The sequence below is a fragment of the Prauserella flavalba genome (genome assembly GCF_003202235.1).
GTDB lineage: Bacteria > Actinomycetota > Actinomycetes > Mycobacteriales > Pseudonocardiaceae > Prauserella_A > Prauserella_A flavalba.
Genome location: NZ_MASU01000001.1, coordinates 332396 through 390066, shown reverse-complemented (window position 1 = coordinate 390066; position 57671 = coordinate 332396). Strand labels below are relative to the sequence as shown.

Here is a 57671-nt window from a genome sequence, read left to right as displayed (position 1 = left end):
ATCGGCGAGCACGTCGACAGACCACGGGGGGCCGACGGCCCCGCCCATCCCCCTGCTTTCGTCTGTCATCGTCCCTCCCCGTGTTTGCTTTCGTGAGTTGGGACGTCACCCTCCGGCTCGGGGTTCCGCAGATGACCGAGAAGTTTCGCCAGTTTGCCGCGACCTCGCGCACATCTGCTCTTGACCGTTCCCTCCGCGATACCCAGCATCTTCGCGGTCTCGGCCACCGAGTAGCCCTCCACGTCGACCAGCACGATCGGCACCCGCTGCTCCTCGGGGAGTTGCTCGAGCGCGTCCTTGATCACCAGCCGCGTCTCGCGCTCGGCCATCGAGTCGCGCGGCACCGCGGGCTCGTTGTGCCCCTGCTCGGGCAACGGCACGGTGGGCCTCGCCTGGCGTCTGCGGACCCGGTCGAGGCACGCGTTGACGACGATCCGGTGTAGCCAGGTGGTGACCTGCGACTCGGCGCGGAAGTTCGCCGCGGCGCGGAACGCCGAGATGAAGGCCTCCTGAAGGGCGTCCGCGGCCTCCTCGGGATCACGGACCGTGCGCAGCGCGACCGCCCACATTCGATCCCGGTGCCGCCGCACTATCTCGTTGAACGCGTGCGGGTCTCCTGCTGCGTGTGCCGCGATGAGATCGGCATCAGTGGGCGCTGCTGCGGTCACCCGGAAGAGACTACTAAGGCGGGTGGATCAGTCACCCGGCAGGCAGGAACGTCAGTTCGCCCAGCTCCGAGGCGAACTGGGGCTCCTCGCCGGAGAGCGACGTGATCCACACGATGACGTACCGGGCCGACGTCGGATCCTGAAGCTGGATCTCGGTGTCGGTGCCCTCGAGCGTGCCGGAGCCGACCACCCTGGTGTCCTCCAGCGCGGGGTCCGCCTCGTCTGCGATCCGGATCTCGACGTTGGTGCCGGGGCTGTCGGCGGTGATCTTCACCTTCGACAGCTGCAGCGGCGAGTCGAACGTGGCGACGAGGCCGACGCCGGGTTTGAACGTGGGGAACTGCTGGCGGTACTCGTCGGTGCGCCAGATCGTCGCGGGGTCGCCGTCGATCGCCAGCCCCGCGTCCTCGACGCTGTCGCCCTCGCCCTCCGGGTTGTAGACCGCGATGTCGTTGGGCGCGACGGGCTCACCGTTCGCGCCCGGCTGCGGAGCGGGCGGGTTCTGCGGCTGGTTCTGCGGCGGGTTCTGCTGCTGGGTGGGGGTCGGATCGGCGAGGTTGACCGGTGGTCCGCTGGACTCGGGATCGTCCTGGAAGAAGCTGATCGCCATCATGCCCAGCCAGGCGAGGATGCCGACCGCGGCGACCACGAGCACCGTCACGCCCAGCGCGAGCTTGCGCCGCCTCGCCGCGTCCTTGACCGGCTTCTTCGTGGTCCAGACGCCGCCGTCGGGATCGACGTTCGGGTCCTTGGCGATGTACTGCGTGCGTTCGGCGGCCTCCGCGGCCTCGTCGAGCACCCGCAGGATGGCCGCACTGGTGCGGATGCCGCCATGGCCGCCGTCCTCGATCGTGCGCACGGCGAGAGCCGAGAGCTCCTGGGGCACGCGTGGCTCCAGGGAACGGGCCGGTACGACGCGGCCCGTCGGCGAGCGCGGCGCCGCCGGCACGGCGGGCGGACCGCCTGGCAGCGCCCAGCGGCCGGTGAGCAGCAGGTACAGCACGGCGCCGAGCGCCTTCACGTCGTCGCGCAGGGTCGCGTCCGGCAGCGGGCCGGGGAACGAGAGCCGCAGCCTGCCGTCCGGGGTCAGCCGGAGTCGTTGCGGGTGGTCGAGGCCCAGCACGAGGCCCGACTGGTGGGCCAGCTCCACGGACTCGGCGAGCGCCTGCACCATGCGGGCAGCGGTGCCCGGTTCGACGGGCCGCTCCGCCACGAGGTCGATGAGGTCGGTGCCCTTGGTCCACTCGGCGACGACGATGCCGAGCAGGCCCTCACTGGAGGAGATGCCGTTGCCGAGGCTGAGCACGTCGAGCACCCTGGCGACGCCCGGGTGGTTGAACTTGGCGGCGTGGGCCGCCCGTTCGAGTGTGCGCCTGCCCAGCCGGGCGGCCTCCGCGTCGGCGGGATCGCCCACGAGCATGGTCAGCGCGACGTCCCGGCGCAGCTGGCCGTCCCTGGCGCGCCACAGGTGGGCGCCCGCGCGTTCGTCGATGCCGAACTGAGCGAGCAGCCGGTAGCGGCCGTCGCCGACGACGCCGCCGGGCGCCAGCGATCCACCCCGCGTACTCGTGCCCACCGGGCCGGACCCCCTGCTTCCTCGACGACACGTTTCTCACGAGGGTACGTGAACACACGTAGCGAGATGCAGTTTACGCGCGCCGGACCATTCGGGTGATTCTGCGGGTCACCGGGGTGAGCTCGTCAACCTTGAGTGCGATCAGCACCCCGAACGAGACACCGATTCCCACCACGCCCTGGAGGATCAGCTTCACCCACGCGCCGAGCACGGGGCCGAGCGCGTCCGGCACGAGCCAGCCGACGACCACCGCGGCGAGCGCGCCGAGCCCGCTCGCCACCACGGTGAAGAGGATGACGCCGAGCACGCGCTTGCTGCGCAGGTTGCCGAGCTTGACCCACAGCCACACCTGGCCGAGCACGGCACCGACCACGAACACCAGCGAGTTCACCATCATGACGCCGAGCACCACGTTGACCGGGTGCAGCACCGCGGAGGCCAGGTACAGCAGCGGGATCTTCACCGCGGTCATCACGACCATGATCAGCGTGGGCGTGCGCGAGTCCTTCATCGCGTAGAACACGCGCATCTGCAGCATCACCAGCGCGTACGGCAGCAACCCGAACGCCGAGACGGCCAGCGCCTGGCCGAGGCGCTCGGCGTCCTCCACCGAGCCCTTGCCGAGCGCGAACAGCGCGACACCGATCGAGGTGCCCGCCACGGCCATCACGGCCGACACCGGCAGCAGCATCAGGGTGGTGAGCCGCGAGCCGTAGGAGAGGTCGCCGATCAGCCTGCGGAAGTCGTTGTCGGCGGCGGCCCGGCTCATCTTCGGCATCAGCGCCGTGAGCAGGGAAACGCCGATCACGCCGTAGGGCAGCTGGAACAGCAGCCACGCGTTGGAGTAGATCGAGGGACCACCGGCGGCGCCCGCCGTGAGCACGCGGGTGTTGACGACCATGCCGATCTGGCTCACCGCGACGTAGCCGAGGATCCACATCGCGAGCCCGCCGAACTCCTTGAGCCGCTCGTCGAGGCCCCAGCGCCACCTGAAGCGGAAGCCCGAGCGGCGCAACGCGGGCAGCAGGAACAGTGCCTGCGCCACCATCGCGGTCAGCACGCCGACGCCGAGCACGAGCACCTTGGGGTCGCTCATCTCGGTCGGGATGATCGTCGGGTCACCCGGGACCAGCGCGAACGCGGCGATCGTCGCGAAGATGACGAGGTTGTTGATCACCGGGGCCCACTGGGCGGGGCCGAAGATCTGCTTGGCGTTGAGGATCGCCGAGAGCACCGCGAAGAGCCCGTAGAAGAGAAGGCCGGGCAGCAGCAGGTACGCGAACCACGTCGCGAGCTGCGGGTTCGCGTCGCCGGTGTCGTCCATGAGCAGGGACGTCAGCCACGGTGCGATCGCGACCGAGACCACCGTGCCGATGCCGAGGATCGTCAACGCCATCGTCAGCAGCCGCTGCGTGTAGGCCTCGCCGCCGTCCTTGTCGTCCTGCGAGCGCACGAGCAACGGCACGACGACACTGGTCAGCACGCCACCCAGCAGGAGCTCGTTGATGATCAGCGGCAGCGTGTTGGCGACGGTGAAGGAGTCGTAGAGCACGCCGAGGGTGGCGACCCACGCGAGCATGACCTTCCACGCGAAGCCGGTGATCCGGCTGGTGAGCGTGGCGATCGCCATCCGGCCGCTGGCCCTCGCCAGCGACGGGGCCTTGGCCTGCTCCTGCTCCTTCGGCCGCTCCAGCTGGACGGCGGGCAGCCGCTCGCCGATCTCCGTGTGCCGGAGCCCGTCCACGATGCGCGGCATCATCCGAGTCGCGAGCTCGTCGTACGGCCTCAGCACGTCGGGGTCGGCGGCGGGCCAGCGCACCCCGGGAGGCACCCCGCGGTCGCGCGGGATGTACATCGTCGACTCGCCCTCCTGCGGCGGAGGGGCGACGGACCGGGTCCGGTCGGCCTCCTGCCGCCACGGCCGCACCGGCTGGCGGCGCTGCGGCTCCGGCGGGCGGCCCCGGCGCGGCGGACCCTGCGGCGGGGATGGCGGCTGCCGGACCTGCCGCGTCCTCGGGGGAGGTGGCGGCGGCTGGGCGGGCAGTCTGCCCTGCTGCTGACCCTGGCCGGGCGGCCTGGGCACGCGCCCGTTCTCGCGCGGGTCCGGAGGGGGTTGCCTGCGCCGGTCGGGTGGTGGCTGCCGCTGACGCTGGGGATCGGCAGGAGGCGGCCTGCGCCCCGCTCGCGGCGGGGGCGCATCGGGACGTGGAGGCCTCCCGGCGCGCTCAGGCGGCAGGCCCGGCTCTCTGTCCAACACGTCCCAATCCGTCGGCGGTCAAGCTTGGTCGATTCAGGGTAATCCGGAGCCGGGCCGAATCTCAGGTCCTATCGGCCCTACGTACCCTTCCTCGCCTTCACCCGACGGTAGATGCGCCTGCCGGAGAGCAGCACGAGTGCTCCGGCAGCTGTGGCCGTGAGCACGACGGTGACCACGCCGAGCTCGCTCGAGGAGAACTCCAGCCGCGCGGGTGTGCCCAGTTCCGTGCCCCCCGGCGTGGTGAGCGAGACGTCCAGGTTGAAGCGGCCCGAGCGCAGTGCCTCGGCCGGGATGTACTGGGGGATCTTGCTGTTCGCCGAGAGCAGCGAGTCCGGCATGTGGGCGGGCCGCAGACCCGCGTTGTTCTCCAGCTGGATCCGCACGGTGATGGCGACCGGCAGTGAGTTGCTGAGCGTCACCGGCAGCGGGCTCGACCCGGACGCCAGCGACACCGACTGCGACAGCGTCGTCACCGTGACCTGCCTGCGCAACGCCGTGAGCTGGGCGGTCGCCGCCCTGGCCGCGGCGGCGCCGAGGCTCGAACTGCTCTGCCACGCCGTCGACGTGGCCCTGAGCACGGCGTTGTGCAGCGGCTGGATGATCGCGGCCGGCTGCACCTGCCGCGTCGGGTCCACCGACATCGCGCGCTGCAGGTCCGCGGCGACGCCTTCGAGGTCGGACAGCTCGGCGATCACGTCGCCGGGCACGGAGAACGCGCCGTCGAGCGTGCCCGTGTCGCCGGCCGCCGCGCTCTCGGGCGGACCCGCGAGCAGTTCGTCCAGCGAAGCGGGCTCGACCATCCCGAGTGACTGCAGGCTGGCGAAGGAGTCGAGGAACGCGACGAGCTCGCTGACCGGTGCGTCCCAGCGCCGGGGCGGCGCCACCAGCACCGGCCCCTCCGGCTCCTCGCCAAGGCCGGCGTGGAAGGCGAGCGCCGCGATGCCGTTCTGGGTCGCGATGTTCGGCTGGTCGGCGGGCGTCTGCGCGCTCGTGGCCGTGCTGCGGGCGCCGCCGAGGGCACCCGAGGTGAGCGCGTCGAACGGCAGGGAGCGCATGCCGGGGTGCGCGCTCGTCTGCTGCAGCGGGTCGGTGATCAGCGTCGTCACGCCCGCCTCGGCGACCCGGCGCAGCGCGGTCTCGTCGAGCGCGCTGCCGGGCCACACCACGCCCGGCTTGGGCTGTACGCCGAGCTTCTGCAGGATCGACGTGCCGTTCAGCGCGGTGCCCACCAGATCGGCAGGCGTGTTGACCTGGGAGACCGCGGTGAGGTCGGCGTCGGCGTAGGGCAACTGGATGACGCAGTGCGACGCGACGAGGTCCCGCAGCTTCGCCAGCCATTCGGCGGCGGCTTCCCGCCCGGAGCCCGGCAGCTCGCCCGACGGCGTGCGCACCTGGTAGCCCCTCGTCATCAGCTCGACCGTGTCGAGCAGCTCGGGGTCGATCGCGAAGCACAGGGAGCCGAACACGGGGGTGTCGCGCTGCGACGCGGCGGCCGCGACGAGGGCGTCGAGCCTGCCGCCGGGTTTGAGCTCGGCGGCGAGGATGTCGTCGGCCAGCACCAGTGGTCCGCCGTGCGGCGACGCGACCACCTGCGGCTTGCTGGAGGTGATGGGCCAGAGCATCGACACCGAGGCCGGCGGGGCCTCGCTCGGCGGGTCGATCACCGGAAGCAGCGTGCTCACCGCGGCGAGCCGGGCGGCACCCCCGTAGGCCGGCGTGCCGTTGACGTTGACCAGCAGCGGATACACGCCGGGCGACGAGAGCGGCAGCTCGTCGATGGGCACGGTGAGCGTGACGCGGGCGGTGTCCCCCGGCTGGAGTATGTCGGCGATGCCCACCCATTCGGAGGCGCCCGAGTCGGTCGGCGGGGCCTCCGTGAGCGTCTGTTCCAGCTCGTCGTCGCTGGTCTGCGGCGCGCCGAGCTGCAGGCGGGCGACGATCTCGGTGATGGGGCGATCGCCGACGTTGGTGACGCTGCCCGTGACGACGAGCGTGTCGTCCTGCGGGGTGACGATGCGAGGGGACAGCTGTTCGAGGTCGAGCCGGAGCCGGTTCGGCGTGTCGAGCGGCTGCGCGGCCGGGCCCGTCACGCCGAACAGTCCCTGCGCGATGCACAACGCCAGTGCCAGCGCGAATGCGCTGAGCTTGTTCACCTCTTGCTCACGCCCTACTCACTCCGGTGCTTGCTGGAACATCTCGCGTGCCTTGCGCACGAGCTTGCGCTCGTCGGCGTAGGCGAGCCTGCTCTCCAGCTCGGGCAGCGGCACCCACGCCACCTCGGTGACCTCCACGTCCTCGTCGGACAATTCGCCACCGCCTGCTTCGAGGAGGAAATGATGCACCGTCTTGTGGACCCGCCTGCGTTCGGCTACGAACCAGTAGTCGATCGTGCCGAGGGGCCGCAGCACGTGCGCGGTGATGCCGGTCTCCTCCTTCACCTCGCGCACGGCGGTCTCCTCGGTGGTCTCGCCGTCCTCGATGTGCCCTTTCGGTAGCGACCACAGCAGCCTGCCCTGCCGGTCGAGCCTGCCGATGAGCACGGCGTTCTCCCGTTCGGGATCGACCACCAGTCCCCCGGCGGAGGTCTCGTTCACCGTGGTCAGCCGCCTACCACGACGACGCCGGGACCGTCGTCCCGGTTTTGCGCCACCGGAGCGACCGGCCGATCCAGGCATGCTGCGATGCTAGAGCAAACGGTGCCGCCGGTACGCTGGCTTCTCGTGTCCGTGTTGATCCGCTTGTGTTGTAAGGGAACCGTGTCGGGGGTGGGATCGGCGTGAACCACACCACCGCGAAGGGGGATGCGGTGACCGAGCTGATGCGCATCTCCCCGGTCGCCGAGGAGCTCGCCGCCCGCTTCGACAAGGCGGGTCACCGCCTCTATCTCGTCGGCGGCAGCGTGCGCGACGCGCTGCTCGGCAGGCTGTCCCCCGATCTCGACTTCACCACCGACGCCCGGCCCGACCGGATACAGGCGATTCTGTCCGGCTGGGCGGAGGCCGTGTGGGACACGGGCATCGAGTTCGGCACGGTCGGCGCCTCGCGCAGGGGTTCGACGCTGGAGATCACCACGTTCAGGGCCGACGTCTACGACCGGGTGGGGCGCAAGCCGGAGGTCTCGTTCGGCGACACCATCGAGGGCGACCTCGTGCGCCGCGACTTCACGGTCAACGCGATGGCGATCGAGTTGTCGACAAAGACGTTCATCGACCCGCACGGCGGGCTCGAGGCGCTGGCCCGCAAGACGCTCGACACGCCCGCGACGCCGGAGGAGTCCTTCGCCGACGACCCGCTGCGGATGCTGCGGGCCGCCCGGTTCGTGGCCCAGCTCGGGTTCGAGCCCGCGCCGCGGGTGGTCACGGCGATGACCGAGATGTCCGGCGAGATCGCCAGGATCACGCCCGAGCGCGTGCAGGCGGAGCTGGCGAAGCTGATCACCGGTGTCGCGCCGAGGCAGGGCATCGAGCTGATGGTCGACACCGGGCTGGCCGACCACGTGTTGCCCGAGGTGCCCGGCATGCGGCTCGCCATCGACGAACACCACCAGCACAAGGATGTCTACCAGCACTCGCTGACCGTGCTGGAGCAGGCGGTGGACCTTGAGACCCGGCACGAGCCGACGTCGGGGCCGGACCTGGTGCTGCGGCTCGCCGCGCTGCTGCACGACATCGGCAAGCCGGACACCCGCCGCTTCGAGCCGGGCGGCGGCGTGAGCTTCCACCACCACGAGGTGGTCGGCGCGAAGATGGCCCGCAAGCGTTTGCGTGCACTGCGCTTCTCCAAGGAGATCGTCAACGACGTCTCCCAGCTCGTGTTCCTCCACCTGCGGTTTCACGGCTACGGCAGGGGCGAGTGGACCGATTCGGCCGTGCGCCGCTACGTCACCGACGCCGGTGAGCTGCTGCCCCGCCTGCACAAGCTCGTTCGGGCCGACTGCACCACCCGCAACCGCCGCAAGGCAGCCGCGCTCCAGCGGACCTACGACGAGCTGGAGGCGCGGATCGCGCGCATCGCCGAGGAGGAGGACCTCAAGGCGGTGCGGCCGGATCTCGACGGCAACGAGATCATGAAACTGCTCGGGATCCCGCCCGGTCCGCTCGTCGGCAAGGCGTGGCGGCACCTCAAGGAGCTGCGCCTCGACCGGGGCCCGCTCGACCACGACGAGGCGGTCGCCGAGCTGCGCCGGTGGGCCGCCGAGCAGGGGATCGAGCCGACGGGGTGACCGCGGGACGGCGCGGCAGCTTCCTCGGGGCGTTGCTGCGCGGCGGCGCACCCGTGCTGGCCAGCTCCACCACCGGGCTCTCCGACGAACTCGCCGACCCCGCTCCCGTGCGCGGCACGCGCCGCCTGCGGCAGCTCGCCGGGCCGGTCGACACCGGCTACCGCGACGGGCTCCTCCTGCGCGCCGCCCGCTACGTCGCGCTGGTGCCGCTCGCCTACCGGCTGCTGGCGGTGCCGGGCGCGTTCGTGGCCTTCGCGGGCCACGGCGGCGCGGGACTCGCGCCCGTGGCTGTGGTGGCGGCCTGCTCGGTGGCGCTCAACCTCTTCGGCGCCTACTGGCTGCTGCGGGGCGCGCCATTCCGGGAGCGCCCCGCCGGCCTGTTGCTCGCGGTCGACGTGGGCTTCGCGCTGGTGGCGAACCTCGTCGTCGGTGCGACCGTGCCGCCGGAGTCGCTGGAGAGTGCCGCAGGCGTGCCCGGGAAGCACCTCCTCGGCGCCGTCGCGCTGCTGACCCTCGCGCTAGGGGTCGGCTTCGGTGCCGCGCTCGCCGTGGCGGGCATCCCGCTGCGGGCGGCGATGTCGTGGCTCGCGGGTGACGGCTTCGACCTCGGCGCCGGCCTCTCGCAGTTCGGCACCACCCTCGGCGTGCTGCTCACGGCGACGGGCGCGCTCGTGCTGCTCGGGCTCGGCACCCGGCTCGCGCTCGCCTACGGCATCCGCACCGGCAGGCTCGCCGAGCGCGCGGCACAGCAGCGGCGGCTGCACGACACGGTGTTGCAGGCGCTGGAGGCAATGGCGCTGCCGGGCAGCGGCGACGCCGATGACCTGCGGCGAATGGCCCGCGCGGAGGCGATCGAGCTGCGCAGGCACCTGGAGTCGGAGAGTGGCGGCGAGGGCGGCAGGCTCGCCGAGAAGCTGGCCTCGCTCGCGGCGGACATGGCCCGCGACGGCCTGCGTGCCCAGCTCGTGGCCGCCGAGCCGGACGGCGAGACGCTGTCGGAGGTTCGCCAGATCGCCGTGCGCGACGCCGTGCGCGAGGCACTGCGCAACACGCTCAAGCACTCGGGCGCCGACACGGCGTTGGTGCGCGTCGAGGAGCGCGACGGCGGCATCGCGACGATCATCCGCGACCACGGCGCGGGCTTCAGCCCCGAGTCCCGCCCGCCCGGCTTCGGCATCGGCGAGTCGATCGTGGCCCGTCTCGCCGAGGTCGGCGGTACCGCCACGATCGAGTCGTACCCCGGCAACGGCACGCGAGTCACCCTCTGGGTCCCCCGCTGACGTGCCCCCAAGGCCACCTTTGTTGCGTTGAGCGCACCAAAGGTGGCCTTGGGGTGCGTCATGCCCGCCGTTCGAGGGCGCCCGTTTCGACGTGGTGCCCGATCGCACGGGGCAGCAGGTAGGCGATCGCTCCGCCGGGCAGCGGACCCCACGGCAGGGTCACGCCCGTGAGCACGCGAATCGGCCTGCGCACCTCGTAGTCGTGCACGTCGTGCTCCCGCTCGAACGCCAGCGACGTCGTCGCAAACGGCGTGTCCCGCGGGTGGGCGAGGTTGCCGCCCTCGTTGCCGTAGCGCCGCAGCACGGTACCGACGGGCAGCGTGACCAGGCGCTTGTTCCGGTAGTACGTCAGCGGCGGCTCGCCGCGCAGCGGCAGGATCGCCCAATCCGTGGCGTGCGCGGGCGGCTCGTTCGCCTCGGCGTCCTCCGGCACCCCCTGCCTGGCCCGGCCCGGCAGCAGCAGCACCGCGCCGAGCAGCGCCTCGGCCGCGGCCTGCACGCGCGGGAAGTACCTCGGCGCGACGGGCTCGCCGTCGGCGTAGGGCGCGACCTCCCAGCCGTGTGGTGTGCGGCGCAGGCACCACGCGCCCTCGGCGGTCTCGCCGATCCGGTACGCGCTCTCGGCGACGCCGTACTCGGCGAGGCGCGTGCGCAGCACGCGCAGCACCTGGGAGGCGCGCAGCGGCGGCCTCGGCTCTTCGCCGCGCTCGGCCCTGGTGACGGCGTCGGGCTCGGCGAGGTCCTCGGCGATCTGCGGCGGGTGGGGCCGTCCGGTGACTTCGGCCTCCGCGGTCGCCCGCACTCGCTGCGGAACGTAGGGCGTGCGGTAGTCCTGCGCGCGGATGTGGTCGAGCAGCTCGCCCTCGGGCGGGACTCCGTACTTGCGGAGGTAGTGGGGCACGGCGGCGGGCCAGATCCACACGCCGTCGGTGTGGAACGCGTCCGGCACGTTGGGGGCGCCGCCCGGCACGAAGATGTCAGGGAGCGCACCGGGCCGTCCGGTCGCGACCGGGGCGCGGTAGAGGTAGCCGAGGATGCGCGGCACCTCGTCCTGTGGCACGGGCGGGCGGTTGACCACGGGCTTGTCGCCCTCGGCGTGGCTGTCGACCACCCTCGCGAGCCGGAAGCTCACATCCAGCGGCAGGCCGGCCTTCGCGGCGAGCCACGCCGGCACGTGCTTGCGCGGGTAGTAGCCGAGCTCGACCTCGTAGCTGCGGGCCGTGGTGCGGCCCTCCGGCGCGAGCCGCCATTCCGGCTCGGCCTCGGCGTCGTAGTCGAAGTCGAAGTTCGACTCGGAGTCGAGCGTGAACGTGCCCTGGAACCAGGTGCCCGTGTCGGGTTCGTACATCGCGGAGCGCAGCTGGCCGAACAGCTGACCCAGCTCGGGGGGAGCCGACAGCGACACGGCCACGTCGCCCGCGACGGCCCGCACCTCCAGCTCGGAGTAGTCGCCGACCTGGCGGAACCGCGCGCCGACCCGCTGCCAGCCCGAAGGCAGGAAGCTCAAGATCGTGCGACCGATCGCCCGCAGCAGGGCCTGCGTGTCGCCGCTGCCCGGCTCGCTGCGCGGCGCGCCGTCCTCGGTGAAGTCGTGTCGCTCCTGCCAGAGGACGGTCAGGCTCTCTGGGTCGTCTGTCGTGGTGGTGAAGTCGGTGAGCCCCAGCTCGGCGGCGACGCGCTCGTCGCGACCGGCCCAGCGCAGCGTCAGCTCACCGTCACCGGAGCGAGGCTCGACGCGGTAGGGCTCGTCGTCGTACATGCAGTAGGTGTGGATGCCGAACGTCGCGTTCGCCTCGGCGGCCGGAACGACCTTCGCGGGCGAGCCGTTCCACTCGGTGTCGAAGCCCTCGGGCGCCTCGCCCGGCCGGGCGATCAGCAGGACGCTTTCGTCCGCCGTCGATCGCTGTGCTCGGAAAATGTGGCCGTTCCACAACGCGTAGAGCGCGTCAGGCCGGTCGGCCACCTCGACTCGGTAGCGCACGCCGTTCCCCCCTCGGTCACCTCACCTTCATTAAACCTGGCGGACGTGCCGATTGCGCCTGGGTGTCGGCCTCGGTGGCACCGGTGGCGGAGCGGGCGCCGAGGGCTCGTGCTGCTGGGCCCTGCTCGTGCCCTGGCGGACGACGTCGAGCACGGTCCTGGCGAGCGACGCCGGATCGTTGCCGTCGAACGCGGTGGGCGCGAACTCGAGCCCGGTCAGTGTTCCGGTGGAGTCGACGGTGGCGCGGACGAGCCCGTCTCGCGATGTGACGGTCGCCGACGCTGCGTTACCAGCAATGGTCACAGCCTCACCCTAACGGGTGGCGACGAGATATCCGGCGATACCGACGAGGTAGAGCACTGTCGCGACCACGAGCAGGCCCGGTGAGTACCCGTCGAGCGGCGCGAACGCGGCCGCGAACGACACCGCGGCCACCTGCATGGTGTTGAACAGGGTGTCGTAGAGCGCGAAGACCCGGCCTCGGGCCTCGTCGCCGACGTCGCGCTGCACGGCGGCGTCCACGCACAGCTTGATCACCTGACCGCCCGCCGTGATCACGAACGCGGCCAGCAGCACCGTGGGCAGCACGAGCGGCAGCCCGAGCCCCGCCTGCGCGGCCGCGGCCACCCCGAGCCCGCACACCACCACCCTGCGCCTGCCGAACCGGGACACGGCCTTCGGCGTCAGCAGCCCGGCGAGCAGGATCCCGGCGCCGCCCATCAGCGCGACCTGCCCGAGTCCCGGCAACCCTGCCTTCAGTGGGCCGACGTCGGTGAACGAGTAGCGCATCAGCAGCACGGTGAGCAGCAGGGAGATCCCGAACGCCGCGCGGTGGGCCAGCAGCGCGATGAGCCCGGCTCGCACGCTCGGCGTGCGGGCCGCCGCCTTCGCTCCGGAGACCAGACCCGCGGCGACGGCGACGAACGCGTTCGCGGGCTCGTCCACGGTGTCCGGGCCGAGGCTGCCCCTGGCGAACCGGGTCGCGAGCACGGCGCCCAGCACGGAACCGAGCACGGCGAACGAGGTCGTCCACGCCGAGCCGGTGTCGCCGGTGCCGAAGACCGCCCGCAGGCCGATCGCGCACGCGCCGCCGAGTACGGCGATCGTGGCGCCGACGGTGGCCGAGAAGGCGTTGGCGGTGACGATCCGTTCGGCGGGCACCACATGGGGCAGTGACGCCGAGAGCCCTGCGCCCGCGAAGCGCGAGATGCCCATCACGAGCAGTGCCAGTGAGAACAGCGGCAGGCCCTCCACTCCCGCGCCGACGGCCGCGGCCGCCGCGACGACGGCGAGTCCGCGCAGGATGTTCGCCACGACCAGCACACGCCGGCGGTCCCAGCGGTCGAGCAGCGCGCCCGCGAACGGGCCGACCACCGAGTACGGCAGGAGCAGCGCGGCGAACCCGCCCGCGATGGTGGCCGCGTCGGCCGCGCGCTCGGGGTTGAACAGCACCGCACCGGCGAGGCCCGCCTGGAAGGCGCCGTCACCCCAGTGCATGGAGAACCGCAGGTAGAGCAGCTTCCGGAACTCGGGGATGCCCAGCAGCGCGCGGGGCACGGCAAGCCTTGCCCTCGTCTGCGCTCCCGCTGTCACAAGTTCTCAGCTTAGGCCCGTTCGATGGCCCCGGCGTGGCGTCGCGAGTTGACACAGCACCGTGACTCCGGCCCGCGGCGCGAGTGGGATCATGTACGGGTGCGAGCGGACGCCGAGGTTGAGCCAGGCACACTCCTGGTCGCTGCCCCCACGATGTTCGACCCGAACTTTCGCAGGACCGTGGTCTTCGTGATCGATCACCGCGACGAGGGCACCCTCGGGGTCGTGCTCAACCGGCCCAGTGATGTCCCCGTCGACGAGGTGCTGCCGAGCTGGGGTGAGCACGTGGTGGAACCGCAGGCGGTGTTCGTCGGCGGACCGGTCGAGAAGAAGACGGCGCTGTGCCTCGCCGCTCTGCGCACGGGCGAGACCGCCGCGAGTGTGCCAGGGGTGATCGCGGTGCGCGGTCCCGTCGCGCTCGTCGACCTCGACGCCGATCCGGACACGCTCGTGCCGAAGGTGCGCGGGCTGCGGGTGTTCGCCGGTTACGCGGGCTGGGATTCGGGGCAGCTGGCCGGGGAGATCGACCGGGGCGACTGGCTGATCGTGCCCGCGTTGCCCAGCGACGTGCTCGCGACTCCGAAGCGGGACCTGTGGGGTCAGGTACTGCGCCGGCAGGGGCTGCCGACAGCGCTACTGGCTACGCACCCTGGGGACTTGCAGAGGAACTGAGTCTTTCCGGGGGCGACCCTCGGACCCCACGGTGCGAGCTCGTCACCTTGGCGAGCGCCGACAGCTGGGTCGGCACCAGCGCCCGCGCTCAGGACGCAGGGGTTGCCGAGTCGGCTCCGGTACCGCTCAGCGCGGAGCAGCCACCGGCACCGCACGCGCAGCCCGCACAGCCTGCCGGGGCCTCCTTCGGCGCGGGAACCGCGGCGGCCGCCCGGTGGCCGAGCACTCCGCCTCCCGCCACGAGCAGGAACATGCCGAGCAGGCCCACCACCGCGGCGATGATCACGCCGACCGCGTTGGGCATCACCAGCCCGGCCGCGCCGGCGAGCACGCCCACCGCACCGGCGGCGACGGTCGGCAGGCCGGCGACCTTGTTGGCGACGCGGAACGCCTCGTCGCTGCGCAGCGTGGCCGCGGTGCGCACCCCGGCGCCGCGATCGCGGGGGAGTTTCTCCCGCAGGCCGAGGAAGCCACCCCAGCCGACCAGAACGCCGAGTACCACGGGAATCAACGCGACCACGAACACGCAGCCGAGAATACGTTCCATTCCAGGTCACCTTGTCGACACCCTGATGCGGTGTGCTGAAGGCCATGTCCCGCACCTTCCTCGCGACCGGCCTGCTCGGCGCGCTGTCGCTCACGCTCGTGACCGTTCCCGCCGCCTCGGCGCACTCCCCCGATGTCCGGCTGCTCGGCGTCACCACGGTGCCGAACGCGATGCCGTTCGAGGGCACCACCGTGGGCGGGCTCTCCGGCATCGACCGCGACCCGCGCACCGGCGGGTACGTCCTCGTCAGCGACGACCGCTCGCAGCTGCAGCCCGCCCGCTTCTACACGGCCGACATCGACGTGAGCGCCGACGGCCTCGGCGAGGTGACCTTCACCGGCACGCACCCGTTCACCCGCCCCGACGGGACGCCGTACCCGGCGAATTCGGTCGATCCCGAGGAGCTGCGCGTGGACCCGTGGCGTGGCGGCTACTACTGGAGCCAGGAGGGCGAGCGCAGCGCGACGGTCTTGTCCGACCCCTCCGTGCGGGAGGCCACGCCCACCGGTGCGTACGTGCGCGACCTGCCGATCCCGGACAACGAGCGGATGACCGAGACGGCGGGTCCCCGGCGGAACCAGGTGCTGGAGGGCATGACGTTCGCGGGCCTCGGCTCGCTCGTGGTCACCGCGCTGGAGGGGCCGCTGCTGCAGGACGGGCCGGAGGCGACCCCCGAGCACGGCGCCCTCTCGCGCATCACCGTGCAGGCCAGGCGCGGCCCGGTGCTCGCCCAGTACGCCTACGAGCAGGAGCCGATCTTCGCCGCGCCCGCACCCGGTGGTTCGGCCAACAACGGCGTCGTGTCGATCCTCGCCGCCGGCCACGCGGATCCGACGCGGTTCCTCGTGCTGGAGCGCGCCTATGTGAGCGGGGTGGGCAACCGTGTCCGGATCTTCGAGATCGACACCAGCGGCGCCACGAACGTGCTCAGGGTGGACTCGCTCGCCGGGGCGAAGAAGGTGAAGCCCGTGCGCAAGCGGCTCGTGGCCGATCTGGCGGACCTGCCGCTGGAGCACGTCGACAACGTCGAGGGCATGACGTGGGGTCCGAGGCTTGCCACCGGCGAGCGCAGCCTGCTGCTCGTGAGCGACGACAACTTCTCCGGCGGCCAGGTGACGCAGGTCATCGCGCTGGCCCTGAGGTAGGGCCTTCGGAAAACCCGCTGGCGGGGGTGGCTACCATAAAGCCGTGCATTCGGCCAGCCTGCTCCTTAGCCGGCCGCACTGACCGGAGGCTCCGGCCGGTGCGGCGAACCCCTCACGCCCTGGTGGCTGAGGGGTCGCGTTGTTTCTGGAGCAGGTAACAAGCACGGGAAGGTTCGGCGATGACAGACGGCACCGAGACGACTCCGGCCCACCGCTACACCGCGGCGCTGGCCGGGCAGATCGAGCGGCGCTGGCAGGACTACTGGGCCGACCACGGGACCTACCACGCGCCCAACCCGGTCGGTCCGCTCGCCGAGCAGGACAAGCAGCTGCCCTCGGACAAGCTGTTCGTCCAGGACATGTTCCCGTACCCCTCAGGCGGCGGCCTGCACGTCGGGCACCCGCTCGGCTACATCGGCGTCGACACGTTCGCGCGGTACAACCGCATGATCGGGCGCAACGTGCTGCACACGCTGGGCTACGACGCCTTCGGGCTGCCCGCCGAGCAGTACGCGGTGCAGACGGGCACGCACCCGCGCACCACCACCGAGGCGAACATCGCCAACATGCGCCGCCAGCTGCGCGCGCTGGGCCTCGGCCACGACGAGCGGCGCTCCATCGCCACCACCGACGTCGAGTACTACCGCTGGACGCAGTGGATCTTCCTGCAGATCTTCAACTCGTACTACGACGAGAAGCAGGACAGGGCGCGCCCGATTGCCGACCTGGAGAAGGAGTACGAGGACGGCACGCGCGCGACGCCGGACGGCCGCCCGTGGGGCGAGCTGAGCCGCGTCGAGCAGCGCGAGATCATCGACTCCCACCGCCTGGTCTACATCTCCGACGCCCCCGTGAACTGGGCTCCCGGCCTGGGCACGGTCGTGGCCAACGAGGAGGTCACGCCGGACGGCCGCAGCGAGCGCGGCAACTTCCCGGTGTTCCGCAAGAACCTGCGCCAGTGGATGATGCGCATCACCTCCTACGCCGACCGCCTGGTCGACGACCTGGAGCTGCTGGACTGGCCAGAGCAGATCAAGACGATGCAGCGCAACTGGATCGGCCGCTCGCGCGGCGCGAACGTGCGCTTCGCCGCGGGTGACGCGCGCATCGAGGTCTTCACGACCCGGCCCGACACGCTGTTCGGCGCCACGTACATGGTGCTGGCGCCCGAGCACCCGCTGGTCGAGAGGCTGACGGCGGGCGAGTGGCCGGAGGGCACCGACGAGCGCTGGACCGGCGGCGCCGCGACGCCGGCGGAGGCCGTTTCCGCCTACCGCCGCGAGGCGTCGCGCAAGTCCGAACTGGACCGGCAGGAGAACAAGGACAAGACCGGCGTCTTCACCGGCTCGTTCGCGGTCAACCCGGTGAACGGCGAGCAGATCCCGGTGTTCATCGCCGACTACGTGCTGATGGGCTACGGCACCGGCGCGATCATGGCCGTGCCCGGCCAGGACCAGCGTGACTGGGACTTCGCGAAGAAGTTCGGCCTCGGCATCATCCGCACGGTGCAGCCGAGCGAGGGCTTCGACGGCGAGGCGTTCACCGGCGAAGGCCCGGCGATCAACTCCTCGAACGAGGACCTGAGCCTGAACGGCATGGGCGTCGAGGACGCCAAGAAGGCGATCACCGCGTGGCTGGAGGAGCACGGCCACGGCGAGGGCACCGTGCAGTACAAGCTGCGCGACTGGCTGTTCGCGCGGCAGCGCTACTGGGGTGAGCCGTTCCCGATCGTCTACGACGAGGACGGCCTGCCGATCGCGCTGCCGGAGGACCAGCTGCCGCTCGAGCTGCCCGACGTCGAGGACTACTCGCCCAAGACGTTCGACCCCGAGGACGCCGACTCCGAGCCGCAGCCCCCGCTGGCCAAGGCCACCGACTGGGTCGAGGTGACGCTGGACCTCGGCGACGGGCCGAAGAAGTACCGCCGCGACACCAACGTCATGCCGCAGTGGGCCGGTTCGTGCTGGTACCAGCTGCGCTACATCGATCCCACCAACGACGACCGGTTCGTCGACCCCGAGAACGAGAAGTACTGGATGGGGCCGAGGCCTGCCGAGCACGGCGTCAACGACCCCGGCGGGCTGGACCTGTACGTCGGCGGCGTCGAGCACGCCGTGCTGCACCTGCTGTACGCGCGCTTCTGGCACAAGGTGCTGTTCGACCTCGGCCACGTGTCGTCGAAGGAGCCCTACCGCAAGCTGTTCAACCAGGGCTACATCCAGGCCTACGCCTACGTGGATGCCCGCGGCTTCTACGTGCCCGCCGACGAGGTCGAGGAGAAGGACGGCAGGTTCTTCTACAACGGCGAAGAGGTCAGCCAGGAATACGGCAAGATGGGCAAGAGCCTCAAGAACATCGTCACGCCGGACGCGATGGCCGAGAACTACGGCGCCGACACGTTCCGGTTCTACGAGATGTCGATGGGGCCGCTGGAGATCTCGCGGCCGTGGGCGACCAAGGACGTCGTGGGCGCGCAGCGTTTCCTGCAGCGGCTGTGGCGGCTGGTGGTCGACGAGGACACCGGTGCGCTGCGCGTCAGCGACGCCGAGCTCACCGACGAGGACCTGCGGCGCCTGCACAAGACCATCGCCGGGGTTCGCGAGGACTACGCCGAGCTGCGGTTCAACACCGCGGGCGCGAAGCTCATCGAGCTGAACAACTACGTCACCAAGGTCTACGGGGCCACCCAGGCCACCCCGCGCGGGCTGGCCGAGCCGCTGGTGCTGATGCTCGCGCCGCTGTGCCCGCACATCGCCGAGGAGCTGTGGCATCGCCTCGGCCACCCGGACACGCTGGTGTACGGGCCCTTCCCGCATCCCGACGCGAAGTACCTCGTGGAAGACACGGTGGAGTACCCGATCCAGGTGAACGGCAAGGTCCGTTCCCGGGTGACGGTGGCCGCCGACGCGGGCAAGGACGACGTCCAGGCCGCGGCACTCGCCGACGAGAAGATCGTCGCGCTGCTCGCCGGTGGTGAGCCGCGCAAGGTGATCGTGGTGCCGGGCCGCCTGGTCAACGTGGTTCTGTGACGGGCCCGGTGTCCAGGCCGATCTCGCGGGCGAGGTCCGCGAGCAGCGCGTCGAAGAGCGCGTCCGGCTTGGACACCGGGATCGGGTAGTTCCCGAACACCTCGAGCGTGACGTGCCCGTAGAGCCGGGCCCAGAACTGCATCATGAGGTACGTGGTGCCGAGCGTGAGCCGTTCGGCGGGCACGCTCACCCCGGAGTCGGCCATCACCGCGAGCAGTGAGTCCCGGTACGCGGCCAGGTCCTCGCGCAGTTCGGTGGGCACCACGTCGTCGGCGGGCAGCGCGACGTCGGCCTCGGCCAGCACCTGACCTGCCGCGAGCAGGAACACCCGCCCGAACGGCTCGGTCACCTGCTTCAGCGTGGCGACGCTGCTCGGCGCGGAGCCGACGCCCCCCGTCGGTGACGCGAAGACGAGCGTGAACTCCTTGGTGTGGGTGAGCGCCCAGCGCCGGAAGCCCTTGCAGATCGCGAACAGCTGCTGGGTGCCGCCGTTACGCAGGTCGGCGATCTCGGTGGCCAGCTCGTCGCCGAGATCGGAGATCACGTCGATGCGCAGGTGCTCGATGAGGTCGTCGCGGGAGCCGTAGTAGCGGTACAGCGCGGGCGCGGTGATGCCCAGCTCCCTGGCGATGGCCCGCAGGGTGACGGCCTCCGGGCCGTGCTCGACGAGCAGGGCCCTCGCCGTCTGCCGGATTTCCCGGTCGGTGGCCGCGCGTTCGCGACCCCGGCGTACAGGCCTGTTCATGACGCACCCCGCTGAGCTGGCGTTTGTCCTTGTGGTCCGGACTCTGCGCAGTTTAGGGGCTACGCGAGGATGTGACCTCGTGATCGCCGACGAAACGCCACTCGAAGATCCCCGGCTGCTCGCGGGGCTGCGCAACCGGCGCGAGCGGCTGGCGATGTTCGGGGAGAGCGTCGCGACGTGGCTGGTGCTCGTGGTCGCCGTGCTGGGTCTGCTGACGGCCTTCCGCATCGCCGACGCTCCGGAGAACAACACGAGGACGGGCTCGGGCGCCGCGCTCGCCCAGGTCGAGTCGTGTGAGCGGCGTGGCCCGGTGAGCACCGGGGGCCTCGGCTACTTCTGGGAGTGCACGGCGCGGGTGCCCGGTGTGGACGGTCCGGTCGCCTTCCGCGCCGACGAGCTGACCGCTGCCGACATCGGCAGGACGGTGCCGGTGCGGCAGGACGACGGCAAGTGGGTGCGCGACGTCGGTCATCCGTACGGGTTCCTCACCGTGCTGGTGTGGGTGGCCGTCGCGGGTGGAGTCGTCTTCGTGTGGGCGACCGGGTTCCGGTCCCTGTTCGCGGCGCTGGCCTTCTCGGCGACCCTGCGCTACCGCGCCGACCCGGACCTGCGGAGGGTGACCGCCAACCGGTACCACCGGGACGGCCGGTTGCCGTCGGTGCCGTCGGCGCCGACGGCGCCGTCTTCGGAGGAGCCGTCGCGGCCCTCGGACCCGGCGCGGGTGGAGATCCCGCTGCACGGGGCGAACGACCTCGCCGTCCGGATCGTGCTCGTGGCCTATCTCGCGGTGAACGCGCTCGCGGTGCTGGGCCTCGGCGGCGTGCTCGGCTACGTCACCCACGACCTGGGCACGGGGTTCGATCCCGCGTACCTGCTCAGCGGCGCGCTGGTGGTGCTTGGCCTCGCGCTCGGGTGGGTCACGGTGTACGGCCACCGCGAGGCGGCCAAGCCGTCGGTCAGCTACGTGACGGTGACGCTCGACGAGCAGGGCATCCACGTGCCGATGAACGACGACACGACGCGAACGGTGCCGTGGCGGCAGGTGGAGGGCCTCGTGTTCGACGAGTACCCCGGCCCGCACGGCGCCGAGCTGGTGACGGCCTACTGCTCCCGCGAGTCGGCGGAGGGCACGCCGCCGTGGCCGCCGGAGTTCGTCCGCACCACGGGCCGCTACGGCCACGTGCTCTCGCCCGCGCTGCCGCTCGCCGACGCCGAGACGTTCGCGGCGGCCGCCGAGCGGTACCGCCCCGGTGTGGTGCGCTGGCCCGCCCGCGAGGTCCGGCGTGGTGGCTTCGGCTTCGCCCGCACGCTGCGGGCGGCGGCCCGCATCGTCCGCTGGGGTGCGGCGAAGGCGGAGCCGGGTGCCGCCGTCACCGTCGACGCGGCCACGCCGTCGGTCGCGCGCACGAGCGGGGTCTTCACGACGTGGCTGCTCGGTCTCGCCACACTCGCCGCGCTCGCCGGTGGCCTTGAGAAGCCGGCGCTGGCGCTGGGCGTGCTGACCTGCGCGGGCATCGTCGTGCTGTACCGCGCGCGGTTCCGGGGCGGGCCGGGCGAGTTCGTGGTGGACGGCGAGCGCCTCCGCTTCGCGCAGCCGGGCGGGCACGTGCTCTCGGTGGACTGGGGCGACGTGCGGGAACTGGTGGTCGAGGACGGTCTCGTGCGCCTGGTTCCGAGTGACGAGCCGATCGAGGGGCTGCACGCCGGTGTGCTGGCCGAGCTGTCGAGGGAGGCCGGGAGGCGGCTCGCGGCCGCCGTGCGCGAACGCGGGCCGGAACGGGTGGCCGTGCGGGCCTGACGATCAGGGCGCCGCCGGCACCGATCACTCGGGGGGCTACGTGACCGGTGCCGGCGACCCGATGCCCGACTGGGTCCGGGGACCGGGGTCGGACAACACCCCGCGCGAACGCGGTGGTGTCTGTGGAGAGTTCACCCGGCCCCGACGATGACGCCTGGACCCCGAACTCACCTGAACGAGTGAAGCTCGGTGCGAACACTCGCCTGATTGTCGCATCAGCAGCCACGAAAGTTACAAAGGAATTCACGTCTGTTCAAGCGTCGAGGTCATGGGTCGATCAGCGCGATCTCATGGCAGGCTTGGCGTCGTGAAAGCACAGGTGCTTGTCGTCGGCTCGGCCAATGCCGACCTCGTCGTCGCCACAGAACGCAGGCCGGGGGCCGGGGAGACCGTGCTCGGCGGCGACACCGTGACGCTGCCCGGCGGCAAGGGTGCCAACACGGCGGTCGCCGCGGCCCGGCTCGGCGCCGACGTCGCCCTGCTGGGCGCGCTCGGCGACGACGGCCACGGCAGGCTGCTGCTGGACTCGTTGAGCGGCGCCGGGGTCCGCACCGAACTGGTGCGGATCGTCGACCGGCCGACCGGCGTCGCCTACATCACCGTGACCCCCGACGGCGAGAACTCGATCCTCGTCTCCCCCGGCGCCAACCTCGCACTGGAGCCCGCCGACGTCGACAGTGCGCTCGACGGCGCCCGCGTGGTGGTGGCCTCGCTGGAGACCCCGCTGCCGACCGTCGAGCACGCCATCGCCGCGGGCGCCGCCAAGGGTGTGCTGACGGTCCTCAACCTGTCGCCCGTCGCGAAGGTCGCCGACAGCGCCCTCGCCGCGCTGGACGTGCTGGTGGTCAACGAGCACGAGGCCGCGTGGCTGCTGGGCGCCGAGTCGGCCGAGTTCTCGCGGCTGCTCGAGCTCGGCCCGCGTTCCGCCGTGGTCACCGTTGGCGCCCGCGGCGCCGTGGTGGTGACCTCGGACGGGCTCACCGAGGTCGCCTCGCCGAAGGTCGACGCCGTGGACACGACCGGTGCCGGAGACGCCTTCGCCGGCGCGCTCGCCACCGCGCTCGCGCAGGGAGACTCCGTCGCCGATGCCGCGCGCAGGGCCGTGCGGGTCGCGGCGATGTCGGTCACGCGTCGCGGTGCGCAGCCCTCGTACCCGAGTGCGAGCGAACTACAGTGAGCCTCGCACCGGTCCATTGGAGGAACATGTACCGCTATGGTCTAGACCATGTCTGACGCACAGCTCTCCGGGGTGGGCGTGAGCCCTGGCCGCGCGAGCGGCCCCGTCGTCAAGATCACCGAGTCGATCGAGGAGCCGGCCAGCAGCCCCGGTCCCGACGACCCGTACGCCGAGGCCGCGCTCGTCGCGCCCGCGGCGCAGGCCGTCACGACCAGGCTCGAGACGATGGCGGAAACGGCGAGTGGTGACGCGGCGGCGATCCTGCTCACCACCGCGGCGATGGCGTCAGACCCGGCACTGCTGAGCCAGGCCGAGCAGCTCGTCACCGCGCAGCGCATCCCCGCCGCGCGAGCCGTCTACGAGGCCGCGAACAACTTCGCGCAGGCACTCGCCAGCGCAGGCGGCCGCATGGCCGAGCGGGTGCGGGACATCCAGGACGTGCGTGACCGGATCATCGCCGAGATCCTCGGCATCGCCCCGCCGGGAGTGCCCGAGCCCGCGACGCCGAGCGTGCTCGTCGCGCGTGACCTCGCGCCCGCCGACACCGCCGGCCTCGACCCGGCGAAGGTACTCGCGCTCGTGACCGAGGAGGGCGGCCCCACCAGCCACACCGCGATCCTCGCGCGCTCGCTCGGCATCCCCGCCGTCGTGGCCGCGCGCGGGGTGCTCGCGTTCGAGGCAGAGGCGATCTCCGTCGACGGCGACACCGGCACGATCGAGGCCGTCGACCCCAGCGCGCCCGCCGTGGCCGCCACGGCCGCCGGAGCGGCCGAGTGGAACGGCGTCGGTGAGACCGGCGACGGGCACCGGGTCAAGGTGCTGGCCAACGTCGGAGGCCCTGTCGACGCGCGGGCCGCCGCCGAGGCCGGTGCGGAGGGCGTCGGCCTGTTCCGCACCGAGTTCAGCTACCTCGACGCCGACGACGAACCGTCGGTGGACCAGCAGCGCGGCGCCTACACCGCGGTGCTGGAACCGTTCCGGGGCAAGCCGGTGATCGTGCGCACGCTCGACGCGGGAGCTGACAAGCCGCTGGCCTTCCTCGACCCCGAGGTGGAACCCAACCCGGCGCTGGGAGTGCGAGGCGTGCGCGTCGCGTTCGACCGCACCGGCGTGCTCGACCGGCAGCTGGAGGCCATCGCGGGCGCGGCGGCCGACTCCGGCGCCGAGGTCTCCGTGATGGCGCCGATGGTGGCCACGGCCGAGGAGGCCGCGTGGTTCGCCGAGCGCGTGCGTGCGGCGGGCATCGCGAGGGCGGGCGTGATGATCGAGGTGCCCGCGGCGGCGCTCACCGCGAGGGAGGTGCTCGACGCGGTGGACTTCGTGTCGCTGGGCACCAATGATCTAGCCCAGTACACGTTCGCCGCCGACCGGCAGCTCGGAGCCGTGGCGAAGCTCAACGACCCGTGGCAGCCCGGCCTGTTGCGGCTCATGGCGCTCGTCGGCGAGGCCGCGAAGGCCACCGGCAAGCCCGCGGGCGTGTGCGGTGAGGCCGCCGCCGATCCGTTGCTGGCGAGGGTGCTCGCCGGGCTCGGCGTCACGAGCCTGTCGATGAACGCGGGCTCCGTGCGGGCCGTCGGCGCGAGCCTCGTGGCGGTGACCCTCGCCGACTGCGAGCGCGCCGCTCAGGCCGCCGTGGCCGCTCCCACGGCCCAGGCCGCCCGCGCCGCCGCCAAGGACGCCTGACCAACGCTCCCCAAGGCACTGTGGTCGCGTTCAACGCGACCACAGTGCCTTGGGGCAAGTCGGGGCGTCGCGAACGGGTCAGCCGAAGAGGCCGCGGCGGGGGTAGCGGGTGGTGAGCGAGCCGCCGTAGACGCGGCCGGTGAGCACGAACCTCGGCACGCCGGCCTTGCCGGTGGAGTTGGTCTTGTCGTCAATCGACGACCACTTCACCTCGGTGATGCCGTTGAGGTCCACGGCACCCTGCTCGGGGATGATCACGGTGACCGAGCTCCACTTGGTGTCCAGCTCGACGTGGACAACGGGGCCGGTGATGTCGGCCTCGGTGAAGTCGAGCTTGGTCTCGCCGTACTTGTTGCGTACCAGGATCTCGGTCGGCACCCGCCAGCGGCCGCGCCGAACGAGCGACGAGCCGTGCGCCTTCAGCTCCAGCCGCTCGCCGTCCGCCGCGGGGACGAATGCGGGGGCCGCAATCGACGTCGCCGGGACCACCGCGTCGCTGTGCACGAGCCCTGGCAGATCGATGAGCACGGCGTTCAGTTCGCCGCGGGTACGGGCCGCGAGCGCGATGTCCGTGCGTTCGGTGAACTCGTCGAGATCGAGCATGCCCCGCCCGATCGCGCGCTGAAGCAACTCGACGACGTGCTCGCGCTCCGCGTCCGAGACCCGCAGGTTGCGCTGCCGGGCCTGCTCGTCGAGGACCGGCGCCTGTTCCGTCTGGTTGTTCTCGCCCTCAGCCACGGCTTCGATGCTATGGGTCCGGATCGTCCGGAGGATCGGGGAAAACCCCGGAGCCGACCCTGAACGCCGGTCAGCGTTCGGCGTCGTAGGCCGCGACGACTCGGTTGGGCGCCTTGTTGCGCCACGCGGCCTCGACGAGTTCTCTCAGCCGCTCGGCCGGCACGCTCGCGAGCCGTACGCGCACGCCCACCCAGATCGGACGGCCGGCGTTGCGCCACACCTCCTCATAGGTCGCCGGATCCTCCGCGACGGCCGCCCCGGCGGTCTCCCGGTCAACGGCGACGATGGCGGTGGTCTCGCCCCGCTCGAGCCCGGCGAAGGGTTCGCCCCTGACGGCGAAGCTCGGCAGCCGGAAATGCGTCTTCTCCTCCACCTCCGGCAGCGCGTTCGCGTAGGCACGCAGGTCGTCGAGTCCGAGCACGGCGCCGCTACTCCTCCTCGCGGTCCAGGCCGTGCTCGATCGCGTAGCGCGCGAGCTCGACCCGGTTGTGCAGCTGGAGCTTGCGCAGCGTCGACTGCACGTGGTTCTCCACGGTCCGGTGGGAGATCACGAGCCGGTCGGCGATCTGCTTCGCGGTGAGTCCCTTGGCCACGAGGCGCAGCACGTCGGTCTCCCGCTCGGTGAGCCGGGGCGGCGGCTCCCCGGCGGCGGGCGCGTCGGCCATGCGCCGGTACTCGCCCAGCACCATGCCCGCGAGCCCGGCCGTGAACACCGGGTCTCCGTCCGCGGTGCGGTGGACGGCGTCCACCAGCTCGCGCACCGACGCCGACTTCACCAGGTAGCCCGACGCGCCCGCCTTCACCGCCTCCAGCACGTCGCTGTGCTCCCCGCTCGCGGAGAGCACGAGCACCCGCGTCTCCGGCAGGTCCCGCGTGATCGAACGCGTGGCGACCACGCCGGACGTGTCGCCGAGGTTCAGGTCCATCAGGACCACGTCGGGCCGCACCGTCCCGGCGATCCGCACGGCCGCGTCGGCGTCCGCGGCCGTGGCCCGCACGTCGAAACCGTGCTCTGCCAGGTCGCGGGCCACGCCATCCCGCCAGATCGGATGGTCGTCGACGATCATCACCGAGACCGTCATCGGCTCCCCCTCCTCCGCTGTCTCGGTCGCGGCACGCGCAGCTCCCACTCGGTTCCCGCTCCCGGCGCGGTCTCCAGCGTGCTCGTGCCGCCCAGGTCGTTCACCCTGCCTCTGATGGACATCGCGACGCCGAGGTGTCCCTCGGCCTCGGCCGCCTCGAGCCTGCCCGGCGGGATGCCGGGGCCGTCGTCCCTGATCGTCAGCACGACGTCCTCCAGCAGCACCCACGCCTTCGCCGCAGGTCCCGCGTGCCGTTCCACATTGGACAATGCCTCCTTGGCGACGGCCACGAGCTCGGTGACGACCGTGGCCGGCAGGCGCACGTCGCCCGCGGGTCCTGAGACCTGCACGCTCGGCGTGGCCAGTAGTTGCAGCGCCGCGCGCAGGTCGGCGTCGCCGCCCGCGGGGCCGGAGGGTTCGGTGCTGACCAGCGCGCGCAGCGCGATCTCCTGCTCTCCGGCCAGCCTTGCCAGCTCGGCCGCCTCGCCACCGAGCTCGGCTCCCCTGCGCCGCACGCGCGCGAGGACCTGCAGCACGCTGTCGTGAATGGAGCGGGCGAGCCGTTCCCGTTCGGCCGTCGCCGCCTCGGTGCGCATGGCCTGTGCGAGCGTGGCCTGCGATCGGCGCGCGGTGGTGGCGGTGATGCCGATCAGCAGGCCGCTCGCCGTCAGCAGTACCCCGTCGCGCGCGACGTCCAGGTCGAACTCCAGCCGCGCGAGCCCCGTGCACACGGCCATCACGAGCCCGGCGAGCACTCCGCCGACGGCGCCGAACCGGGCGCCCGCCGTCAGCGGAGCCACGGAGGCCCACACTGTGGTGACGAGCGGAGCCGTCTCGGCGAACTGCTGATCGGAGAGCACCTGCTGCGAGGTCAGCATCACCCCGCACGTCACCACGACGTCGGCGACCACGAGCGAGCGCAGCCGAAGTGACTCGCGCGCGAAGGTCAGCGTGGTCACCAGCGACCACGCCGCCATCACGCCGAACGCCGCCCACGCGAGGCCGGGCCGGTCGTAGCCGGAGCGGTACACGAGCAGTGCGCCGAGTGCGAAGGCGAGCGTCACCCAGCGCAGCACGATGGTTCCCCACCACAACGGCGTGGCGGGGTCGCGCAGCGCGGGCGACGTGCTCACCGCTTCTCCTGCTCCTGTTCCGCTGTCTCGGTCTCGTCGTCGGCGTTGACCTTTGCCTCCTTGTCGGCGAGCACGTCCACGCTCTCCGGATCGGGCGAGCGTTCGTGCAGTAGCGACTTGATGCCGGAGTTGAGCACGGCCAGCAGCGGCACCGACAGCAGCGCACCCGGGATCCCTGCGGCGACGAGGCCGACGGTGATCGCCAGGATCACGGCGAGCGGGTGCAGCTTCACGGCGCGGCCGAGCAGCAACGGCTGCAGGACGTGGCTTTCCAGCTGCATCACGCCGACCACGATGGCCAGCACCACGAGCGCGGTGACGAAGCCGTTGGTCACGAGTGCCACCAGCACGGCGACCGCACCGGTCACGACAGCACCGATGATCGGGATGAACGCGCCGAGGAACACCAGCGTCGACAACGGGATCACCAGCGGCACGCCGACGATCCACAGCCCGATGCCGATACCCACCGCGTCGACCACGGCGACCGCCGCCGTCGCGCGCACGTAGCTCACGAGCGAGGCGAACCCGCGCCGGCCTGCGGTGTCGACCCGGTCGCGCACGTGTGCGGGCACGCCCCGCATGAGGAAGCCCCAGATCTGTTCGCCGCCGACCAGGAAGAAGATCAGCACGAACAGCGTGAGCAGGAAGCCGGTGAGGAACTCGCCGACCGTGCTCGCCGTCGTGAGCGCGCTGGACGTCAGCGCGGCCTGGTTCTCCTGGATCATGCCGATGGCGCTGTTGATCGCGTCCTCGATCTGCGTTTCGCGCAGGTGCAGCGGCCCGTTGATGAGCCAGTCCTCGATCTGGTTCAGGCTCTCGGTGAGCTGCCGCTGCAACGCGGGCAGACCGTCGGTGAACTGGATGATCACGAACGTCAGCAGCCCGCCGACGACCCCCAGCCCGCCGACGAGCACCAGCGCCGTGGCGAGCCCTCGCGGCACCCGTACGGTCACGAGCCTGCGCACGGCGGGCGCGAGGAGCGCGGCGAGCAACAGCGCGACCGACACCGGGATCACGACCACCGACAGGTAGCCGATGATCTCCACGACGACGTACAGCGCGGCGATGACGACCAGGAAGCGCCAGGCGAGCGCCGCGCAGACCCGGAGTCCCTTCGGTACCGACCCGGTGACGTCCGGATCCTCCGAAATCACCGGAAGCTTCGGCGTTTTCTCATTCACGACGCCACCGTATCGGTCCCGGCTCGCGATGTTCGCCGATCGGCGCAGGAGAGCCGCCAACTGTCCACACTGGAGCCTCATTCGGCGCGAACGGAGAGTTAACGACGTTGGTCAGCGTTGATCACCAACGGTGAAGTGTGGACACACACTGTGTTCTTCACACGATTGGGCCATCAAGTCGTGTTGGACGTGCATCCGGCCCACGCAATTTGCCAATCTCGGTGGCACGCAGCCAACAAGTGCTCGCTCGAGCACGCTGTGTCACCCACTTCGAGAACACCTTCCGACAGGAGAGTTGTGGCCATGACGGCAGCCGCCACGGGACGCGAGGGTCGCGTCCGCAGGTGGCTGTCGCGTGCCCTGCTCGTCGCGGGAGGCGTCGCCGCCGCGTGGGCCGTCTCCACCGCGTCCGCCTCGGCCGCCGAGGACGGGCCCCAGCTCGATGCTCCCGCAGTCGCCGATGCGGCCAAGGGCGTCGGCGCCGCGCTCGCCGGGCCCAAGCCCGCCGCAGAGCCGCAGGACGACACGCCGCAGCCGGCCAGGCTCGGCGACGGCCGGATCGCCGCCGAGGTCAAGCACTCCGTGCAGCACCTCTGGCAGCGCGCCGTCGCCGAGCCGGTCGGCGAGACGCTCGAGGGCGTCGGCCGGCTGCTCACGGTGCCGGAGGAGCGCCAGGACCTCGGCAAGAACGTGTGGGAGGCGCTGCAGCCACGCGACGGCGAGCTCGTCGAACTGCCCGGACTCACCGAGCTGCCGGGCATCGACGGTCACGGTGACACCGGCACCTCCGCCGAGCCCGACCGCGCGGTCGACGGCCACTCGGTGCACACCGAGGGCGACGCGACCAAGGGCACGAAGCACGTCACGGGCAAGCACCGCACCGAGAGCAAGGCGCCCGTCCGGTCGGCGCCCTCGGACAACCCAGCGGACACCGGCGAGCAGGATCGTGAGTCCGCTCCGGCCGCGCCGCTGCCCATCCCGGTGAGCCCGGCGGCGCCCGCGCCCTCGGGCAACACCCACGCTCTCCACCTCGATGGCCCGCTGCTCGGCATTCCCGCCGGCGCCGTGGCCGCGTTCGACCACAACGTGCCCGGTTCCGTCCGGGCCGGCGTCGTGCACCTGCCGACGCAGCCGGGCTCGCAGCCCGGTGTGACGCCAGACTGATTCTCGCCGCGGGGTAGCTGACGCCACCCTCCGCGGCCGTTTCCCGCGCCCGCTCGCGCGTCAGCTTCGTGTTCCCCGCTTTTCCACCGCGGCACGCGGTCTCTTCCGCGTACCCGCATCCGTCGGTCCATTCCATCGCGCACGACGGAGCGCACCACTAAGGCCCCGCAAGGGAACCAAGGAAAAGGAGAACACCTCACTATGCAGACCTGGGCGAAGCGCGGAATCCAGACCGCGCTGGTCACCGGTGGTTTGCTGATGCTGGGCACCGGCATCGCTTCTGCCAACGAGAGGGTCGACCCCGACGCCCCCGCAGGGCCGCTCGACCTGACCCTCAGCGTTCCGTATCAGATCAAGGACAACGCCGTCGGCACGCCGCTCGGGCAGGTCAACCTGCCGGGCCACGAGGGTGAGGTCAGCACCAAGCCGGTCACCAACCTGGTGAACAAGGCCGCCGCTCCGGTGAGCAAGGCCGCGGCCCCCGTCGCGAAGGTCGCCGCGCCCGCCACCGCTCCGGTGAACAAGGCCGTGAGCAAGGTGTCCGAGGCAGGCTCGACCCTCGGCAAGGCCGCCGCGAAGACGCCGATGGCCCCGCAGCGTGCCGAGGCGTCCACCCTCCCGGCCGTCGAGCAGACCGACGACCCCTTCATGGGCAACAAGATCGTCGGCAACCTGGCGCTCCCGATCCAGATCACCGGCAACGCGGTCGGCGTCCTCGGCGACGCGGAGGTCCACTCCGACGCCGAGCAGTCCTACGCCCACAACACCGACATCAGCACGAACGGCGCGGGCGGCGGCCTCGCCGGCAACGTCGTGAACCTCGACTGGGCGCTGCCCATCCAGATCTCCGGCAACGCCGGTGGCCTCGGTGGCAGCGGCAAGACGTCGGGCAGCGCCTCGCAGAGCGCGGAGACCACCGGCGACATCGAGACCGACGGCACCAACGGCGGCCTCGCGGGCAACGTCGTCGCGCCGGCATTCGCGACCCCGGTGCAGCTGTCGGGCAACGCGCTCGGCTGGTTCCTCGCGCACGCCGAGAGCGACTTCGACGCCGAGAGCGAAGCCGAGTCCGGTGGCTACATCGAGACCCACGGCGACAAGGGTGCGGGCACCGGCAACGTGGTCGGCGCGCCGATCGCGCTGCCCGTCCGCATCGCCAACGACGCCGTGTCGTGGGGCGGCGACGCCGACGCGACCGGTTCCTCCGAGGTCGAGGCCACCGCGGGCGACACCCCCGGTGACCGCGGCGGCAAGCCCGCGTACATCTCGACCGACGGCGACGACTCGTTCCTCGCCGGCAACGTCGTGCAGCCGCAGGGCGCGCTGCTGGCGTCGGTCACCGGCACCGCGGCCGCGTGGATCGGCAACTCCACCACCGAGGACACCAGTTCCGAGGCGGAGATGCAGGCCGGTGGGCCGTCGTACACGAGCGGCCGCAACGCCGCCGGTTCCGGCAACGTCGCCGACCTGCCGGTCGCGCTGCCCGTCGAGGCCTTCGGCATCGGTGGCACCTGGATCGGCAACGCGCACGCCAAGAGCCACGAGAACACCACGAGCGCCCTCGCCGGTGACGAGAACCTGACCAACGGCGACGGCTCGTTCCTCTCGGGCAACACCGCCGCGGGCCAGATCGCCTCCACCGTCGAGGCGTTCGGCATCGGCGGCAGCTGGATCGGCAACGCCTCGGGCCACGCGACCGAGGACAAGACGGTCGACGCCGGTGGCTACAACGGCACCCGCGGCAACGACTCGGCCGGCTCCGGCAACATCGTGCAGGTTCCGCTCGCCGTGCCCGCCGAGGTCTTCGGCGTCGGCGGCAGCTGGATCGGCCAGGGCGTCGGCACCGCCGAGGAGACCAAGGTCGTCAAGGCCGGTGGCGGCGGGAACACGGAGGACGACAACGGATTCGCCGCGGCGAACCTCGTCTCCGCCCCGGTGTCGCTCCCGGCGCAGGTGTTCGGCATCGGCGGCACCTGGATCGGCAACGGCTTCGGCGAGGCTTCGGCCGACACGATCTCCGAGGCCGGCGGCAACGTGAAGGCCAACGGCAAGAAGGGCACCGGCGCGGGCAACATCGGCTTCGTCCCGGTGTCGCTGCCCGTCCAGGTGCACGGCATCGGCGGCAGCTGGGTCGGCAACGCCGGTGGCGAGAGCGACAACCTCCTCGACTCGAAGGCCGGCGGCGACGCCACCACCACGGGTGAGGGCGGCTCCATCGCGGGCAACGTGGTGCAGGTTCCGGCCGGCGCCGCGGCGACCGTGTTCGGCCTCGGCGCGAGCTGGGTCGGTGTGGTCTCGGGCGAGTCGACCAACGACGTCGTGTCGGAGGCCGGTGGCGACACCACCACCAACGGCGACGGCGGCTCCATCGCCGGTGACGTGGTGAGCGCACAGGCGCTGCCGATCGCGCAGGTCTTCGGTTCGGCCGCGAGCCTGACCGCCGTCGCGACGGGCGAGGGTGAGAACACGACCGAGGTGACCTCGGGCGGCGACATCACGACCTCCGGTGTCGGTGGCGCGCTGTCGGGCGACATCTTCGACGTCCCGGTGGCCGCGGTCGCGCAGGTGTTCGGCGTGGCGGGCTCGGTCGGCGGCGTGGCGCACGCCGTCGCCGACAACGACACCACCGGCACGGTGGGTGGCGAGACCACGACGGCCGGCGCGATGGACGCCCTCTCGGGCTTCGACGGCCAGCTGCCGGTCGGTGTGCTCGCGCAGGTCTACGACATCCCGCTGGCCCTGGTCGCGGTGGCCACGTCCACCACCGAGAACGCCACGGACATCTCGGTGGCCGGCGAAGAGCCGCAGATCAACCTGCCGATCACCGGCGACGAGCTGCCCGCGACGGGGCTGCCCGCGCTGCCGAGGTCGCTGCCGAGCCTGTCGGAGCTGCCGACCGACCTCCCGACGGACCTGCCGACCGACCTGCCGCAGCTGAACCAGCTGCCGATGGAGACGCCGCTGTCGGGCGCCGAGCGTGCCGACGTCGGGCTGCTGCCCGAGGTCCAGGGCATGCCGGACGTGACCGCGCTGCCGGGTGCGCCCGCGCTGCCGAAGGTCAACGAGCTGGCCGGTCTGCCGGGGCTGCCCTCGCTGGACGCGGGCTCGCTGACGCCGCAGGCCGACCTGGCGTCGCTGGACTCGGTCCAGGGCACCATCTCGGGCGTGCTGGACGGCGCTGCGCTCCGCTGAACAGCGGTTAGCTGAAACCGGGCCGGGCCGGGGAGACGACGAGGTCTCCCCGGCCCGGCCTTTCGTCGTGTGCTCAGCCGAGCTGGACGGACCGCTTGGCGAGCCCGTACCAGTAGCCGTCGATCACCGTGCGTGCCGCGCTCCCCTCGTCGCCCGCTCCGAGGGAGACGAACAGCGGTGCGAAGTGCTCGGTGCGCGGGTGGGCGAGCTCCGCGGCGGGTGCCTTGTGCTGGAAGTCGAGCACGGCGTCGATGTCGCCGGAGGCCAGCGTCTGCGCGCCCCAGTGGTCGAACTCGGCCGACCACGCCGGGGGCGCCCCGTCGACACCGTCGACCGCCTGCATGGCCCGCAGGTTGTGGGTGAAGAACCCGCTGCCGATGATCAGCACGCCCTCGTCGCGCAGCGGAGCGAGCTTGCGGCCGAGGTCGTAGAGCTGCACTGGGTCGAGTGAGGGCATCGACACCTGGAGCACCGGCACGTCGGCGCCGGGGAACATCTCCACGAGCGGCACGTAGGCGCCGTGGTCGAGACCGCGGTCCGGCGCGTCGTGCACGGGTGTGTCGGTGCTGTGCAGGAGCCTGCGTACCCGCGCGGCGAGGTCAGGAGCGCCCGGCGCTCGGTACCGCACGCGGTAGTAGTGCTCGGGGAAGCCCCAGAAGTCGTAGACGAGCGGCACGGTGGTGGTCGCGCCGATCGTGAGCGGGGCCTCCTCCCAGTGCGCGGAGACGATGAGGATCGACCTGGGCTTCGGCAGGTCCGCCGACCAGTCGGCGAGTTGCCTGGTCCACGTCGCGTCGTCGGCGAGCGGGGGTGCGCCGTGGCTGAGGTAGAGCACCGGCATCCGGTCGGGGTGAACTGGCATCGCGAACTCCAAGGTTGAATGTTCAACTACCAGTGTACGCCACTCCGGCGCGATGCCTACCATGAGACATGGTCGGGAACATCCTGATCTACCTCGGCGTCGTGGTCTTTCCGACTGCGACGTGCTGGGCCGTGCTGCGGATCCCGCGCCTCATCGAGAGGTGGAACCGTAGGCGCCCGCCCGCGACCAGCGCCGTACCCGTCGAGCGGCTGGCCGCGGACCTGCGGCGCGTGCACCGTGCGCTCGTCGGGCTCGCGCCCGACGCCCCCGTGCTGCGCAGGCGCGCCACCTGCCAGGCCTACGACGCGCTGTTGATGCAGGCGTGCCGTGCGGTCGACGTGCCGCAGAGCCTGGACGCCGTGCCCGAGGGCATCGAGCGGGACGTCGAACGGCTGCGGGTGGAGGAGGCGCTGCGCGGCGCGGGCCTCGCGATCCCGTGAGCGCTACTCCTGGGCCAGGTCGGCGAAGCGGCTGTAGTGCAGCTGATGGGCGACGCTGATCGTGCTGGTCGGGCCGGCACGGTGCTTGGCGAGGATCAGGTCGGCCTCGCCGGCCCTCGGGTCGTCGCGCTCCCACGCGTCCGGGCGGTGGATGAGCACCACCATGTCGGCGTCCTGCTCCAGCGAACCGGACTCACGCAGGTCGGCGAGCATCGGGCGCTTGTCGGTGCGCTGCTCGGGACCACGGTTCAGCTGGCTGATCGCGATCACGGGCACCTCGAGCTCCTTGGCCAGCAGCTTGAGGGCACGGGAGAACTCCGACACCTCCTGCTGGCGGGACTCGACGCGCTTGCCCGAGGTCATCAGCTGCAGGTAGTCGACGACGATCAGCTTGAGGTCGTTGCGCTGCTTGAGCCGCCTGGCCTTCGCGCGGATCTCCATCATCGTCAGGTTCGGCGAGTCGTCGACGAAGAGCGGCGCCTCGCTGATCTCGCTCATCCGCCTGGCCAGCCGGGTCCAGTCGTCGTCGGACATGCGGCCACCACGCATGTCGGCGAGCCGGATCCGCGCCTCCGCGGAGAGCATGCGCATCACGATCTCGGTGCGGCTCATCTCCAGCGAGAAGATGGCGCTGGTCATGCCGTGCCGGATCGAGCACGACCGCGCGAAGTCCAGTCCCAGGGTCGACTTACCGACACCGGGCCGCGCCGCCACGATGATCATCTGGCCGGGGTGCAGGCCGTTGGTCACCTCGTCGAAGTCGGCGAAGCCGGTGGGGATGCCCTGCGCGGTGCCGCCCCTGGACGCGATCGCGTCGATCTCGTCCATCGTCGGCTGGAGCAGCTCCTCCAGCGCGACGTAGTCCTCGCTGGTCCGTCGCTCGGTGACCTCGTAGATCGCGGCCTGCGCGCGGTCGACCACCTCGTTGACGTCGCCGCCGTCGGTGCCGTCCGCGCCGTAGCCGTACTGCACGATCCGCGTGCCCGCCTCCACCAGGCGGCGCAGGATCGCCTTCTCGGCCACGATCTGCGCGTAGTACCCGGCGTTGGCCGCTGTGGGCACCGTCGCGATCAACGTGTGCAGGTACGGGGCGCCGCCGACGCGGCTCAGCTCCCCTCGCCGCTCCAGCTCCGCCGACACCGTGATCGGGTCGGCGGGCTCGCCCCGGCCGTAGAGGTCGAGGACGCAGTCGTAGACGGCCTGGTGCGCCGGCCGGTAGAAGTCGCCCGGGCGCAGCACCTCGACGACGTCGGCGATCGCGTCCTTCGACAGCAGCATGCCGCCGAGTACCGACTGCTCCGCCGCGACGTCCTGTGGCGGCTGACGATCGAACCCGCCGCCATTTCCGGACGAGGCGAAAGCGGGACTGCGGTCGTCGGTGATCGCCACCGGTGCAGGCACCTCCTCGGTGTCAGTCGACCTCGAACGTTTGTTCGAGTGTATCGGATCCGGCGACCGGTTCGCGGGTCCATGACACAGCGCGTTCCCGTGGTCGCCGGAGCACGCTAGATCGCTCGGAAGGACGAGTGCAATCCGGCCTGGGGACGCTCCTGTGGACAACCTGTTGACCGAGCCGCCCAACGAGTCACAAGCTCGCGAAAGCCTGTGTACAACCTGGGGATGAACGGTGGGTGCTTCATGAAAACCCCTGGTCAATCCCTGTGTGTAAGGTGTGGAGAAATTAGTTTTGCCCGGGACGGCGTGTCGCGTCGAACTCCCCGCTCGGCGTGTCGCGCATGGTGCTTGTCACCATGTCCGCACAAGCCCTGTGGATGAAGCTACGCAGCGTTGAGCGCCCACCCGTTCGGCTGAACGGGTGGGCACTGTCGCGATCACTCAGCCAACCGGCAGTCTGCCGCCGAGCTGACGGAGCCGCTCCACGATGGCCTGCGGGCTGCCCGGCGTGAACGCGATCAACGGCTCGCCGGACCCGGGCATCTCCTCGGTCAGCCAGCGGCCCTCGCTCGTGTCGATGTAGTTCAACGGCCGCTCGACGCGCTCACGCCGCCCGCCGCGGTTGCGCGCCGCGACGTACAGGCTGCCGCCGCCGAGCCTCGGCAGGCCCAGCACCCGGCGCAGCTCGTCGGCCTCGGCACCCGCCGCGCTCGGCGCCGCGCTCTGCATCACGGAGAAGCCGTCACCGTAGGACTCCGGACGGCGCCTGCCACCGGTCACCTGGCTCTTGGGCACGCGCAGCGCCTGGCCGCGTCCGGGAGCCAGGCGCGGGATCTGCGCGACGAAGTTGTCCAGCAGTTCCTCGGGCCGAACGGAGGCCAGTACCACGCCCTCGTGCTCGGTGTTGCGGGCCAGCACGAACGCCTCACCGCCCGCGGACCCGGCGAGGAGGGTGTAGTTCAGCGGCTGGCCGTCGTGGCCGCCGTTGATCCAGCCGTAGTACTCCAGTGACGGCCGGGCGACCGCCTCGATGGTGGCCTGCAGCCCGTTGTGCAGACCACCCCGCCCGTACAGCCCGTACCCCTGCAGCTCCAGGTTCGCCCGCTCGTCGGCCGCCCGCTGCGCCCTCTCGTCCTCCCACACCGGCGTGCTCGCGAGCACCGTGTGCGGCTCGGCGCCCCGGCGGCGGATGAGGTTGAGCAGCGTGCCCGTCGTCAAGGTCACCTGCTGGTCCAGCACCGTCGTGTCCCTCTTCTCTTGTCCAGCCCCAGCGGGCCTATTCGCCGATCACCGGCGGTGCGGTGAGCTCGTCGGTGCCGAACAGCGAGTTGCCGTCCTCCTCGACGAGGAACTTCGACTGGTGCTCCTCGTCGTCGGAGCCCTGGCCGCCGCGGCCTGCGCCGCCCATCGCGCCCATCGGCATGCCGCCCATGCCACCCCGGCCCGCGGCGCCCGCGGCCGCCGCGGCACCCATCGCGGCTCCTCCCATGCGACCCGCGCCAGAGCCCGCACCGGGTGCTGAGCCCGTCGTCGAGCCCGCACCGGGCACACCGGCGCCGCCCGCCGCACCGGGGCCGAAGCCACCGATCCCGCCGACGCCACCCCCGCTGTAAGAACCGGAGCCGGAACCGGAACCGCCGCCACCGCCGGGGCCGAAGCTGCTCGGCGTGTAGCCGCTGGTGGAGAAGTCCGCGGAGGGCACCTTCGAGGGGTTGTACCCGGAGGAGCTGGTGGTGTCGTCCCACTCCGGCACGTTGTAGCCGCCAGAGCCGTTACCACCCGAACCAGAGCCGTAGCCGCCGGGACCGCCGATGCCGGGAACGCCGGTGCCCCCGCCACCGTAGGAACCGCCGCCGCCACCGCCGTACGAACCGCCGCCACCGTACGAACCGCCACCACCGGGGCCGCCGATCCCGGGGATGCTGCCGCCACCGTAGGAACCGCCGCCCCCACCGCTGCCGCCGCCACCGGTGCCGTCGTCGTCCCCTGAGCCCCCAGGGTCGTCGGTCCCGTCGCCAGGCTTCCTCTTGTCGTCACCGCCGCCGTTCTCGTCGACGTTGACGTCGCCGATCTCGCCGTCGAGCGCGGTGTACGTCGGCAGGTGCTGGCCGTTGTCGGAGCTCGCCTTGAAGTACTCGTTGAACGCGTCGACGTTGGCCTGTGCCTTGGTGTTGTAGTCGTTGATCGCGCGGTCGGTGTCGGTCTCCCACGGCGTGATGTCGTTGAGGAAGCCGCTCTCCGGCGGTTCCTTGGGAATCGGCTGCACCTTGGAGTACACGGTCTCGAACGCGGCGCTCTGCTCGCCGAGGGCCCGGTCGCTCTCCTGGAGCTTGTCGCCAGAGTCCTGCATCCACTCCTTGAGCGGATGCGCACCGGATCGCGCCGCGTCGGCGCCGTCGCCCTGCCACGCCTCGTCCATGACCCGGTTCAGCTCGTCGATCTGCGTGACCCGGTCCTGGTAGACGCGCTGCAGCGTGTTGGCCGAGATCTGGCCCTCGTTGATCGAGCCCGCGCCGGGGCCCGTCGTCACCTGCTCCCAGATCTGGTAGGCGTCGATCGTGCGGCTGCCGTCGCCGCCCGAGTAGCTGCCTGCTTCGCCCTGCGTCGCGGCGCCGTAGGCCGCGGCCCCCGCGACTATCGGAACAAGGAAGAGCACCATGTCGGATCAACCCCTCAGTGTGGCGATGGTGGCTTCCGCCACTCGATCGGCGACCGGGCACGGGTCGCTGACCTCGGGCCCGTAGTCGAAGTTGGTGAGCACGAAGATCGTGGTCTTCTCGTCGACGCCGACCCAGAGCCCGCAGCCCCCATCGGTGCGGTTGTCGATCGTCGCGGTGTGGACGGCCGGGTACCCGGCGATCTCGGTTTCCTCGAAGTAGTCGTTGCGGGAACGCTGCTCGTAGATCGCGGAGAGACCGTTCTCGTTCTCGGTCACCACGGAAAGGTCGACGCGGTTACCGCTCTCCGCCGCGTACTCCCACACGCACGCCGTCGCGTTCTCGGCGCCGGCGGCGGCTTCCTGGCGGCCCTCGGCGAACCCGAGCTCGGACAGGTCGGCCGGTGACAGCGCGGCACACGGGTCCGACACCAGCGCCGTGGCGTCGAGCGGCTCGCTGACCGGCGGTGCCGCCTGCGCCGAGCTGGACGGGGCCGAGGGCGACGGGGCAGGGCTCTGCTCCGGTTCCTCTCCTCCGCCACACGCACCGAGCGTCGTTGCCGTCGCGAGCACGGCGAGTGCGAGACCCGCTCGCTGGCGCACGCTCATGCGGACTGCTCACCCGCTCTGGCCACGTCCGACTGCGCCTGCTCCTCCTGGGTGCTGATGCTCTGCTTGGCCTTGCGCAGCGCGTCGATGTACTGTGCGACGTACTTCTGCATCCGCTGGTTGGCCTCGAGGAACGCCTTGCCCGACGGGTTTGCGAGGTTGGCGAAGTCGCCGCTCGCGAACTCGCGGCCGGGTCCCTGCACGTGGGCCATGCGCTCGGCGTCGCGTTCGTCGGTCTTCAGCGCGTCGCGCAGGTCCTCCCAGCGCTGGATGACGCTCTCGAGCTCGTCCGCCTTGAACTTGTAGCCGCCTCCGGCCGCCGGAGCCGGAGCGCCCGCCACCTTCGGAGCGGCCATCATCACGACCTTGCTGGCACCGGCTCCCACGGCACCGCCGACCCCACCACCTGCGTCCAGCATCGCCCGCTGATCCCCCTTCACCCTCAGTGAAGATTAAGTTTCCTCAGGGCGCCGAGTGCTCGTCAAGCGCACCCCGCCCGTCCGCTCACTCAGACGTGCGCGGACGCCGATGAGTTCCCCCGAAAACGCCGGTGGCGGGACCCCGCGAAGGGATCCCGCCACCGGTGAAGCAGGCCTGCTTACTTGGCCGTGACCTCGATGCGCACGTCGGCGGTCACGTCCGGGTGGAGCCGGGCGCTGACCGAGTGCTTGCCGAGCGTCTTGATGTGCTCGCCGAGCTCGATGGTGCGCTTGTCGAGCAGCGGGCCGCCCGCGGCCTTGATCGCACCGACGATGTCGGCCGTGGTGACCGAGCCGAAGAGCTTCTTCGAGCCCTCGGCGGCCTTGGCGGAGAGCTGGATCGCGCCGAGGCCCTCCAGCGTCGCCTTGACCTCCTTGGCGTGGTCGAGGTCGCGGATGCGACGGCTCTCCTGCGCCCTGCGGATGGTCTGGACGTTCTTCTCCGCGCCCTTGGTCGCCGTGATGGCGTACCCGCGGGGCAGCAGGTAGTTGCGCGCGTAGCCGTCCTTGACCTCGACGATGTCGCCGGGGCCGCCCAGGTTCGCCACGTCGGTCGTCAGGATGATCTTCGCCATGTCTGACTCCCTTCTCAGCGAGCGGTGGACGTGTAGGGCAGCAGCGCCATCTCGCGGGAGTTCTTGACCGCGATGGCGATGTCACGCTGGTGCTGGCTGCAGTTGCCGGTGACCCGGCGGGCCCGGATCTTGCCGCGGTCGGAGATGTACTTCCGCAGCAGGTTGGTGTCCTTGTAGTCGATGTGCTCCGGGTGGCCCTGCTTCTCGGCCTTGCAGAACACGCAGACCTTCTTCTTCGGCTTACGAACGGGTGGCTTCGCCACTGTCTACTCCTGGGGAACTGTTCTCGTGGTTATGTCTAGAAGGGCGGTTCGTCGGAGAATCCGCCGCCACCTGCCGGTGGCGCGGAACCCCACGGGTCGTCGGCGGGCGCGCCCGAGCCGCCACCGCCGAAGCCGCCACCGCCGCCGCCACTGCCGCGGCTGACCTTGTTGACCTTGGCGGTCGCGTAGCGCAGCGAGGGGCCGATCTCGTCGACCTCGAGCTCGACGACGGTCCGCTTCTCGCCTTCCTTGGTCTCGAACGAACGCTGCTTCAGCCTGCCCTGGACGATCACCCTGGCGCCCCTGGTCAGCGTCTCGGCGACGTTCTCGGCCGCCTGCCGCCAGATGTTGCAGCGCAGGAACAGGGCCTCGCCGTCCTTCCACTCGCCGCTCTGGCGGTCGAAGGTGCGCGGCGTCGACGCGACCGTGAAGTTCGCGACGGCCGCACCGGACGGTGTGAAACGGAGCTCCGGGTCGGCGGTGAGGTTGCCGACCACTGTGATGACGGTGTCTCCGGCCATCAGCGCATCAGGCCTTCGCGGCGATCTTCTGGGCGGCCTTCGTGCCCCGCGGCAGCTCGCGACGCACGACCTTGGTGCGCAGCACGGTCTCCTGCAGCGACAGCTGGCGGTCCAGCTCCTTGACCGCGTCCGGCTCGGAACGCAGGTCGAGCACGGCGTAGATGCCCTCGGCGTGCTTCTTGATCTCGTAGGAGAGCCTGCGGCGACCCCACACGTCGACCTTCTCCACGCTGCCGCCGGAGTTGCGGATCACGTTGAGGAAGTTGTCCAGCGTGGGCGCGACCGTACGCTCGTCGAGCGAGGGATCGAGGATGACCATTACCTCGTAATGGCGTGACACAACCACTCACCTCCTATGGGCTTCGCGGTCACGGACGATCCGTGACAGGAGGGTTGCCAGTCGGTCAGTGTACGTGGCCGGTCAGACGGTCCTGCGCAGGACCCAGGTCCTCACCAGCGCGGCGGTGACGCCGGCCAGCGCGACCACCGCGAGCAGCATGGGCAGCTGCACCTGGCTCTCGGAGGCCGGGGCGGCGAGCGCGTCGGCGTTGCCCGCGTTGCGCACGTCGGCCTGACCCGTGTCGGCGCCGTTGCCGGTGTCGGCACCGAGGATGCCGAACTCGGCCGAGCGGGGGACCCCGCTCGACGGCGGGTAGCGCAGGCCGGGCGGCACGGCGATGCCCGCGCTCGGCGCGGTCGCGACCGGCAGTCCGCTGTAGTCGCGCGGCGGCACCGCGGCGCCACCGCTGCCCAGCGGGACATCGGGGGCCGCGGACGGGCTGCCGACCGCTCCCGGCGTGGTCGTGGGAGCGGCGCCGGGCTGCGGCGACGGCGAGTTGGGCGTTGTCGGGGCGACGTAGTTCGAGGCGAAGACCGAGAGGCCGCAGTTGCCCGCGACCTTGTTGGCGATCGTGTCGAGGGTCTTCTGCTTCGTCGACTCCAGCGCGCCGAGACCCGCCTCGTCCTCGAGCGCGTTGCGGACGGCGGTGCCGATCACGGCGCCGTTGACGTTGCCGCCCTGCGCGTCGGGCACGGAGCCGACGGTGAGCGTCTCCTTGGCGATCTCGTTGGCGAGGTGATCGGGCCAGATCGTGAGGTCGTGCACGATGATGATCGACTTGGCCTCCTGCGCACCGCGCTTGACCAGGTCCTTCACCGCGGCGCCGTTGACGGTCACCACTTCGCCGACCGGGCCGGTGACGGCGGCGGTGCACGATTCCGCCGACGGGATGGCCGCCGAGGCGGTCCCCGCGGTCAGCACCGAACCACCGGTGATCGCGGCGGCGATGGCTGCGGTGGTGAGCACCTTCCTGGCCATCCGTGACAGAGCGGTCGGCATGGTCCGCACAGGAGCTGTCCCTCCGAAGTTGGCGCCGTGTCAAATAGGTAACGAGAAGTCACCGCAGAAGATACGCGAGAACGCGCTACGTGGTTGCCCTTCTCAGCACCCAGGTTCGCACGAGCGCGGCGGTGACCCCGGAGAGCGCGAGCACGGCGAGCAGCATCGGCAGCGCGGGAGCGTCGGCGATACCGGCCGGGCCCGCAGGCAGGGCGTCCGCCTGGCCCGCGTTGCGCACGCCGTCGTCGCCGCCTGCGGCGTTGGCGCTGTCCTCGCCGAGGATGCCGAACTGCGGCGAGTAGCCGGGGATCTGCCCTCCGTAGCGGACACCGGGAGACATCGAGAACAGGCCGGGCGTCGCCATCGGCAGCCCCGTGTAGTCCCGCATGGGTGCCCACGCGGTGCTGTAGCCGAGCCAGGCCGCACCCGGCAGTGCCGAGCCGCCGAGCACGGGGCTGTTGGGCGCGGGGACGCCGCCCTGCCACCCGGGCGTCGCGCCGGGGTTGCCGGCTGGTGCGGGCCGGGCGCCGGGCTGCTGGGGTGCGGGCTGCTGGGGTGGCTGCTGTGGCGCCGGATCGGTGCCCGTGGAATCGGACAGCGCTCCCGTGACCGTGCCGACCGCGTCGTTCGCCGTGCCCGTCACGCCCTCGACGGCACCGTTCACGGCGTTCGCGGCAGGCTGGCCGACGCCGGGAACGGGGGCGACCACGGTGTCGACGACGTTGACGGTCACTCGGCAGACGCCGTTGAGCAACGAGCCGATGCCCTCGGTGACGACGCCGAGGTCGAGCGTGAGGCCGAGCAGGGTGACGCCCTGGATGTGGTCGCCGGGTGCCGCGGTGACCGTGCTGCCGCACGGCACCGTCTTGGTCTCCGCCGTCGCCACTCCGGGCGCGGCCAGCGCCGCCGTGCCCGCCAGTACGACAGCGGCGGTCCCCACGGCTGCGGCTCTGCCGGTGCTCCTCCGCATGCGTGCCTCCCGGTGCGCTCCTTTAGGTAACGAACCAGTAGGGAAGGCGTGACGCGGCTCAGGCGGCCTTGCGGCGAAGCCAGGAGCGGGCGAGTCCCGCGATCACGAGCACAAGGGCGACCACGGCCAGCAGCAGCGGGAGCCGCTCGGGCGAGTCGGGCGCGGGCAGAGCGTGGGCGGTGCCGGAGTCCCTCGTGTTGGCCACGTCGGGCACGTTGCCGCCGTCGGGCTGGGCGCCGGGCGCCAGCGGCGGTGCGAGCGGCGGGATCGACGGCATCGGGGGCACCTCGATGGGGCCGAGCGGAACGAAACCGTTGATCGGCACCGTGTAGCCGGGCGACGGCGTGAACGTGCCGCTCCCGCCGTCCGAGCCGGTGGCCCCGCCGGGGCCGTTCTCGCCGCCGTCGCCGCCACCCGGCTCACCCGGTGCGGGCTGACCCGGATCGCCGGGCGCTGGCTCACCGGGGTCCGGCTCCCCGGGGCCTGGCTGCTCCGGGTCCTCGGGGTCCTCCGGCGAGGGCTCCCCGGGAGCGGGGTTCGGCAGCACGTCCTGCACGGGCGCGGTCAGGGCGTTCACCGTGGTCTGCGTGGTGTCGCAGACCTGGCCGAGTGGGTTCACCACGAGGTCGGCGTCGCTGACGCCGAGGCCGTCGAGCGCCTCCTTCACCGGCAGCGAGAGCAGGGCGCCGGACTCGGAGCCGAGGCCGAGGTCGAGCAGGCCGGGCTGGTTCACGGCGGCGCCGAGGTCCACCGTGAGCGGCTTGCCGTCCTCGCCCTTGAGCGTGGCGTCGCACTCCCCGACCACCACCGCGCCCTCCTCGGCCTCGGCCGAAGCGGTGCCGGGCAGAAGCAGCAGGGCGGACGTGGTCAGCGTGACGCCGACCGTGCCGAGCCGGACGACGTGCCGCTGAAACCCAGACCCCATGAGTTCCTCGCCTTCACGCTCTGTGTGTGACCCCAGTCAAATGCGTAGGACACGATCACGGTACTCGATGGAGGCCACCGCGAATCGTTACCCTCGAGAAATGCTCATCGGCGCCCACGTCCGTGACGACGACCCTCTCTCCGCGGCCCGCGAGCGGAACGCTGACGCCGTGCAGTTCTTCCTCTCGGATCCGCAGGGCTGGAAGAAGCCGCAGCGGCATCCACAGGCCGACGACTTCGCACCGGCGGGGGTGACCGTCTACATCCACTCGCCCTACGTGCTCAACGTGGCGTCGCTGAACAACCGCATCCGGATCCCTTCGCGCAAGACGGTCGCCCAGCACGCGGAAGGCGCCGCCGAGGTCGGCGCGAAAGGGCTGGTCGTGCACGGCGGGCACGTGCGCAAGGGAGAGGATGCCGAGGAGGGCGTCGCCAACTGGCGCAAGCTCTTCGAGCGGCAGGCGGAGCAGGGCGGTTTCGGGGTACCGCTGCTGATCGAGAACACCGCGGGCGGCGAGAACGCGATGGCCCGCGACCTCGACATGCTGGCCAGGCTGTGGGACGCGGTCGGCGAGTTCGGCGCGGGCTTCTGCCTCGACACGTGCCACGCCTACGCGGCGGGCTGGGATCTGGAGAGCGCCGTCGAGCGGGTGCTGGCGATCACCGGGCGCATCGACCTGGTGCACCTCAACAACTCGCGTGACGAGTTCGGCTCCCAGCGCGACCGGCACGCCAACGTGGTCGGTGGCGACGGCACGATCGACCCCGCGCTGCTCGCCGAGGTCGCCAAGTCGGCCGGTGCCCCGGTGATCGTGGAGACGCCCTCCGAGGGTCAGGCCGCCGACATCGAGTTCCTGCACGGGCTTGCCTAGCTCCGCCCGTTCCGAGCGCCGGGCGCAGCTGGTGGTGATCCTCCTGCTGTGCGCGGCCACGCTGGCCCTCGGACTGCTTAACAAGTACCGCTGCACGGGTCCCGAGTTCGACGACTCGGGACGCAGCACGCCGAACTACTCGGAGCGCAACTACTTCGACGTCTGCTACTCCGACATCCAGTTCCTCTGGATCGGCAGGGACGTCGACCAGCACACGTTCCCCTACGTGCACGGCGACCTCCAGGACGGCACACTCGTGGGCGGCGCGCTGGAGTACCCGGTGCTGACCGGCCTGGTCGTGTGGGCCGGTGCGGCGTTCGCGGACAACGACGCCGAGTTCCTGCTGTACTCGGCGCTGCTGCTCGCGCCGTTCGGGCTGCTGACGGCGTGGCTGCTCGGCAGACTCGCCGGCTGGCGGGCGCTGGTGTGGGCGGTCGGTCCGCCGTTGGTGCTGTACGCGTTCCACAACTGGGACCTGCTGGCCGTCGCATGCTCGGTCGCCGCGTTCTTCGTGCTGTACCAGGGCCGGGGGACGCTGGAGCGGCGTGCGGGTTGGGCCGCCGCCCTGCTCGGCGCCGGCTTCGCGGTGAAGTTGTACCCGGCGCTGTTCGTGGTTCCGCTCGCGTTGTACGTGTTCACCGAGGGCGGCCGGGACGTGCGCGGCGCGGTGCGCGTCGCCGCGATCTCGGCGGGCACGGCGATCGCCGCCAACGTCCCGTTCGCGATCGCCGGGTTCGACGGCTGGTGGGCGTCGTTCGAGTTCCAGGGGCAGCGCGCGGTCGACGCGACCACGAACTCGGTGTGGTTCTGGGGCGTGCGGCCGCTCTTCGCCGACGACGAGGCGTTCCAGTCCTTCGCCGACGTGGCCTCGCCGCTGCTCGTACTCGCGTCGCTCGCGCTCGCCTGCTGGCTCGGCTGGCGGCGCTGGGCCACCGAGGGCGCCTACCCGCTGCTGCCCGTGTGCGCGGCGGCGCTCTGCGGATTCCTGCTGCTGCACAAGGTCCACTCGCCGCAGTACACGCTGTGGCTGCTGCCGATGTTCGCGCTCGTGCGCGTGCGGTGGGGCTGGGTGCTCGCCTACCTGGTCGCCGATCTCGCGATGGGCATCGGCATCTTCCGCTGGTACGGAGCGCTCGGCGAGGGCGGCGGCGCGATCTACGACGGGTTCGCCGCGCAGGCCGTGATGATCGGCGTGTGGGGACGGGCCGCGCTGCTCGCCGGGCTGTTCGTGGCGTTCTCGGCCGCCCAGGCGGTGCCCTACCGCGAGCGCACCGGCTTCCTCACCACCACGACGTCGGGCGCCCGGTCGAGCACGCCACCCATCGGGTCGTCCTCGCCGCCTGCGCGTACGAGGTCCTCCGACGGCCGGTAGATCTCCCTGATCACCAGCACGGCCAGCAGGATCACGGCCAGGTCGCGCACCACCACCGTGCCGAGGAACCAATCCTCCGGCAGACCCTTGTTGTCGGTGCCGAGGTAGTAGAACATCCTCGGCGCCCACACGAGCGCGTCGATCAGCATCCAGCCGAGCAGCAGTCGCCAGCGGGGGATCGCCAGCACCGCCAGCGGCACGAGCCACAGCGAGTACTGCGGGCTCCACACCTTGTTGGTGAGCAGGAACGCCGCGACGACCAGGAAGCACAGCTGCGCGAGCCTCGGCCGCACCGGTGCCGTGAGCGCGAGGTAGGCGACGCCGGCGCAGCAGATGAGGAACAGCGCACCGCTCACCGTGTTGAGCCACGACGGCGTCTCGCCGTGGGCGAGCTGACCGTCGAAGCCGAGCCAGCCGGTGAAGTGCGCGATGACGTTGTAGATCGAGTCCGGGTCCATGCCGCGCTCGGTGTTGAGCCGGAAGAACTCCTCCCAGCCCTGCCGCAGGAACAGCATGAACGGCAGGTTCACCACGAGCCACGTGCCCGCCGTGACGAGTGCGGTGGTGGTCCACTCGCGAAGTTTGCCCGCGCGCAGGCACAGCACGAGCAATGGGCCGAGCAACAGCAGCGGGTACATCTTCGCCGCGGCACCGATCCCGAGCAGCAGCCCGGCCAGCGCGGGTTTTCGTCTCGACCAGGCGAGCAGGCCGGTCGCGGCGAACGCGGCCGCGATCGTGTCGAAGTTGGTGAACGCGTGGACGGCCACGAGCGGGGACACCGCGACGAGTGCGGCGTCCCACGGTCGTCGGCGCGCCGTTCGCGCCACCGCCCAGACGGTGACCAGCCAGGCGGCAGCCAGGAACAACGCGGTGATGTTGAAGTACACGGCAACCGGCAGCGCCCCCGGCAGCCAGCCCGCCGCGGCGACGTCGTCCCAGGCGTGCGCGAGCTTGGCGTTGACCCACTGGAAAAGCCCCGTGAGCACGGGGTACTCCATGTACCGCACCTGCTCGCGGTCGGTGCCCTCGTTCTCGACCCAGCTCGTGGCGTACGGGAACGTGTCGTCCCGGTCCAGCCGCTCCGCCGTGTAGAGCGGCACGACGTCGGAATAGCACATCGCGACGTAGGGCCTGCCCGATCGCCAGTCGAGCTCCGCCTGGCCCTGGTCGTTGACGAACTGCTGGATGCACGCCGCCTTGCCGAACCAGCCCAGCGTGAGCGCCAGCACCGCGAGCAGGAGACAGACCCGCAGCGGGGACCAGAACCAGTGCCTGCCCACGGCGGCGTGCTCGCCGAGCGGCCCGCCGAGCGGGCGGGTCGCCGTGGCGACGAGCGGCTCGGTCCGGCTCGGCGCCACCCGCTGCCCAGCGTCCAGCGACGTCGTGTCGGGCGTCGGTGTCGAAGGCGAATCCTGACTATCGCTGGGCACGGGCCGCATGTTACGTGCCGTGCATGAGAAAGGCGGCGGGCACTCGTCGTGCCCGCCGCCTTCGGTCAGCCGCTATCCGGATTCCGATCGTCTTCCCCCGGGTCCGGCCACGTCGGGAGGCCCGGTCCCGGGTCGTCCGTCTCCGTCTCCGTCTCGTCCGTTGGAGTTGTCTCCTCGGTCGGAGTCGGCGTTGGGGTGGGAGTCGGCGTTGGGGTGGGAGTCGGCGTTGGCGTCGGTGTCGGGGTGTCCTCCGGAGTCGGGGTCGAATCGTCCGGCTCCGGCACGGTAGGGACCGCGCCGATCGGCTCTACCTCCTCGAACTCTGCCTCCGGCATGCCCTCGAGGTAGGTGTCCATGAACTCTTTCCACATCTCGCCCGGGAGGCCCGAACCGTAGATGAGGCTGCCGTCGGCGTCGCGAATCGGCTTGTTGTAGCCGGTGCCGACCCACACCGAGGTGGAGATCTGCGGCGTGTAGCCGACCATCCACGCCTCGGCGTTCTCGTTGACCGACTTGTTGCCCTCCGGGTCCACGTACTGGTGGGTACCGGTCTTGCCCGCACAGTCACGGTCGCCCGCACAGGTCAGCTCGGAGTAGGAGAGTACGGGCTCCAGCGACTCGGTCACGTTGCCCGCGATCTGCTTGCTCTCCTCGGGGTCCGAGGAGAACGCGGGCTCGCCCTGCGTCGCCTCTGGCGTGGTCTCGTCGAAGAGCACCTCGCCGTCGGCCGTCGTCAGCTTCGAGACGAAGTGCGTGTCGCGCTGGATCCCGTTGGCGGCGAACGTGGCGTAGGCGCCTGCCATGTCGGTGGGGGTCACCACGGTGCTACCACCACCGATGGCGATGTTGCCGTCCGCGTTGGCCATCGTCGGCCGGTTGCCGCCGTCGTCCTCGGGGATGCCCGCCGCCAGCGCGGCGTCGACGACCGCCTGCACGCCCACCTCGTTCAGCACGATGTCGTAGAACACCGTGTTGATCGAGCGCTCCATCGCCTCGGCGACCGTACATTGCGGACATTGCACGTTCTCCGAGTTGCGGATGACGCTGTTGCCGAACGTCCTCGGCGAGCTGCCGTCGTAGACCTCGCCGAGCCCCTTGCCGCTCTGCAACAGCGCCACCAGGTCGAACGGCTTGAACGACGACCCGGGGTTGCGCTGCTGGTTGGCCCAGTCCATCTCGTCGACGCCCGGCTTGTTCGGCCCGCCGTAGTAGGCGAGCACCCCGCCGGTCTTGGGGTCGACGGCCACGAGCGCCTGCCGCAGCTCCTCCGGCTGACCCTCCATCACGTCGTTGACGGTCTGCTTGGCGACGTCCTGCGCCCGCTGGTCGATCGTGGTGTACACCTTGTAGCCGCCGGCCTGGACCTTCTCCTCCGGGTAGCCCTTGGCCTCGAGCTCGGCCTTGATCCGCTGCTCGATGTAGGCGTCGGGGCCGGTGATGGCGTCCGGCTTGGACTGCTCGATCGGGATCGGCGTCGGGAACTTCGCCGAGTCCCGTTCGGCCTGCGTGATCCACTTGTTGGCGAGCATCTGGTCCATCACGTAGCTCCAGCGCTGCTGGGCGACCTCCATGTTCTCGGAGCGCCCCGGCTGCTGGATCAGGCCGGCGAGCAGCGCGGACTCGGAGGCGTTGAGCTCCTCGGCGTGCTTGCCGAAGAACGCCTGCGCCGCGGTCTCGATGCCGTACGCACCACGTCCGAAGTAGATGGTGTTCAGGTAGGCCGTGATGATCTGGTCCTTGGACTGCTCGTTGTTCATCTTGAACGCCTTGACGAGCTCGGTCCATTTACGGGTGTACGAGTACTCCTCGTTCTCCGTCGCCTTCTTGATGTACTGCTGGCTGATGGTCGAACCACCGCCGACGCCGCCGGTGAGCTGGTTCCACGCCGCGCGCGCGATACCGGTGAGGTCGAAGCCCGAGTTGGTCTCGAACGTCGCGTCCTCGGCCGCGTACACGGCGTGCCGGACGGGCTCGGTGATCTGGTGCGGCTTGAGGTGGATGCGGTTGCCGCCGTCGGCGGGGATGTCGCGGCCCATCTCCTTGCCGTCGGCGTAGAAGTAGGTCACGACCTTGCCCTGCTGCGCCGCGACCTCCTCGGGAGAGGGCACGTCCACGAGCAGGTAGGTGATGGCGAACGCGATCGCGGGCAGGACGAAGAAGATGCCGACGAAGGCGTAGAGGGACCTGCGGATGCGCCGCCAGCGCCGCTTCTTGCGCTCGGCGGGCGTCAGTACCTTCTTGCCCTTGGCGTCGACGTTGTCGTCGTCGCCGTCGTCGAAGCCCGTCTCCCGGAAGCGGGCTTCGTCCTCATCGGACCAGCCTCGGGAGTCGTAGCCGTCCTCGTCGTAGCCGTGGTCGTCGCGGCCCGTGCCGTTGTGCGCGCGGTGCGTGATCAGCTCCGGCTCGCGTGCTTCCTCGTGGGGGACGCCGACGGGCGCCACCATGCCGGTGGGCTGCTCCGACCGGGGCTGCCGCTGAGGCCGCTGCGGCTGGCGTGGCGGCTGCTGCCGGTTGCCCGCCTGCTGCGGGCCGCCAGAAGGACGTGCGCCGGGCGGCGGAGGGCCCTGCTGCCTGCGGCCGGGCGGGGGCGGCGGCTGAGCGGGCCCCGGCCTGCCGCCCTGCGGACGGCGCGGCTGCCTGCCGGGCTCACCGGGCCAGCGCGGTGCCTGGCCCTGGTCGTCGCCGGCAGGCCACTGCGGCTGGGGCCGCTGCGGCTGGGGCCGCTGCGGCTGCTGCGGGGGGCGCTGCCTCGGTTGCCGAGGGGGCCGCGCCGGCTCGTCGCCGGTGGGCCACTGCGGGCCGCCCTCGCCGCCGGACGAGTGCCTGCCATGTCTTCCCCGGCCGGGTTCCTCCCCCGGCCAGCGATGATTTCCCTGGTCGTTCACTCAAGACCCTCCCAGATCGGCGCGTCGGGGTACGCCGTTCTGCGGACCGACCCTCTGTGCGCGGCGGGATTCTGTTTCCATCGATCCCGTGTCTGCCGTCACTGACCTGCGGTCCTCCGTGAGTGTGGGTGCGTTGTTCCAGTACCGAGGACGTACGACTGCACCAGGTGGTTCCAGCCGCACGACCGGCAAACTTCCACAACATAGACGGTGAACTCGCCGAAAAGGTTGGCCATCCGCTCGAGTTCCTCAGGTGCGCGGGCGGAACCCGCGACGTGCTTGAGCTCGTCGCCGTACACCCACGAGACCAGCGTGAGCGCCTCCTTGCGGCACACCGGGCACGAGGACTTGCTGGGCTGACCATGGAACTTGGCCGCCCTGAGCAGGTAAGGGGTGGCGTCGCAGACGTCCATGGTGCTGACCCGGCCGGAGTAGACCTCGGCCAGCAGCGCACGGCGCTGTAGCGCGTAGTCGACGACCTGCCGCTGGTTTCGCACCACAACAGAGTACGTGTTCCGCGTGGGTTGGCCATGAGCCGTTCCGCCCAGCGCCGACCGCGGTCGGCAGGACACGCCGGGGAATAGATAACGCTCAGGTGAACTTTGCGTGGGATTCGGATGATCCGGTGGTTAGCTGCGCCACTTCGATGTATCAGCCCGATATAATCGGCCGGTAGGTTGACTCAGGTCATCCGGGGTACCCAGCGGCAACGCCGGATGGCGTCGTTTCGTTCCCGGAGGGGGTGCACCGTGCTGGAGTTCGCGATACTCGGGCTGTTGCACGAGGCACCCATGCACGGCTACGTGCTGCGCAAGCGGTTGCACGAGACCCTCGGCATGTTCCGGACGTTCTCGTACGGCTCGCTCTACCCGACGTTGCGTCGGCTGCTGCGGGCCGGGTGGATCGTCGAGGAGGCCGTCGACCCGGGCACCGGATGGAACCGGCGGGCGAAACGTGTGTACAAGCTCACCGCGGAAGGCAAGGAGCGGTTCGCAGAGCTGCTTGCCGACGCCGGTCCGCAAACGTGGGACGACGAGGGCTTCGGTGTCCACCTGACGTTCTTCTCCAGGACACCCGCCGACGTCAGGATGCGGATTCTGGAGGGTCGTCGTCGCCGCGTGGAGGAGCGCCGCGAAGGTCTTCGGGCAGCGTTGGCCAGGGCCGAGGAGAAGATCGATCGCTACACCCGTGAGCTGCATCAGCTGGGGCTGGAGGCGAGCGAACGAGAAGTGCGCTGGCTCAACGAGCTGATCGCGCACGAACAAGCCGAGCAGAACAAGACGGAGAACTAGGCCGCGGCTCGGCGAGACCTACACACCGAACACGAGTTAAGGGAGATACCGGCATGGGCGAGAACCGCCGCGTGAAGGTGGCCATCGTTGGCGTCGGCAACTGTGCGGCATCGCTGGTCCAGGGTGTTCACTACTACCGCGACGCCGACCCGGGCTCGCGCGTGCCTGGCCTGATGCACGTGCAGTTCGGCGACTACCACGTCCGGGATGTCGAGTTCGTCGCCGCGTTCGACGTCGACGCGAAGAAGGTCGGACAGGATCTGTCCGAGGCGATCCTGGCGAGCGAGAACAACACGATCAAGATCTGCGACGTCCCGCCGCTCAACGTCCCGGTGCTGCGCGGGCACACGCTGGACGGGCTCGGCCGCTTCTACCAGGAGACCATCAAGGAGTCCGACGACGCGCCGGTCGACGTGGTCGCCGCGTTGCGCGAGTCGCAGGCCGACGTGCTGGTGGCGTACCTGCCGGTGGGCTCCACCGAGGCCGCCCGGTTCTACGCGACCGCCGCGCTCGAGGCCGGTGTCGCGTTCGTCAACGCCATCCCGGTGTTCATCGCCTCCGACCCCGAGTGGGCCGCGAAGTTCGAGCAGGCCGGCATCCCGATCGTGGGTGACGACATCAAGTCGCAGGTCGGCGCCACCATCACGCACCGCGTGCTGGCGAAGCTGTTCGAGGACCGCGGTGTCCAGCTCGACCGCACCATGCAGCTCAACGTGGGCGGCAACATGGACTTCAAGAACATGAAGGAGCTGGAGCGGCTCGAGTCGAAGAAGATCTCGAAGACGCAGGCCGTCACCTCGCAGATCGACCGCGACCTCGGCAAGGCCAACGTCCACGTGGGCCCTTCGGACTACGTGCAGTGGCTCGACGACCGCAAGTGGGCCTACGTCCGGCTCGAGGGCCGCGCCTTCGGTGACGTGCCGTTGAACCTGGAGTACAAGCTCGAGGTGTGGGACTCCCCGAACTCGGCGGGCATCATCATCGACGCGGTGCGCGCGGCGAAGATCGCCAAGGATCGCGGTATCGGCGGCCCGCTGCTCTCGGCGTCGTCCTACTTCATGAAGTCGCCGCCGGTGCAGTACGACGACTCCACCGCCCGCGACTCGGTGGAGAAGTTCATCGCGGGCGAAGTCGAGCGCTGACCCTTCTCACCGAGCCCAGCTGCAGTGAAGGCCACCATGCCTGCGTTGAACGCAGTGAAGGTGGCCTTCACTGCAGTCGGCGGAGGGCTTCCGGGAGTTCGGTCACGTCGGTGAGCACCGCGGCGGCCTCCGCGAGCACCAGCGGGTCCGGGGGGAAGTGCGGATTCGGCACCCCGATCACGGTCATCTCGGCGGCGAGCGCGGCGCGCAGGCCATTGGTCGAGTCCTCCACCGCCGCGCACGCCGACGCGCCGACCCCGAGCCGGGAGGCGGCCTCCAGGTAGACGTCCGGGGCCGGTTTGCCCTGCGCCACCTGTTCGCTCGACACCGCGACGCGCACCACGTCGCCGAGGTCGGCGGCGGTGAGGAACGCCTCGATCAGAGACGGCGGCGAGGAGCTGGCGATCGCCACCGGGTACCGGCCCGCGACGGCGCGCACCGTGTCCTCGGCGCCCGGCAGCACGGGCGGCCCGCCCTCGTAGCGTTTCGCCATCTCGCCGATCACGGTCTCTGCGGCCTGCTCCGCCGACAGCCGGATGCCCAGCTCGTCCACCAGGTACCGCGCCCATTCCGGCGTACTCATCCCCTGCAGCGCCCTGGTCGCCTCTTCCTTCCAGGTGCCGCCGTGCTCGGCGACCACCGAGCGGCGCACCTCGTCCCACAGCTGCTCGGAGTCCACCAGCACTCCGTCGAGATCGAAAACCACGGCGTCCATGCCCGGCAGCCTACGTGTGCCCCAGATTACTTCGCATAGCTAACCAATTTTTGTTAGCCTACCTAAGTGATTTCCGGAGTGGCCGAGCTCGCCCATGAGCTGCGTCCGTTGCTGTTCCGCCTGTACTACCTCGTCCGGCGGCAGACCCCGCAGCTCACGCTGACCCTCACCCAGGGATCGGTGCTCGCCGAGCTCGTCAGGGGCGGCCCGCGCCGCATGAGCGCACTCGCGGAGCTGGAAGGCGTTCGCCTGCCGTCCATGACCGACGTCGTCGCCCGCCTCGAACGCGACGGGCTGGTCACCCGCGCCCCCGATCCCGCCGACCGCCGCGCCGTGCTCGTCACCGTCACGGCCGAGGGCAGGCGGTTCCACGACGAGCTGGTCGTCGCCAGGGAGGAGTTCCTCCGCGAGCGGCTCGCCGCGATGACCGAGGCCGACCGGACCGCCATCGACGGGGCGTTGCCCGCACTCCGGCGTCTGCTCGAACCCAGCACCACCAGGGAGGAAGTCGCAGCCGATGAGCGCTGAGAAACACGGCAGCCTGCTCGACGCCGTCAAGGGGCAGCCGAAGCAGGTCTGGATCACCGCCTTCGCCGCCGTCATCGCCTTCATGGGCATCGGGCTCGTCGACCCGATCCTGCTCTCGATCGCCGAGGGCCTCGACGCGACGCCGTCGCAGGTGACCCTGCTGTTCTCGTCATACCTCGGCGTGCAGGTCGTCGCCATGCTCGTCACCAGCGCCGCCAGTGCGCGCTTCGGCGCCAAGCGGACGGTGCTCACGGGGCTGACGCTCATCGTGCTCGCCACCGCGCTGTGCACGATGGCCGGCTCGATCGAACAGCTCGTGGGCCTGCGTGCCGTGTGGGGCCTCGGCAACGCGTTCTTCATCGCCACCGCGCTGTCCGTGATCGTCGGCGCGGCCACCGGCGGTCAGGCCGGCGCGATCCTGCTCTACGAGGCCGCGCTCGGCCTCGGGCTCTCGGTCGGCCCGCTGCTCGGCGCGTTGCTCGGCAGCATCTCCTGGCGGGGCCCGTTCCTGGGCACCTCGGTGCTCATGGCGTGCGCGCTGGTGCTCTGTGCGGTGTTCCTGAAGAGCGACTCCCACGAGCGGCGGCCGAAGGTCGGCATCCTCGACCCGCTCAAGGCCCTTCGCCACGGCGGCCTGTTGCGCACCTCCATCGGTTCGGCGTTCTACACGGCCGCGTTCTTCGCCGTGCTCGCGTGGTCGCCGTTCGTCCTCGAGTGGAACGCCGTCGCCATCGGGCTGATCTTCTTCGGCTGGGGGCTGTGCGTCGCCGTCGCGGGCGTCGCGCTCGCGCCCCGGCTCGCCGCCCGCCTCGGTGAGCGGAGGGCGACGGTGGTCTCCGTGCTCGCCTACGCGGTGCTGCTGCTGGTGATGGTGGTGCCGAGCAAGCCGCTGCTCGTCGTCGCGATCATCCTCAGTGGACTCGTGTCGGGCCTGTTGAACACGCTCTTCACCGGCACGGCGATGTCGATCTCCGACGCTCCCCGCCCTGTCGCCAGCGCCGGGTACAACTTCTGCCGGTGGCTCGGCGGCGCGGCCGCCGCTACGCTCGTCGGCCATGTCGCCGAGTGGTTCGGGTTCGGGCAGTCCCCGTTCCTCGTCGCGGCCGTGCTGTGTGTGCTCGCGGGTGGCCTGCTGTCGATCGGTGCTCGCAAGCCCGATCCGCACACCGTGCCCGCCGAAGCGGCACTGGTGGGTGAAGAGCTCTAGGCGATCGAGCCGTTCGCCCGGCGTTCACCTGCAGGACCGTCCCGGCTTGCTTTGGGCACTTAACGTCACACGCGTTCCCCTGACTGAGTGAACTGGAGGCCGTGTGTCCGTCGAGCCCGGGCGTCTTCTTCCCCTGCTGACCTCTCACCGTTCCGGTCGGTCCCCGGTGACCTGTGAGTACCGCTGCGGCAACGCGTGCGCGCACCCGGCGCCCAACACATCCGACAACGAGTACTTCGGCGAGGTGGTGAGAAACGTCGTGTCGCGCCGGGGCGCGCTACGCGCGGGTGCCGTGATGACGGCCACCGCCGCGGGCTTCGCCGCGCTGTCCGGCACCGCCGCCGCCACGCCCGCCGTGCCGCCCGCGCTCGCGGGCCGCGGCAGGCCGGGCAAGCCGGGCCGCCCCGTGCCGGGCACCGACTTCGACCCGGTGGCGCCCAACAGCGCCGACGCCGTCACCATCCCGGACGGCTACGAGCAGGAGATCGTGATCCGCTGGGGCGACCCGGTGCTGCCGGGCGCTCCCCGCTTCGACTTCAACAAGCAGACCGCGGCCGGGCAGGCCAAGCAGTTCGGCTACAACAACGACTTCGTCGGCCTCATCCCGCAGGACGCTGGTGGCTGGCGCAACCTGCTCGTGGTCAACCACGAGTACACCACCGAGACCGACATGTTCCCGGCCGGGACCTACGACGCGAACAATCCCACCGAGGAGCAGGTGAAGATCGCCTGGGCGGCGCACGGGCTCTCGGTCGTGCAGGCGGTGCGTGATCCGCGTGGTGGCCTCAAGGTGGTGCCCAGCCGGTACAACCGCCGCATCACGATGGACACCGAGTTCGAGGTCCGCGGTCCCGCCGCGGGCTCGGAGTACCTCAAGACGTCCGCCGACCCGACGGGCCGGAAGGTCCTCGGCACGCAGAACAACTGCGCGGGCGGCGTCACGCCGTGGGGAACGGTGCTTTCCGGTGAGGAGAACTTCAACCAGTACTTCGCCAACGCGGGCACCGTCACCGACCCGGTGGCGGCCGCGCGGCTCAAGCGCTACGGTCTCAGCGGTGCCGCGAGCACGCGTAAGTGGGAGCGCTTCGACAAGCGGTGGGACGTCGCGCAGGAGGCCAACGAGGTGCACCGCTTCGGCTGGGTCGTCGAGATCGACCCGCACGACCCCAACAGCAAGCCGGTGAAGCACACCGCGCTCGGCCGCTTCAAGCACGAGGCCGCGAACATCAAGATCACGAAGGACAACCGGGTCGCCGTGTACTCCGGCGACGACGAGCGCTTCGACTACATCTACAAGTTCGTGTCCAAGGGCAAGTACAAGAAGGGCACCAGCGCCTACGCCCGCAGGCACAACTCGGCGCTGCTCGACGACGGCACGCTCTACGTCGCCAAGTTCACCGGCGACAGCCCGGCGAGCGAGATCGACGGCACCGGCAAGCTGCCCTCCGACGGAGAGTTCGACGGCTACGGCGAGTGGATCCCGCTGGCCAGCGGCAATGAGTCCTTTGTGGATGGTTTCACCGCCGAGGAGGTCTACGTCTTCACGCGCCTCGCCGCCGACAAGGTGGGCGCCACGAAGATGGACCGGCCGGAGGACATCGAGGCCAACCCCGTCAACGGCCGCGTCTACGCCGCGCTGACCAACAACAGCGACCGTGGCGCCGCGGGCAAGGCGGGCGCGGACGAGCCCAACCCGCGCAACGGCAACCGCAACGGGCACGTGCTGGAGTGGGAGGAGCACCGCGGAGACGCGGCGTCGACGAAGTTCTCGTGGCGGCTGCTGCTGGTCTGCGGTGACCCCGCCACGGCCGACACCTACTTCGGTGGTTTCCCGAAGGACCAAGTGAGCCCCATCTCCTGCCCGGACAACCTGGCGTTCGACCCGTACGGCAACCTGTGGATCTCCACCGACGGCAACGCGCTCGGCTCCAACGACGGCCTGTTCTCCGTGCCCGTCGACGGCCCGAACCGGGGCCAGGTCAAGCAGTTCCTCACGGTGCCGGTCGGTGCCGAGACCTGCGGCCCCGTGGTGACCGACGACGTCGTGCTGGTCGCCGTGCAGCACCCTGGCGAGGGCGCGGGTGCGGCGAACCCCGAGTCGCACTGGCCCGACGGCGGTTCGGCCAACCCGAGGCCCTCGATCGTGGCGGTGTGGAAGAAGGGCCGCTCGGGCGCGGGCAAGATCGGCGTGCGGTAGTCGGCGGCGGTCCCGCCATGCCCCTTACGGTGTAGGGCATGGCCGACCGACCGCTCGCACTCGTCACCGGCGCCTCCAGGGGAATCGGTGCCGCCGTGGCACGGGCGCTCGCCCCGACGCACCGGCTGCTGC

At 71.1% G+C, this 57671-nt stretch carries 52 protein-coding genes (2 of these 52 running past the window's edge); 19 read left to right on the top strand and 33 right to left on the bottom strand.

Going from position 1 to position 57671, the window contains the following annotated elements:
- The 6 genes from BA062_RS01985 to BA062_RS01960 all read right to left on the bottom strand — a co-directional run.
- Nucleotides 1–69, bottom strand: the beginning of a protein-coding gene (locus BA062_RS01985; RefSeq protein WP_110334259.1) for a hypothetical protein. It extends 663 nt beyond the left edge of the window; only the first 69 of its 732 coding nucleotides appear in the window; its start codon is at nt 67–69; its stop codon lies off the left edge, out of view.
- On the bottom strand, nt 66–668 hold the full coding sequence (gene sigM / locus BA062_RS01980) for an RNA polymerase sigma factor SigM (protein WP_110334258.1): 603 nt from the start codon (nt 666–668) through the stop codon (nt 66–68). Before sigM ends, BA062_RS01985 begins: the two co-directional genes overlap by 4 nt.
- Nucleotides 669–699: 31 nt before the next feature.
- On the bottom strand, nt 700–2244 hold the full coding sequence (locus tag BA062_RS01975) for a protein kinase family protein (RefSeq protein ID WP_110334257.1): 1545 nt from the start codon (nt 2242–2244) through the stop codon (nt 700–702).
- A gap of 73 nt (nt 2245–2317) precedes the next feature.
- On the bottom strand, nt 2318–4171 hold the full coding sequence (gene murJ / locus BA062_RS01970) for a murein biosynthesis integral membrane protein MurJ (RefSeq protein WP_110334256.1): 1854 nt from the start codon (nt 4169–4171) through the stop codon (nt 2318–2320).
- A 407-nt stretch (nt 4172–4578) separates the two neighbouring features.
- Nucleotides 4579–6654, bottom strand: a complete 2076-nt coding sequence (locus tag BA062_RS01965) for a DUF6049 family protein (RefSeq protein ID WP_110334255.1) — start codon at nt 6652–6654, stop codon at nt 4579–4581.
- An 18-nt stretch (nt 6655–6672) separates the two neighbouring features.
- The gene (locus BA062_RS01960) at nt 6673–7176 is read right to left on the bottom strand and encodes an NUDIX hydrolase (protein ID WP_110334254.1); all 504 of its coding nucleotides are present in this window, start codon (nt 7174–7176) and stop codon (nt 6673–6675) included.
- Nucleotides 7177–7319: 143 nt separating this feature from the next.
- Here BA062_RS01960 and BA062_RS01955 point away from each other — a divergent pair, with 143 nt between their 5' ends.
- Nucleotides 7320–8723, top strand: coding sequence for a CCA tRNA nucleotidyltransferase (locus BA062_RS01955; protein WP_110334358.1), 1404 nt, complete (start codon nt 7320–7322; stop codon nt 8721–8723).
- Nucleotides 8720–10003 carry a sensor histidine kinase gene (locus BA062_RS01950; RefSeq protein WP_110334253.1) on the top strand — a complete coding sequence of 428 codons (1284 nt, stop codon included), beginning with the start codon at nt 8720–8722 and terminating at the stop codon, nt 10001–10003. The genes BA062_RS01955 and BA062_RS01950 overlap by 4 nt, the downstream gene beginning before the upstream one ends.
- A gap of 58 nt (nt 10004–10061) precedes the next feature.
- Here the strand turns inward: BA062_RS01950 and BA062_RS01945 are convergent, their stop codons facing one another.
- The 3 genes from BA062_RS01945 to BA062_RS01935 are packed head-to-tail and all read right to left on the bottom strand — an operon-like array spanning nt 10062 to nt 13577.
- Entirely contained in the window at nt 10062–11984 is a 1923-nt protein-coding gene (locus BA062_RS01945; RefSeq protein ID WP_110334252.1) for a TNT domain-containing protein, read from the bottom strand.
- Nucleotides 11985–12014: 30 nt separating this feature from the next.
- Complete coding sequence (locus tag BA062_RS01940) at nt 12015–12287, bottom strand: YbaB/EbfC family nucleoid-associated protein (protein ID WP_110334251.1); 273 nt, start codon at nt 12285–12287, stop codon at nt 12015–12017.
- Nucleotides 12288–12296: 9 nt separating this feature from the next.
- Entirely contained in the window at nt 12297–13577 is a 1281-nt protein-coding gene (locus BA062_RS01935; protein ID WP_391352556.1) for an MFS transporter, read from the bottom strand.
- A gap of 24 nt (nt 13578–13601) precedes the next feature.
- Here BA062_RS01935 and BA062_RS01930 point away from each other — a divergent pair, with 24 nt between their 5' ends.
- Entirely contained in the window at nt 13602–14249 is a 648-nt protein-coding gene (locus BA062_RS01930) for a YqgE/AlgH family protein (RefSeq protein ID WP_281271601.1), read from the top strand.
- Between the two features lie 88 nt (nt 14250–14337).
- Here the strand turns inward: BA062_RS01930 and BA062_RS01925 are convergent, their stop codons facing one another.
- Nucleotides 14338–14775, bottom strand: a complete 438-nt coding sequence (locus BA062_RS01925; RefSeq protein WP_110334356.1) for an SdpI family protein — start codon at nt 14773–14775, stop codon at nt 14338–14340.
- Between the two features lie 65 nt (nt 14776–14840).
- On the opposite strand from BA062_RS01925, the gene BA062_RS01920 reads away from it, so the two are divergent.
- The gene (locus BA062_RS01920; protein WP_110334355.1) at nt 14841–15941 is read left to right on the top strand and encodes an esterase-like activity of phytase family protein; all 1101 of its coding nucleotides are present in this window, start codon (nt 14841–14843) and stop codon (nt 15939–15941) included.
- Nucleotides 15942–16120: 179 nt separating this feature from the next.
- Nucleotides 16121–18970, top strand: coding sequence for a leucine--tRNA ligase (leuS, locus tag BA062_RS01915; RefSeq protein WP_110334249.1), 2850 nt, complete (start codon nt 16121–16123; stop codon nt 18968–18970).
- Here leuS and BA062_RS01910 read toward each other — a convergent pair.
- A complete protein-coding gene (locus tag BA062_RS01910; RefSeq protein ID WP_110334248.1) occupies nt 18954–19715 on the bottom strand; it encodes a TetR/AcrR family transcriptional regulator in 762 nt (253 codons plus the stop codon). The two genes, leuS and BA062_RS01910, sit on opposite strands and share 17 nt — an antisense overlap.
- A gap of 79 nt (nt 19716–19794) precedes the next feature.
- Here BA062_RS01910 and BA062_RS01905 point away from each other — a divergent pair, with 79 nt between their 5' ends.
- From BA062_RS01905 to ptsP, 3 genes are all read left to right on the top strand, one after another.
- Entirely contained in the window at nt 19795–21513 is a 1719-nt protein-coding gene (locus BA062_RS01905) for a DUF6346 domain-containing protein (RefSeq protein WP_110334247.1), read from the top strand.
- Between the two features lie 307 nt (nt 21514–21820).
- Complete coding sequence (locus BA062_RS01900; RefSeq protein ID WP_168213854.1) at nt 21821–22690, top strand: ribokinase; 870 nt, start codon at nt 21821–21823, stop codon at nt 22688–22690.
- A 48-nt stretch (nt 22691–22738) separates the two neighbouring features.
- Nucleotides 22739–24373, top strand: a complete 1635-nt coding sequence (ptsP, locus tag BA062_RS01895; protein ID WP_110334245.1) for a phosphoenolpyruvate--protein phosphotransferase — start codon at nt 22739–22741, stop codon at nt 24371–24373.
- A gap of 78 nt (nt 24374–24451) precedes the next feature.
- Here the strand turns inward: ptsP and BA062_RS01890 are convergent, their stop codons facing one another.
- The 5 genes from BA062_RS01890 to BA062_RS01870 form a co-directional block, all read right to left on the bottom strand.
- Nucleotides 24452–25111 carry a DUF1707 SHOCT-like domain-containing protein gene (locus BA062_RS01890; RefSeq protein ID WP_110334244.1) on the bottom strand — a complete coding sequence of 220 codons (660 nt, stop codon included), beginning with the start codon at nt 25109–25111 and terminating at the stop codon, nt 24452–24454.
- A 70-nt stretch (nt 25112–25181) separates the two neighbouring features.
- A complete protein-coding gene (locus BA062_RS01885; RefSeq protein WP_110334243.1) occupies nt 25182–25532 on the bottom strand; it encodes an MmcQ/YjbR family DNA-binding protein in 351 nt (116 codons plus the stop codon).
- Between the two features lie 7 nt (nt 25533–25539).
- Nucleotides 25540–26193, bottom strand: a complete 654-nt coding sequence (locus BA062_RS01880) for a response regulator (protein ID WP_110334242.1) — start codon at nt 26191–26193, stop codon at nt 25540–25542.
- Nucleotides 26190–27326 (bottom strand): MacS family sensor histidine kinase, encoded by a 1137-nt coding sequence (gene macS, locus BA062_RS01875; RefSeq protein WP_110334241.1) that lies wholly within the window; start codon nt 27324–27326, stop codon nt 26190–26192. The genes BA062_RS01880 and macS overlap by 4 nt, the downstream gene beginning before the upstream one ends.
- Nucleotides 27323–28483 carry an AI-2E family transporter gene (locus tag BA062_RS01870; RefSeq protein ID WP_245959641.1) on the bottom strand — a complete coding sequence of 387 codons (1161 nt, stop codon included), beginning with the start codon at nt 28481–28483 and terminating at the stop codon, nt 27323–27325. The genes macS and BA062_RS01870 overlap by 4 nt, the downstream gene beginning before the upstream one ends.
- A 330-nt stretch (nt 28484–28813) precedes the next feature.
- On the opposite strand from BA062_RS01870, the gene BA062_RS01865 reads away from it, so the two are divergent.
- Nucleotides 28814–29674 (top strand): hypothetical protein, encoded by an 861-nt coding sequence (locus BA062_RS01865; RefSeq protein ID WP_110334239.1) that lies wholly within the window; start codon nt 28814–28816, stop codon nt 29672–29674.
- Nucleotides 29675–29875: 201 nt separating this feature from the next.
- Nucleotides 29876–32866 (top strand): hypothetical protein, encoded by a 2991-nt coding sequence (locus BA062_RS39700; RefSeq protein WP_168213853.1) that lies wholly within the window; start codon nt 29876–29878, stop codon nt 32864–32866.
- Between the two features lie 73 nt (nt 32867–32939).
- Here the strand turns inward: BA062_RS39700 and BA062_RS01855 are convergent, their stop codons facing one another.
- Nucleotides 32940–33728, bottom strand: a complete 789-nt coding sequence (locus tag BA062_RS01855; protein ID WP_110334354.1) for a dioxygenase family protein — start codon at nt 33726–33728, stop codon at nt 32940–32942.
- Between the two features lie 68 nt (nt 33729–33796).
- Between BA062_RS01855 and BA062_RS01850 the strand changes: the two genes are divergently transcribed.
- Nucleotides 33797–34168, top strand: a complete 372-nt coding sequence (locus BA062_RS01850; protein WP_110334238.1) for a hypothetical protein — start codon at nt 33797–33799, stop codon at nt 34166–34168.
- 3 nt (nt 34169–34171) lie between these two features.
- Here the strand turns inward: BA062_RS01850 and dnaB are convergent, their stop codons facing one another.
- The 12 genes from dnaB to BA062_RS01790 all read right to left on the bottom strand — a co-directional run bounded on the left by dnaB (nt 34172) and on the right by BA062_RS01790 (nt 43900).
- Complete coding sequence (dnaB, locus tag BA062_RS01845) at nt 34172–35557, bottom strand: replicative DNA helicase (RefSeq protein ID WP_110334237.1); 1386 nt, start codon at nt 35555–35557, stop codon at nt 34172–34174.
- A gap of 447 nt (nt 35558–36004) precedes the next feature.
- Nucleotides 36005–36802, bottom strand: a complete 798-nt coding sequence (locus BA062_RS01840) for an ESX secretion-associated protein EspG (protein WP_110334236.1) — start codon at nt 36800–36802, stop codon at nt 36005–36007.
- A gap of 37 nt (nt 36803–36839) precedes the next feature.
- A complete protein-coding gene (locus tag BA062_RS01835; protein WP_110334235.1) occupies nt 36840–38222 on the bottom strand; it encodes a PPE domain-containing protein in 1383 nt (460 codons plus the stop codon).
- Between the two features lie 6 nt (nt 38223–38228).
- Nucleotides 38229–38828, bottom strand: a complete 600-nt coding sequence (locus tag BA062_RS01830) for a DUF3558 domain-containing protein (protein ID WP_110334234.1) — start codon at nt 38826–38828, stop codon at nt 38229–38231.
- Nucleotides 38825–39247: a hypothetical protein gene (locus BA062_RS01825; RefSeq protein ID WP_245959632.1), complete on the bottom strand. Its 423-nt coding sequence runs from the start codon at nt 39245–39247 to the stop codon at nt 38825–38827. The genes BA062_RS01830 and BA062_RS01825 overlap by 4 nt, the downstream gene beginning before the upstream one ends.
- Before the next feature lie 179 nt (nt 39248–39426).
- Nucleotides 39427–39882, bottom strand: a complete 456-nt coding sequence (gene rplI / locus BA062_RS01820) for a 50S ribosomal protein L9 (RefSeq protein ID WP_110334233.1) — start codon at nt 39880–39882, stop codon at nt 39427–39429.
- Between the two features lie 14 nt (nt 39883–39896).
- Nucleotides 39897–40145, bottom strand: a complete 249-nt coding sequence (gene rpsR, locus BA062_RS01815; protein WP_110334232.1) for a 30S ribosomal protein S18 — start codon at nt 40143–40145, stop codon at nt 39897–39899.
- A 35-nt stretch (nt 40146–40180) separates the two neighbouring features.
- Nucleotides 40181–40666 carry a single-stranded DNA-binding protein gene (locus tag BA062_RS01810; protein WP_110334231.1) on the bottom strand — a complete coding sequence of 162 codons (486 nt, stop codon included), beginning with the start codon at nt 40664–40666 and terminating at the stop codon, nt 40181–40183.
- A 7-nt stretch (nt 40667–40673) separates the two neighbouring features.
- Nucleotides 40674–41006, bottom strand: a complete 333-nt coding sequence (rpsF, locus tag BA062_RS01805) for a 30S ribosomal protein S6 (protein ID WP_110334230.1) — start codon at nt 41004–41006, stop codon at nt 40674–40676.
- 81 nt (nt 41007–41087) lie between these two features.
- Entirely contained in the window at nt 41088–42005 is a 918-nt protein-coding gene (locus BA062_RS01800) for a hypothetical protein (RefSeq protein ID WP_110334352.1), read from the bottom strand.
- 85 nt (nt 42006–42090) lie between these two features.
- The gene (locus tag BA062_RS01795) at nt 42091–42975 is read right to left on the bottom strand and encodes a hypothetical protein (protein WP_210406729.1); all 885 of its coding nucleotides are present in this window, start codon (nt 42973–42975) and stop codon (nt 42091–42093) included.
- A 58-nt stretch (nt 42976–43033) separates the two neighbouring features.
- The gene (locus BA062_RS01790; protein ID WP_110334228.1) at nt 43034–43900 is read right to left on the bottom strand and encodes a hypothetical protein; all 867 of its coding nucleotides are present in this window, start codon (nt 43898–43900) and stop codon (nt 43034–43036) included.
- A 100-nt stretch (nt 43901–44000) separates the two neighbouring features.
- On the opposite strand from BA062_RS01790, the gene BA062_RS01785 reads away from it, so the two are divergent.
- Both BA062_RS01785 and BA062_RS01780 read left to right on the top strand, forming a co-directional pair.
- Nucleotides 44001–44771 carry a deoxyribonuclease IV gene (locus BA062_RS01785; protein ID WP_110334227.1) on the top strand — a complete coding sequence of 257 codons (771 nt, stop codon included), beginning with the start codon at nt 44001–44003 and terminating at the stop codon, nt 44769–44771.
- Complete coding sequence (locus BA062_RS01780; RefSeq protein WP_146239988.1) at nt 44764–46143, top strand: glycosyltransferase 87 family protein; 1380 nt, start codon at nt 44764–44766, stop codon at nt 46141–46143. Before BA062_RS01785 ends, BA062_RS01780 begins: the two co-directional genes overlap by 8 nt.
- Here the strand turns inward: BA062_RS01780 and BA062_RS01775 are convergent.
- The 3 genes from BA062_RS01775 to BA062_RS01760 all read right to left on the bottom strand — a co-directional run bounded on the left by BA062_RS01775 (nt 46029) and on the right by BA062_RS01760 (nt 50955).
- On the bottom strand, nt 46029–47573 hold the full coding sequence (locus BA062_RS01775) for a glycosyltransferase family 87 protein (protein WP_245959631.1): 1545 nt from the start codon (nt 47571–47573) through the stop codon (nt 46029–46031). The genes BA062_RS01780 and BA062_RS01775 overlap by 115 nt on opposite strands.
- A gap of 65 nt (nt 47574–47638) precedes the next feature.
- Complete coding sequence (locus tag BA062_RS01770) at nt 47639–50458, bottom strand: transglycosylase domain-containing protein (RefSeq protein ID WP_245959630.1); 2820 nt, start codon at nt 50456–50458, stop codon at nt 47639–47641.
- Between the two features lie 98 nt (nt 50459–50556).
- Nucleotides 50557–50955 carry a DUF5318 domain-containing protein gene (locus tag BA062_RS01760; RefSeq protein ID WP_110334351.1) on the bottom strand — a complete coding sequence of 133 codons (399 nt, stop codon included), beginning with the start codon at nt 50953–50955 and terminating at the stop codon, nt 50557–50559.
- 252 nt (nt 50956–51207) lie between these two features.
- Here BA062_RS01760 and BA062_RS01755 point away from each other — a divergent pair, with 252 nt between their 5' ends.
- Nucleotides 51208–51750, top strand: a complete 543-nt coding sequence (locus BA062_RS01755) for a PadR family transcriptional regulator (protein ID WP_110334224.1) — start codon at nt 51208–51210, stop codon at nt 51748–51750.
- 53 nt (nt 51751–51803) lie between these two features.
- On the top strand, nt 51804–52892 hold the full coding sequence (locus tag BA062_RS01750) for an inositol-3-phosphate synthase (protein ID WP_110334223.1): 1089 nt from the start codon (nt 51804–51806) through the stop codon (nt 52890–52892).
- 67 nt (nt 52893–52959) lie between these two features.
- Here BA062_RS01750 and BA062_RS01745 read toward each other — a convergent pair whose 3' ends face one another.
- Nucleotides 52960–53607: an HAD family hydrolase gene (locus tag BA062_RS01745; RefSeq protein ID WP_110334222.1), complete on the bottom strand. Its 648-nt coding sequence runs from the start codon at nt 53605–53607 to the stop codon at nt 52960–52962.
- A gap of 66 nt (nt 53608–53673) precedes the next feature.
- On the opposite strand from BA062_RS01745, the gene BA062_RS01740 reads away from it, so the two are divergent.
- The 4 genes from BA062_RS01740 to BA062_RS01725 all read left to right on the top strand — a co-directional run.
- Complete coding sequence (locus tag BA062_RS01740; protein ID WP_110334221.1) at nt 53674–54135, top strand: MarR family winged helix-turn-helix transcriptional regulator; 462 nt, start codon at nt 53674–53676, stop codon at nt 54133–54135.
- Entirely contained in the window at nt 54125–55342 is a 1218-nt protein-coding gene (locus BA062_RS01735; RefSeq protein WP_110334220.1) for an MFS transporter, read from the top strand. Before BA062_RS01740 ends, BA062_RS01735 begins: the two co-directional genes overlap by 11 nt.
- Before the next feature lie 103 nt (nt 55343–55445).
- Nucleotides 55446–57539 carry a PhoX family protein gene (locus BA062_RS01730; RefSeq protein WP_110334219.1) on the top strand — a complete coding sequence of 698 codons (2094 nt, stop codon included), beginning with the start codon at nt 55446–55448 and terminating at the stop codon, nt 57537–57539.
- Between the two features lie 38 nt (nt 57540–57577).
- Nucleotides 57578–57671, top strand: the start of a protein-coding gene (locus BA062_RS01725) for an SDR family oxidoreductase (protein ID WP_110334218.1). It continues 590 nt past the right edge of the window; the window shows 94 of its 684 coding nt (coding positions 1–94); it begins with the start codon at nt 57578–57580; its stop codon lies beyond the right edge, outside the window.

Coding starts and splice junctions, on each gene's coding strand:
- BA062_RS01795 (WP_210406729.1), bottom strand. CDS start 42,975: ATGCGGAGGAGCACCGGCAGAGCCGCAGCCGTGGGGACCGCCGCTGTC.
- BA062_RS01785 (WP_110334227.1), top strand. CDS start 44,001: ATGCTCATCGGCGCCCACGTCCGTGACGACGACCCTCTCTCCGCGGCC.
- BA062_RS01790 (WP_110334228.1), bottom strand. CDS start 43,900: ATGGGGTCTGGGTTTCAGCGGCACGTCGTCCGGCTCGGCACGGTCGGC.
- BA062_RS01855 (WP_110334354.1), bottom strand. CDS start 33,728: ATGCCAGTTCACCCCGACCGGATGCCGGTGCTCTACCTCAGCCACGGC.
- BA062_RS01825 (WP_245959632.1), bottom strand. CDS start 39,247: ATGCTGGACGCAGGTGGTGGGGTCGGCGGTGCCGTGGGAGCCGGTGCC.
- BA062_RS01800 (WP_110334352.1), bottom strand. CDS start 42,005: ATGCCGACCGCTCTGTCACGGATGGCCAGGAAGGTGCTCACCACCGCA.
- BA062_RS01850 (WP_110334238.1), top strand. CDS start 33,797: ATGGTCGGGAACATCCTGATCTACCTCGGCGTCGTGGTCTTTCCGACT.
- rplI (WP_110334233.1), bottom strand. CDS start 39,882: ATGGCGAAGATCATCCTGACGACCGACGTGGCGAACCTGGGCGGCCCC.
- BA062_RS01960 (WP_110334254.1), bottom strand. CDS start 7,176: ATGCCTGGATCGGCCGGTCGCTCCGGTGGCGCAAAACCGGGACGACGG.
- BA062_RS01920 (WP_110334355.1), top strand. CDS start 14,841: ATGTCCCGCACCTTCCTCGCGACCGGCCTGCTCGGCGCGCTGTCGCTC.
- BA062_RS01880 (WP_110334242.1), bottom strand. CDS start 26,193: ATGACGGTCTCGGTGATGATCGTCGACGACCATCCGATCTGGCGGGAT.
- BA062_RS39700 (WP_168213853.1), top strand. CDS start 29,876: ATGCAGACCTGGGCGAAGCGCGGAATCCAGACCGCGCTGGTCACCGGT.
- ptsP (WP_110334245.1), top strand. CDS start 22,739: ATGTCTGACGCACAGCTCTCCGGGGTGGGCGTGAGCCCTGGCCGCGCG.
- BA062_RS01910 (WP_110334248.1), bottom strand. CDS start 19,715: ATGAACAGGCCTGTACGCCGGGGTCGCGAACGCGCGGCCACCGACCGG.
- BA062_RS01735 (WP_110334220.1), top strand. CDS start 54,125: ATGAGCGCTGAGAAACACGGCAGCCTGCTCGACGCCGTCAAGGGGCAG.
- BA062_RS01810 (WP_110334231.1), bottom strand. CDS start 40,666: ATGGCCGGAGACACCGTCATCACAGTGGTCGGCAACCTCACCGCCGAC.
- BA062_RS01930 (WP_281271601.1), top strand. CDS start 13,602: ATGGCCCCGGCGTGGCGTCGCGAGTTGACACAGCACCGTGACTCCGGC.
- BA062_RS01835 (WP_110334235.1), bottom strand. CDS start 38,222: ATGGTGCTCTTCCTTGTTCCGATAGTCGCGGGGGCCGCGGCCTACGGC.
- BA062_RS01750 (WP_110334223.1), top strand. CDS start 51,804: ATGGGCGAGAACCGCCGCGTGAAGGTGGCCATCGTTGGCGTCGGCAAC.
- BA062_RS01865 (WP_110334239.1), top strand. CDS start 28,814: ATGACGGCAGCCGCCACGGGACGCGAGGGTCGCGTCCGCAGGTGGCTG.
- leuS (WP_110334249.1), top strand. CDS start 16,121: ATGACAGACGGCACCGAGACGACTCCGGCCCACCGCTACACCGCGGCG.
- BA062_RS01745 (WP_110334222.1), bottom strand. CDS start 53,607: ATGGACGCCGTGGTTTTCGATCTCGACGGAGTGCTGGTGGACTCCGAG.
- BA062_RS01955 (WP_110334358.1), top strand. CDS start 7,320: ATGCGCATCTCCCCGGTCGCCGAGGAGCTCGCCGCCCGCTTCGACAAG.
- BA062_RS01830 (WP_110334234.1), bottom strand. CDS start 38,828: ATGAGCGTGCGCCAGCGAGCGGGTCTCGCACTCGCCGTGCTCGCGACG.